The sequence below is a fragment of the Arthrobacter woluwensis genome, assembly GCF_900105345.1.
GTDB lineage: Bacteria > Actinomycetota > Actinomycetes > Actinomycetales > Micrococcaceae > Arthrobacter_E > Arthrobacter_E woluwensis.
The window spans coordinates 3021617-3077951 of the sequence record NZ_FNSN01000003.1 but is presented as its reverse complement, the minus strand read 5'-3'; the positions used below and the strand labels follow the sequence as shown (position 1 = coordinate 3077951).

General features: G+C 69.2%; 54 protein-coding genes, 1 tRNA gene, 1 pseudogene and 1 riboswitch (2 of these 57 cut by a window edge). Of the genes and pseudogenes, 30 read left to right on the top strand and 26 right to left on the bottom strand.

Annotated elements, in window-relative coordinates; translation table 11 throughout:
• Positions 1-246, top strand: the 3' portion of a protein-coding gene (locus tag BLV63_RS14575; RefSeq protein WP_066214483.1) for a DedA family protein. Its footprint begins 477 nt before the window's first position; the window shows 246 of its 723 coding nt (coding positions 478-723); its start codon lies off the left edge, out of view; it ends in the stop codon at positions 244-246.
• Between the two features lie 89 nt (positions 247-335).
• Here the strand turns inward: BLV63_RS14575 and BLV63_RS14570 are convergent, their stop codons facing one another.
• Complete coding sequence (locus BLV63_RS14570) at positions 336-1664, bottom strand: hypothetical protein (protein ID WP_139244706.1); 1329 nt, start codon at positions 1662-1664, stop codon at positions 336-338.
• Positions 1665-1700: 36 nt separating this feature from the next.
• A complete protein-coding gene (locus tag BLV63_RS14565) occupies positions 1701-2432 on the bottom strand; it encodes a class I SAM-dependent methyltransferase (RefSeq protein WP_066214487.1) in 732 nt (243 codons plus the stop codon).
• A gap of 260 nt (positions 2433-2692) precedes the next feature.
• Here BLV63_RS14565 and BLV63_RS14560 point away from each other — a divergent pair, with 260 nt between their 5' ends.
• From BLV63_RS14560 to BLV63_RS14520, 10 genes and pseudogenes are all read left to right on the top strand, one after another.
• A complete protein-coding gene (locus BLV63_RS14560) occupies positions 2693-3826 on the top strand; it encodes an adenosine deaminase (RefSeq protein WP_066214488.1) in 1134 nt (377 codons plus the stop codon).
• Between the two features lie 15 nt (positions 3827-3841).
• The gene (locus BLV63_RS14555; protein ID WP_066214490.1) at positions 3842-4522 is read left to right on the top strand and encodes a MazG nucleotide pyrophosphohydrolase domain-containing protein; all 681 of its coding nucleotides are present in this window, start codon (positions 3842-3844) and stop codon (positions 4520-4522) included.
• A 166-nt stretch (positions 4523-4688) separates the two neighbouring features.
• Positions 4689-5969 carry a phosphopyruvate hydratase gene (eno, locus tag BLV63_RS14550; RefSeq protein ID WP_066214492.1) on the top strand — a complete coding sequence of 427 codons (1281 nt, stop codon included), beginning with the start codon at positions 4689-4691 and terminating at the stop codon, positions 5967-5969.
• A 125-nt stretch (positions 5970-6094) separates the two neighbouring features.
• On the top strand, positions 6095-6874 hold the full coding sequence (locus tag BLV63_RS18965; protein ID WP_074784594.1) for an FtsB family cell division protein: 780 nt from the start codon (positions 6095-6097) through the stop codon (positions 6872-6874).
• A 57-nt stretch (positions 6875-6931) separates the two neighbouring features.
• A pseudogene (locus tag BLV63_RS19130) lies at positions 6932-7369 on the top strand (DUF501 domain-containing protein); the annotation flags it as partial.
• Between the two features lie 177 nt (positions 7370-7546).
• Positions 7547-8563: a Ppx/GppA phosphatase family protein gene (locus BLV63_RS19125; protein WP_254780610.1), complete on the top strand. Its 1017-nt coding sequence runs from the start codon at positions 7547-7549 to the stop codon at positions 8561-8563.
• A gap of 69 nt (positions 8564-8632) precedes the next feature.
• Positions 8633-10138, top strand: a complete 1506-nt coding sequence (locus BLV63_RS14535) for a S8 family peptidase (RefSeq protein ID WP_082724161.1) — start codon at positions 8633-8635, stop codon at positions 10136-10138.
• Between the two features lie 54 nt (positions 10139-10192).
• Positions 10193-11605, top strand: a complete 1413-nt coding sequence (locus tag BLV63_RS14530; RefSeq protein ID WP_066214499.1) for an NAD(P)/FAD-dependent oxidoreductase — start codon at positions 10193-10195, stop codon at positions 11603-11605.
• Positions 11606-11827: 222 nt separating this feature from the next.
• Positions 11828-11904 (top strand) — tRNA-Leu (locus BLV63_RS14525).
• Between the two features lie 76 nt (positions 11905-11980).
• Positions 11981-12589: a dihydrofolate reductase family protein gene (locus BLV63_RS14520; RefSeq protein WP_066214501.1), complete on the top strand. Its 609-nt coding sequence runs from the start codon at positions 11981-11983 to the stop codon at positions 12587-12589.
• A 58-nt stretch (positions 12590-12647) separates the two neighbouring features.
• Here BLV63_RS14520 and BLV63_RS14515 read toward each other — a convergent pair whose 3' ends face one another.
• A complete protein-coding gene (locus tag BLV63_RS14515) occupies positions 12648-13475 on the bottom strand; it encodes an aldo/keto reductase (protein WP_066214504.1) in 828 nt (275 codons plus the stop codon).
• A 37-nt stretch (positions 13476-13512) separates the two neighbouring features.
• Positions 13513-14709, bottom strand: coding sequence for an MFS transporter (locus tag BLV63_RS14510; RefSeq protein ID WP_066214505.1), 1197 nt, complete (start codon positions 14707-14709; stop codon positions 13513-13515).
• Between the two features lie 116 nt (positions 14710-14825).
• Between BLV63_RS14510 and BLV63_RS14505 the strand changes: the two genes are divergently transcribed.
• Both BLV63_RS14505 and BLV63_RS14500 read left to right on the top strand, forming a co-directional pair.
• A complete protein-coding gene (locus tag BLV63_RS14505) occupies positions 14826-15278 on the top strand; it encodes a MarR family winged helix-turn-helix transcriptional regulator (RefSeq protein WP_066214507.1) in 453 nt (150 codons plus the stop codon).
• Positions 15279-15441: 163 nt separating this feature from the next.
• Positions 15442-16470, top strand: coding sequence for an FUSC family protein (locus BLV63_RS14500; protein WP_083369906.1), 1029 nt, complete (start codon positions 15442-15444; stop codon positions 16468-16470).
• A 22-nt stretch (positions 16471-16492) separates the two neighbouring features.
• Here the strand turns inward: BLV63_RS14500 and BLV63_RS14495 are convergent, their stop codons facing one another.
• Entirely contained in the window at positions 16493-16828 is a 336-nt protein-coding gene (locus BLV63_RS14495; protein ID WP_066214512.1) for a DMT family transporter, read from the bottom strand.
• A complete protein-coding gene (locus tag BLV63_RS14490; RefSeq protein WP_066214514.1) occupies positions 16829-17143 on the bottom strand; it encodes a DMT family transporter in 315 nt (104 codons plus the stop codon).
• A gap of 12 nt (positions 17144-17155) precedes the next feature.
• Positions 17156-17219: riboswitch (guanidine-III (ykkC-III) riboswitch) on the bottom strand.
• Between the two features lie 123 nt (positions 17220-17342).
• Here BLV63_RS14490 and BLV63_RS14485 point away from each other — a divergent pair.
• A complete protein-coding gene (locus BLV63_RS14485; protein WP_066214516.1) occupies positions 17343-18269 on the top strand; it encodes a Bax inhibitor-1/YccA family protein in 927 nt (308 codons plus the stop codon).
• 231 nt (positions 18270-18500) lie between these two features.
• Here BLV63_RS14485 and galK read toward each other — a convergent pair whose 3' ends face one another.
• Positions 18501-19721, bottom strand: coding sequence for a galactokinase (gene galK / locus BLV63_RS14480; RefSeq protein ID WP_066214518.1), 1221 nt, complete (start codon positions 19719-19721; stop codon positions 18501-18503).
• Positions 19718-20896 (bottom strand): galactose-1-phosphate uridylyltransferase, encoded by a 1179-nt coding sequence (gene galT, locus BLV63_RS14475; RefSeq protein ID WP_066214519.1) that lies wholly within the window; start codon positions 20894-20896, stop codon positions 19718-19720. The genes galK and galT overlap by 4 nt, the downstream gene beginning before the upstream one ends.
• A gap of 148 nt (positions 20897-21044) precedes the next feature.
• On the opposite strand from galT, the gene BLV63_RS14470 reads away from it, so the two are divergent.
• The 4 genes from BLV63_RS14470 to ilvA all read left to right on the top strand — a co-directional run bounded on the left by BLV63_RS14470 (position 21045) and on the right by ilvA (position 25423).
• Positions 21045-21977: an aldose 1-epimerase family protein gene (locus tag BLV63_RS14470; protein ID WP_066214521.1), complete on the top strand. Its 933-nt coding sequence runs from the start codon at positions 21045-21047 to the stop codon at positions 21975-21977.
• Positions 21978-22224: 247 nt separating this feature from the next.
• Positions 22225-22809 (top strand): hypothetical protein, encoded by a 585-nt coding sequence (locus tag BLV63_RS14465; RefSeq protein ID WP_066214523.1) that lies wholly within the window; start codon positions 22225-22227, stop codon positions 22807-22809.
• A gap of 90 nt (positions 22810-22899) precedes the next feature.
• Positions 22900-24195: an AI-2E family transporter gene (locus BLV63_RS14460; RefSeq protein ID WP_082724162.1), complete on the top strand. Its 1296-nt coding sequence runs from the start codon at positions 22900-22902 to the stop codon at positions 24193-24195.
• Positions 24185-25423 (top strand): threonine ammonia-lyase, encoded by a 1239-nt coding sequence (gene ilvA / locus BLV63_RS14455; protein ID WP_373277847.1) that lies wholly within the window; start codon positions 24185-24187, stop codon positions 25421-25423. The genes BLV63_RS14460 and ilvA overlap by 11 nt, the downstream gene beginning before the upstream one ends.
• 173 nt (positions 25424-25596) lie before the next feature.
• Here ilvA and greA read toward each other — a convergent pair whose 3' ends face one another.
• Together greA and BLV63_RS14445 are read right to left on the bottom strand one after the other, a co-directional pair.
• Complete coding sequence (gene greA / locus BLV63_RS14450; RefSeq protein WP_066214527.1) at positions 25597-26091, bottom strand: transcription elongation factor GreA; 495 nt, start codon at positions 26089-26091, stop codon at positions 25597-25599.
• 150 nt (positions 26092-26241) lie between these two features.
• On the bottom strand, positions 26242-26682 hold the full coding sequence (locus BLV63_RS14445) for a DUF4307 domain-containing protein (protein WP_244907056.1): 441 nt from the start codon (positions 26680-26682) through the stop codon (positions 26242-26244).
• Between the two features lie 72 nt (positions 26683-26754).
• Here BLV63_RS14445 and mca point away from each other — a divergent pair, with 72 nt between their 5' ends.
• Together mca and BLV63_RS14435 are read left to right on the top strand one after the other, a co-directional pair.
• A complete protein-coding gene (gene mca, locus BLV63_RS14440; protein WP_066214531.1) occupies positions 26755-27666 on the top strand; it encodes a mycothiol conjugate amidase Mca in 912 nt (303 codons plus the stop codon).
• 120 nt (positions 27667-27786) lie between these two features.
• Entirely contained in the window at positions 27787-28092 is a 306-nt protein-coding gene (locus BLV63_RS14435; RefSeq protein WP_066214533.1) for a hypothetical protein, read from the top strand.
• 95 nt (positions 28093-28187) lie between these two features.
• Here the strand turns inward: BLV63_RS14435 and BLV63_RS14430 are convergent, their stop codons facing one another.
• Positions 28188-28655, bottom strand: coding sequence for a MarR family winged helix-turn-helix transcriptional regulator (locus BLV63_RS14430; protein WP_066214535.1), 468 nt, complete (start codon positions 28653-28655; stop codon positions 28188-28190).
• A gap of 121 nt (positions 28656-28776) precedes the next feature.
• Here BLV63_RS14430 and BLV63_RS14425 point away from each other — a divergent pair, with 121 nt between their 5' ends.
• From BLV63_RS14425 to BLV63_RS14415, 3 genes are all read left to right on the top strand, one after another.
• Positions 28777-29721: an alpha/beta hydrolase gene (locus BLV63_RS14425; protein ID WP_066214537.1), complete on the top strand. Its 945-nt coding sequence runs from the start codon at positions 28777-28779 to the stop codon at positions 29719-29721.
• A gap of 177 nt (positions 29722-29898) precedes the next feature.
• Positions 29899-30387, top strand: a complete 489-nt coding sequence (locus BLV63_RS14420; RefSeq protein WP_066214541.1) for a hypothetical protein — start codon at positions 29899-29901, stop codon at positions 30385-30387.
• Positions 30388-30556: 169 nt separating this feature from the next.
• Positions 30557-32725 (top strand): thioredoxin domain-containing protein, encoded by a 2169-nt coding sequence (locus BLV63_RS14415; protein WP_066214543.1) that lies wholly within the window; start codon positions 30557-30559, stop codon positions 32723-32725.
• A gap of 43 nt (positions 32726-32768) precedes the next feature.
• On the opposite strand, the gene BLV63_RS14410 is transcribed toward BLV63_RS14415, so the two are convergent.
• The 6 genes from BLV63_RS14410 to BLV63_RS14385 all read right to left on the bottom strand — a co-directional run bounded on the left by BLV63_RS14410 (position 32769) and on the right by BLV63_RS14385 (position 38977).
• Positions 32769-33098 (bottom strand): branched-chain amino acid transporter permease, encoded by a 330-nt coding sequence (locus BLV63_RS14410; RefSeq protein WP_066214545.1) that lies wholly within the window; start codon positions 33096-33098, stop codon positions 32769-32771.
• Positions 33091-33867 (bottom strand): AzlC family ABC transporter permease, encoded by a 777-nt coding sequence (locus BLV63_RS14405; protein WP_074784345.1) that lies wholly within the window; start codon positions 33865-33867, stop codon positions 33091-33093. The genes BLV63_RS14410 and BLV63_RS14405 overlap by 8 nt, the downstream gene beginning before the upstream one ends.
• Before the next feature lie 143 nt (positions 33868-34010).
• Positions 34011-35540, bottom strand: coding sequence for an amino acid permease (locus BLV63_RS14400; RefSeq protein ID WP_254780566.1), 1530 nt, complete (start codon positions 35538-35540; stop codon positions 34011-34013).
• 98 nt (positions 35541-35638) lie between these two features.
• Positions 35639-37075 carry an aspartate ammonia-lyase gene (locus BLV63_RS14395; RefSeq protein ID WP_066214547.1) on the bottom strand — a complete coding sequence of 479 codons (1437 nt, stop codon included), beginning with the start codon at positions 37073-37075 and terminating at the stop codon, positions 35639-35641.
• Between the two features lie 10 nt (positions 37076-37085).
• Positions 37086-38159 (bottom strand): asparaginase, encoded by a 1074-nt coding sequence (locus BLV63_RS14390; RefSeq protein WP_139244705.1) that lies wholly within the window; start codon positions 38157-38159, stop codon positions 37086-37088.
• 98 nt (positions 38160-38257) lie between these two features.
• Positions 38258-38977, bottom strand: coding sequence for a FadR/GntR family transcriptional regulator (locus BLV63_RS14385; protein WP_066214553.1), 720 nt, complete (start codon positions 38975-38977; stop codon positions 38258-38260).
• Between the two features lie 869 nt (positions 38978-39846).
• Here BLV63_RS14385 and BLV63_RS14375 point away from each other — a divergent pair.
• A complete protein-coding gene (locus BLV63_RS14375) occupies positions 39847-40194 on the top strand; it encodes a hypothetical protein (protein ID WP_306306602.1) in 348 nt (115 codons plus the stop codon).
• 130 nt (positions 40195-40324) lie between these two features.
• On the opposite strand, the gene trhA is transcribed toward BLV63_RS14375, so the two are convergent.
• Positions 40325-41020, bottom strand: coding sequence for a PAQR family membrane homeostasis protein TrhA (gene trhA, locus BLV63_RS14370; RefSeq protein ID WP_066214555.1), 696 nt, complete (start codon positions 41018-41020; stop codon positions 40325-40327).
• 139 nt (positions 41021-41159) lie between these two features.
• Here trhA and BLV63_RS14365 point away from each other — a divergent pair, with 139 nt between their 5' ends.
• Positions 41160-41921, top strand: a complete 762-nt coding sequence (locus BLV63_RS14365; RefSeq protein ID WP_066214557.1) for an isoprenyl transferase — start codon at positions 41160-41162, stop codon at positions 41919-41921.
• A gap of 91 nt (positions 41922-42012) precedes the next feature.
• Here the strand turns inward: BLV63_RS14365 and BLV63_RS14360 are convergent, their stop codons facing one another.
• Complete coding sequence (locus tag BLV63_RS14360) at positions 42013-42606, bottom strand: GNAT family N-acetyltransferase (protein WP_082724164.1); 594 nt, start codon at positions 42604-42606, stop codon at positions 42013-42015.
• Positions 42607-42880: 274 nt separating this feature from the next.
• Here BLV63_RS14360 and phoH2 point away from each other — a divergent pair, with 274 nt between their 5' ends.
• The gene (gene phoH2 / locus BLV63_RS14355; RefSeq protein ID WP_066214561.1) at positions 42881-44290 is read left to right on the top strand and encodes an RNA 5'-3' helicase PhoH2; all 1410 of its coding nucleotides are present in this window, start codon (positions 42881-42883) and stop codon (positions 44288-44290) included.
• Positions 44291-44353: 63 nt separating this feature from the next.
• Here the strand turns inward: phoH2 and BLV63_RS14350 are convergent, their stop codons facing one another.
• Positions 44354-44965: a dihydrofolate reductase family protein gene (locus BLV63_RS14350; RefSeq protein ID WP_066214563.1), complete on the bottom strand. Its 612-nt coding sequence runs from the start codon at positions 44963-44965 to the stop codon at positions 44354-44356.
• A 182-nt stretch (positions 44966-45147) separates the two neighbouring features.
• The gene (locus BLV63_RS14345) at positions 45148-45798 is read right to left on the bottom strand and encodes a GNAT family N-acetyltransferase (RefSeq protein ID WP_066214565.1); all 651 of its coding nucleotides are present in this window, start codon (positions 45796-45798) and stop codon (positions 45148-45150) included.
• 163 nt (positions 45799-45961) lie between these two features.
• On the opposite strand from BLV63_RS14345, the gene BLV63_RS14340 reads away from it, so the two are divergent.
• Positions 45962-46630 carry an A24 family peptidase gene (locus tag BLV63_RS14340; protein WP_066214567.1) on the top strand — a complete coding sequence of 223 codons (669 nt, stop codon included), beginning with the start codon at positions 45962-45964 and terminating at the stop codon, positions 46628-46630.
• Between the two features lie 131 nt (positions 46631-46761).
• Here the strand turns inward: BLV63_RS14340 and BLV63_RS14335 are convergent, their stop codons facing one another.
• The 3 genes from BLV63_RS14335 to BLV63_RS14325 form a co-directional block, all read right to left on the bottom strand.
• Positions 46762-48183: a class II fumarate hydratase gene (locus BLV63_RS14335; RefSeq protein ID WP_066214570.1), complete on the bottom strand. Its 1422-nt coding sequence runs from the start codon at positions 48181-48183 to the stop codon at positions 46762-46764.
• 111 nt (positions 48184-48294) lie between these two features.
• On the bottom strand, positions 48295-48915 hold the full coding sequence (locus BLV63_RS14330) for a carbonic anhydrase (protein WP_066214571.1): 621 nt from the start codon (positions 48913-48915) through the stop codon (positions 48295-48297).
• A gap of 10 nt (positions 48916-48925) precedes the next feature.
• On the bottom strand, positions 48926-49636 hold the full coding sequence (locus BLV63_RS14325) for a DUF4245 domain-containing protein (protein WP_169795520.1): 711 nt from the start codon (positions 49634-49636) through the stop codon (positions 48926-48928).
• A 196-nt stretch (positions 49637-49832) separates the two neighbouring features.
• On the opposite strand from BLV63_RS14325, the gene glpX reads away from it, so the two are divergent.
• From glpX to BLV63_RS14310, 3 genes are all read left to right on the top strand, one after another.
• A complete protein-coding gene (glpX, locus tag BLV63_RS14320) occupies positions 49833-50867 on the top strand; it encodes a class II fructose-bisphosphatase (protein ID WP_066214573.1) in 1035 nt (344 codons plus the stop codon).
• Between the two features lie 160 nt (positions 50868-51027).
• Positions 51028-52302, top strand: a complete 1275-nt coding sequence (locus BLV63_RS14315) for a variant leucine-rich repeat-containing protein (RefSeq protein WP_066214575.1) — start codon at positions 51028-51030, stop codon at positions 52300-52302.
• A gap of 151 nt (positions 52303-52453) precedes the next feature.
• Positions 52454-53479 carry a lipid II:glycine glycyltransferase FemX gene (locus BLV63_RS14310; RefSeq protein WP_066214577.1) on the top strand — a complete coding sequence of 342 codons (1026 nt, stop codon included), beginning with the start codon at positions 52454-52456 and terminating at the stop codon, positions 53477-53479.
• A 154-nt stretch (positions 53480-53633) separates the two neighbouring features.
• On the opposite strand, the gene manA is transcribed toward BLV63_RS14310, so the two are convergent.
• Both manA and BLV63_RS14300 read right to left on the bottom strand, forming a co-directional pair.
• Positions 53634-54893: a mannose-6-phosphate isomerase, class I gene (manA, locus tag BLV63_RS14305; RefSeq protein ID WP_066214579.1), complete on the bottom strand. Its 1260-nt coding sequence runs from the start codon at positions 54891-54893 to the stop codon at positions 53634-53636.
• 43 nt (positions 54894-54936) lie between these two features.
• Positions 54937-56335, bottom strand: the 3' portion of a protein-coding gene (locus BLV63_RS14300; protein WP_254780565.1) for an LCP family protein. It continues 242 nt past the right edge of the window; only the last 1399 of its 1641 coding nucleotides appear in the window; the start codon falls outside the window, past its right edge; it ends in the stop codon at positions 54937-54939.

Sequence of the window (56335 nt, the reverse complement as noted above, 5' to 3'; positions counted from 1 at the left end):
GTGGCGAGTTCCATCCCGTGGCTCCACCACAACCCCCTCGCCAGCGCCGGCATCGCCGTGGCGTTCGCGATCGTGCTGGGATACGTGATCGATCATGTCCTGCGCTGGTGGCACAAGCGTCTCGGCCGGAACGACGTCCCGGAGCGCCCCGTGAGCCTGAAGAAGGAACGCGCGATCGAAGCCGGTGCGGACGGCGCTGCCGAGCCGACCGTGTCCAAGCCGGCCGAGAATCCGCCGGCCCCCTGATTCCTGTCCCGTGACGGACTGAGGCCCCCGCTTCGGCGGGGGCCTCACATGTTTCCGCGCACGCCGCGGTCGGCGTCGCGCATCATGGCTCAGTCTGCCGACGACGACGCCGGCCACCACGCGTGCTGACCGTCGCCTTCCCAGGGCGTTGCGGAGCCCGGATCGGCCTGGGCGTTCACGAGCCAGTACGTGCTCAAGGGCGCCCATCCCGCGATGACCGAGTGACCCGCGGGCGGACGGGCGGGCAGTTCCTGCTCCAGCACCTCCGGCCCCTCGCCGGGGTCCACGAGACGAGGCACCGGGATGGCGACGCCCGCGGAGGTGAGGTAGCCGCGCAGGGTGAGGTGGAAGGCGTCGAACTCCGCCGCCATGGCGTCGAAGTCGGGGATCAGCCACGGCTCGATCTCGCCCGTGACGCGGTGCCAGTCGTGCCGTTTGGTGGCGCTCACGTCGAACGGGAACCGGGCGCACAGCCAGGCCCAGTCCTGTGGGCTGTCGATGATGAAGAGCCGCAGGTCCTCCGGCGGGCGGGGCTTTTCGAGGCGGTACGCCACGGCGCGTTCCCAGCCGTGCGGATCCTCCACGAGTCGCAGTCCGACCGGTTCGTCGGGGTGGGCGCCGTGGTGTGGATCGATCATGGAGCTCGGCCAGGCGGGGCAGGACTGGGCGAGCTCCGACGGCGGGGTGGACCACCATTCGCCCGAATGGCGCGTCGAGGGGTCCGCCGGAAGCTCGAGAATCATACTGCTTTCCCAGGCCGTGGTCCGGTCCCACCACTGGTCGAGCACCTGAGCCGCGTCGTCCTGCGCGGGAGGGGCGCCGAACGGGAGGCCCGCGGCGCTGTTGTCGAATTCCACGACCCAGGCGGTGTCCGCCACGGGACTCGCGTCGAGTCCGAAGGCGAGGATGGCGCGGGCGGCTTCCCGGGCGAACGGGAACAGCGCCCGGCGGATCGGCTCCTGCGCGGCCAGGATCTCCTCGCCGTGGACGTCGCCCCAGTAGGAGGCCTCGCCGACTGTGACCTCCAGGGCTTCGAGGAGTTCCGGTCCGGTCACGGGCGAAGGGTCGTAGCAGCGGATGCGCTGTGCGAGCTGCTCGTAGGGGAGCGGGTCCGGCATCTGGGGCTCGGCCGGTTCGCGTACGCCTCGTCCGAAACGCCGCGGCAGTCCCTGCCAGCCCCGCTCACCTGGTGCACGGCGGGACAGCTCGGTGGCGACGTGCTCGTCGTGACAGGCGTTGAAAAACGCTTCGTGGTCTTGCCCGACCGGGCCATCGAAGTCGCCGTCCATGAGCTTCACCAGGTGGTTCTGGAAGCAGGTGAAGGTGAGGCGGAGCCCGCGCGGCGAGCCCAGCATGGCCCGGGCGAAGTCCTCCGCGCGATCGTCCCCTGGGCGCGGCGCGCCGTCGTCGTTCCCCATGACCGGAGCCTAGCCGAGAGGCAGCCACCCGGCCATTCAGCGGCGGATCGCCTCGATGACGAGGAGGCGGGAGTTCTCGCGGACGGGAGTGCGGTCCCAATCGCCCCAGACGGCCCGGACGTCGAAGCCCGCGCGGTCGAGCTGCTCGACGAGGGTGGCTTCGGCGCGGAAGGCGAGGGTGAAGTCGTGGGACAAGTCCTCGCCGTCCAGGAGATTCCGGGCACGGAGGGCGATCGTTCCCTCACCCGTCTCGTCGATGTTCTGGTCCAGGAGCTCGAACGACTCCTGGAGCCTGCCGTGGGGAGTGTCCCGTTCCGTCGGGGCTGCCGAGGCCCAGCCCTCCCACGCACGGTCGGAGGGATTGCGGCTCTCGAAGGCGAGCAGCCCGCCGGGCCGGAGCGAGGCGTGGAGGTCCGCCAGGGTGCGTTCCCAGGCCCCGTCCGGGATGTGCTGGGCGACGTTCCCGCTCAGGATGGCGACGTCGTGTGCGCCGGGCGGGATCGATCGGCTGTCGCCGAGGATCCAGTCGACCTGTTCGGCGCCGCGCCGTCTTTTCGCGAAGTGCAGCATCGCAGGAGAGGGGTCGACGCCGACCACCCGCCGGCCGGGTGCGGCGAAGGTGACCGTGAGGATGCCGGTGCCGCAGCCGAGGTCCAGCACCGCACGTGCGCCGGCATGGTCCACGAGGGAACGGTAGTAGTCGTGGTCCGGGCCATCCGGATTGTCGATGTCGTACAGCTCGACGAGCCGTGGGTCGAGGTCGGCCATGCCTTCACGCTAACAAGGGGGTGTGGCGAGGGGAAGGGCGGGGCCCTCGCCGCCGTGGACCCAGCCGACTACCGCGTAGTCGACTCCCCACGCTCGTCCCTCCCTGGCGCCTCCCACTGTTCGCTTCGCTCACAGCGGGTCCCTCGGCGCCAGGGGCCCAGCATGGGCCCTCGCTTGGGGACCCCCAGCCGACTACCGCGCAGTCGGCTCCCCACGCTCGTCCCTCGCATGGGGACCCCTCGCCGACTACGCTTAGCACCGTGACTGAAGCGCTCAATGATTCCGCAACCGCCCCCGACTTCGACCTGAGGGACCTGCCCAAGGTCTCCCTCCACGATCACCTGGACGGAGGGCTGCGTCCCGCGACCATCATCGAGCTCGCCGCCGCCGTCGGGCACGACCTTCCCTCGACCGACCCGGTCGCCCTGGGCCAGTGGTTCCGCGACTCCGCGGACTCCGGCTCGCTGGTCCGTTACCTCGAGACCTTCGACCACACCATCGCCGTGATGCAGACCCGTGAAGGCCTGATCCGCGTGGCGAAGGAGTTCGTCGAGGACCTGGCCGACGACGGCGTCGTTTACGGCGAGGTGCGCTGGGCTCCGGAACAGCACCTGCAGAAGGGCCTCACCCTGGACGAGGTCGTCGAGGCCGTGCAGGAAGGCCTCGAAGCCGGCATGGCCGCCGTCGAGGAGTCCGGCCGCGAGATCCAGGTGGGTCAGCTGATCACCGCCATGCGCCACGCCGACCGTGGCCAGGAGATCGCCGAACTCGCCGTCCGCCACCGCGACAAGGGCGCCGTCGGCTTCGACATCGCCGGCGCCGAGCTGGGTTTCCCGGCCTCGCGCTTCCGCGACGCCTTCACCTACCTCGCCGAGAACAACTTCCCGGCCACCGTCCACGCCGGTGAGGCCGACGGCCTGGCCAGCATCCAGTCCGCCCTGGTCGACGGCCGTGCGCTGCGCCTGGGCCACGGCGTCCGGATCGCGGAGGACGTCACGGTCGACTTCGAAGCCGACGACGACGGCGAGCAGATCGGCATGGTGTCCTTCGGCACCCTCGCCGCCTGGGTCCGCGACCGCGGCATCGCCCTCGAGGTGTGCCCGTCGTCCAATCTGCAGACCGGCGCGATCGCGTCGTTCGGCGACGACATCTCCGCACACCCGATCGACATGCTCTACCAGACGGGCTTCAACGTCACCATCAACACGGACAACCGCCTCATGAGCGGCGTCACGCTGACGGACGAGTTCAACCTCCTGGTCGAGACGTTCGACTACGACCTGGACGATCTGCTCGAGCTGACCCTCAACGCCGCCGAGGCCGCCTTCCTCCCGCTCGAGGAGAAGGAAGCCCTGGTTGAGTACATCAACGAGGCGTACGCCAACCTCGCCTGAGGACCGGAGGGGACCATGGAGACGACAGTGGGTGCGGGGGAGAGGACCGAGAGGCTCCTCGACTGCATCGCGGCCCTCCGCACCCACTGCCCGTGGACCCGCGCCCTCACGCATGAAAGCCTCCTCGAGTACCTGATCGAGGAGGCCCACGAGGTGGTCGAGACCGTCGAGGACGGCACGGCGGACCCCGAGGAGCTGGCCCAGGAGCTCGGCGACGTGCTCCTGCAGGTGGTGCTGCACGCGCGGATCGCCGAGGAGGACGGCCGCTTCGCCTTCTCCGACGTCGCCGAGGGCCTCCGCCTCAAACTGGTGCGGCGCAATCCCCACGTCTTCCACCCGGACGGCAGCCTCCGGGACAGTTTCCCGGCCACCGTGGAGGAGATCGAAGCCCGCTGGGACGCCGTGAAACGGGCGGAGAAACCCCAGCGTGAGTCCGTCTTCGAAGGGGTGCCTGCGTCCCTGCCCGCCCTGGCGCGTGCGGCCAAACTGCTCTCCCGCGCCCGGCGCGACGGCGGTGCGCTGCAGCCTCCGCCGTCGGCGTCGCCGGTGCGCTGCGAGGACGAGGAGAGTCTCGGTGAGGCGCTTCTCGCGCTGGTCGCGGACGCCCAGGAGCGGGGGCTCGACGCCGAGCGCTCGCTGCGCGCGGCACTGCGCCGCCGGGAGCCTGGCGGGGGCGGTTCTCAGCCCCGCTCTTAACACCGCGCGATGGCGACGTTAAAAGTCCCACCCCGGGAGGAATGCGCCGAACCCCTGCGCTAGGCTTGTGGCGGGACGAGGCCGTCCTGCACCGCACGGCCCATCCACGACTGAGTGAGCGATGTGTCACACGGTGATACGTCAGCTGAAGAACAGGAGCTTTTCCATGGCGCTCATTGATGCCATCCACGCCCGCGAGATCCTCGATTCCCGTGGCAATCCGACCGTTGAAGTTGAAGTCCTCCTGAGCGATGGCTCCCTGGGCCGCGCCGCGGTTCCCTCCGGCGCCTCCACCGGCGAGCACGAAGCCGTGGAACTGCGCGACGGCGACAAGGGCCGTTACCTCGGCAAGGGCGTCCAGCTGGCCGTCGACGCCGCGATCGAGCAGATCGGCCCGGCACTGGAGGGCTTCGACGCCACGGACCAGCGCAGCATCGACGCCGCCATGATCGAACTGGACGGCACCCCGAACAAGGGCAAGCTCGGCGCCAACGCGATCCTGGGTGTCTCCCTGGCCGTCGCCAACGCCGCCGCCGCGTCCGCCGACCTCCCGCTGTACAAGTACCTGGGTGGCCCGAACGCCCACGTGCTGCCCGTGCCGCTCATGAACATCCTCAACGGTGGCTCCCACGCCGACTCCGATGTGGACATCCAGGAATTCATGATCGTCCCGCTCGGCGCCGAGACCTTCTCCGAGGGCCTCCGCTGGGGCGTCGAGGTCTACCACCACCTCAAGTCCGTGCTCAAGGAGAAGGGCCTGTCTACCGGCCTCGGCGACGAGGGCGGCTTCGCCCCGAACCTGCCGAGCAACCGTGCGGCACTGGACCTGATCCAGGAAGCCATCGTCAAGGCCGGCTACACCCCGGGCAAGGACATCGCCCTGGCCCTGGACGTCGCCTCCTCCGAGTTCTACCAGGACGGCGCCTACCAGTTCGAGGGCAAGCAGCTCTCCGGCGAGGAGATGAGCGCCTACTACGCGGAGCTCGTCGACGCCTACCCGCTGGTCTCCATCGAGGACCCGCTGGACGAGAACGACTGGGACGGCTGGAAGCACCTCACCGACACCCTCGGTGACAAGGTTCAGCTGGTGGGCGACGACCTGTTCGTCACCAACCCGAAGCGCCTCCGCGAGGGCATCGAGAAGGGCACGGCCAACTCCCTGCTCGTCAAGGTCAACCAGATCGGTTCCCTGACCGAGACCCTGGACGCCGTCTCCCTGGCCCAGCGCTCCGGCTACACCACGATCACCTCCCACCGCTCCGGCGAGACCGAGGACACGACGATCGCGGACATCGCCGTCGCCACCAACGCCGGCCAGATCAAGACCGGCGCCCCGGCCCGCTCCGAGCGCGTCGCCAAGTACAACCAGCTCCTGCGCATCGAGGAGGAGCTCGCCGACGCCGCCGTCTACGCCGGCCGCGCCGCCTTCCCGCGTTTCAAGGGCTAAAGCCCGGACGCTGTGCGGAACGGCGGTTATGGTTGAGGAACCATGACCGCCGTTCCGGCGTTTAACCCCCGGCGGATGACCGTCCTGCCGACCCCACTCCCGACCGAACTTCCGAGGTGATCACCGTGGCCACCCGCCGCCCCAAGGTTCCGCGCGCGACGCTGCTCGACGGCGGTTCCTCCGCGACGCGCAAGCCGGCTTCCCGGGCGGGCGCGTCAGGTTCCGAGGAGTCCCGCTCGCACGGCGCCCGCACGGCAGGGCAGCAGGGCACAGGCCAAAACGGCACCGGGCAGCGGGTCGAAGCCGAACGCACCGTCGCGGATTTCACGGCGAAGGCCCGGGAGAAGAACGGTTCGGGGGCGGCGTCCACCACGTCGAAACCGGCGAGCGGTGACGCGTCCGGCTCGGCCAGGCCGAAGCAGGCCGGGGGAGCCTCCGGAGGCACGTCCGCCAAGGCGGCCGGCCCGGCGTCGTCGTCCAAGGCTCCGGGAGCGGGCAAAGCCGCCGCGGAACCCACTCCGGTTCCCGCCCGGGCGTTCTCCGGCCGCCTGCTGGCACTGGGGCTGGTCATGCTCGCGATCACCGTTCTCCTGGCTCCCACGGTGAAGAACTGGTGGGATCAGCGCCAGCAGATCGCGCAGCTGCAAGAGGACATCCGGACCAAGCAGGCGGACCAGGACGAGCTGAAGAAGCAGATCGTCCGCTGGCACGATCCGGCCTACGTCCAGCAGCAGGCCCGCGACCGCATTAACATGGTGATGCCCGGTGAGATCGGGTACTGGGTCTTCGGGAAGGAAGGCGGCACCGCCGGGGTCAGCGCTCCGGAGGGGACCACCGCTCCCGTGCCGGGGGACACCCCCTGGACCCAGAAGTTCCTGGACTCCGTCCGGGAAGCCACCAAGTAACACGACGTCCCTGGGGCCGGAGCCGCAGGTCGAACCGTCGCAGTGAGGAAAGTGAAGATGAGCGCAACGGCCCACCAGCCCACGGGCGGCGAGGACCGCACGGTCACCGAACAGGACCTGGACACGCTGAGCCGCCAGCTGGGCCGTCCCGTCCGCGACGTCGTGGAGATCTCCGCGCGCTGCGTCTGCGGCAACCCGCTCGTGGCGGCGACGGCGCCGCGGCTCGGCAACGGCACGCCGTTCCCCACCACCTTCTACCTGACGCACCCCGTGATCACCTCCGCCGTCTCCCGTCTCGAGGCGACCGGCCGGATGAACGAGATGAACGAACGGCTCGCCTCGGATCCCGAGCTGGCCGCCTCCCACCGAGCCGCGCACGAGGCCTACCTGGCGGCGCGTCGCGAGATCGGCCGCATCAGCGGGGTCGGCGAGGTCCCGGAGATCGACGGGATCTCCGCCGGTGGCATGCCCGAACGCGTGAAGTGTCTCCACGTCCTGGTGGGCCACTCGCTCGCCGCCGGCCCGGGCGTCAACGTCCTGGGGGACGAGGCGATCGAAGGCATCGCCGAGTGGTGGACCATGGACCGCTGCTCGTGCGACGGCGCCTGGGACACGAGCGGGCAGGCTCCCGCCAAGGACCTCAGCCGCCACGGCCCGCAGGGCCGCCCCGATCTGGTCGGCCGTCCCGCGCCGCGCCGTTCCACCACGCGCCGCGTCGCGGCGATCGACTGCGGCACCAACTCGATCCGTCTCCTGGTGGCCGACCGCGACGCCAAGGGCCGTCTGGAGGACGTGGTCCGGGAGATGCGCGTCGTGCGACTGGGCCAGGACGTGGACAAGACCGGTGAGTTCGCCCCGGAAGCGCTGGAGCGCACCTTCGCCGCTGCCGAGGAGTACGCCCGCTTGATCGCGGAGAACCCCGCCCCCGCGGGCGATTCCACTGAGGACGGCTCCGTCGCTCTCACCCCGGCCGACATCCGCTTCGTCGCCACGTCGGCGAGCCGCGACGCCCGGAACCGCCAGACGTTCGTGGACGGCATCCGGGAGCGTCTCGGCGTGGATCTCGAGGTCATCAGCGGAGACGAGGAGGCTTCGCTGTCCTTCGCGGGCGCCGCGAGCGTCCTGCCTCCCCGCGGCGAGGAACTGACGCTCGTGGTCGACCTGGGCGGCGGCAGCACCGAATTCGTCCTGGGCGACGACGACGGCGTGCGGGCGGCCCGCAGCGTCGACGTCGGCTGCGTGCGGCTCACGGAGCGCCACCTCCGCAGCGACCCTCCCACCGCCGAAGAGATCGCCTCCGCGGAAGCCGATGTGAACGCGGCCCTCGACCTCGTGCTCGAGACCGTCCCGCTCGGCCGCGCGAGCGCCGTCGTCGGAGTGGCGGGTTCCATCACCACCATCACGGCCCACGCGCTGGGCCTGGAGCGGTACGACTCCAGCCGCATCCACGGCGTGCATCTGAGCTTCGCCGATTTGCGCCGCGCGTGCGACAGCCTGCTGTCGATGACGCGCGACGAGCGCGCCGCTCTCGGGTTCATGCACCCCGGCCGGGTGGACGTGATCGGCGCCGGAGCCCTGGTGTGGCGGACCGTGCTCGGCCGGCTCGAGGACCTCAGCCAGGGGCGCCTCCAGGAGGCCGTGACCAGCGAACACGATATTCTGGACGGAATCGCCCTCAGCATCGCCTGAGGGGCTTCGCCCGGGACGGCCGGTTGCGGGAGTGACTGGCTGGACCCCGAGACGGAACGACGGGAGCACATGAGGGCACAAGACGCGCACCGCGCACGAGGACGGGGCCGGTGTGTCCGGATCCTGTCGACGGCGCTGGTGCTGACCATCGCGGCATCACTCTCCCTGGCGGCCCCCGCCCAGGCGGACAGCATCCGGTCCGGCGAGTACTGGCTGGACGGTTACGGCGTCACCAAGGCCTGGAAGGAGAGCCGTGGGGCCGGGGTCAAGGTCGCGATCATCGACTCCGGCATCGACACGGCCCACCCGGATCTGAAGGGTTCCGTCGTCGAGGGGACCGATGTCTCCGGAGCCGGGAACCCGCAGGGCACCAAGAGCATCGGCGCCAAGCCGGAGCACGGCACCCTGGTGGCGAGTCTCCTGGCGGGCCGGGGGCACGGCACCCGGCCGAAGGCGTCCCCGTCACCGACGTCCTCCAAGCCTCCCGCACCCACCGTGCAGAGCATGGGCGCCGGGCCGGACGGCATGGTGGGCGTGGCCCCCGAAGCGCAGCTCCTCTCCGTTTCCACGTGGCTCGGCTCGCCCAATCCGGCGGGCAAGTCGGATGAGGATCAGATCCCCGAGGCCGTCCGCTGGGCCGTGGATCACGGCGCGAAGGTCATCAACATCTCCCTGGGCAGCTCGTCCCCGGACTGGCCCCAGAGCTGGGACGCGGCGTTCCTCTACGCGGAGCAGAAGGACGTCGTCGTGGTCGCGGCCGCCGGCAACCGGGGGAGCGGCAACATCCAGGTGGGTGCTCCCGCGACGATCCCCGGCGTCGTGACCGTCGCAGGACTCGACCGGAAGAACATCGCCAGCCAGGACTCGTCGTCGCAGGGCATCAGCATCGCGGTGGCGGCGCCCGCCGAGGAACTGGAAGGCGCCCTCCCCGGTGGCGGCTACGCGACCTGGAGCGGGACGTCCGGTGCGGCGCCGATCGTGGCGGGTGTGGCGGCCCTCATCCGGTCGAAGTACCCGGACATGAGCGCCAAACAGGTCATCAACCGGATCGTCACCACGGCGAAGGACGTCGGCGAGCCCGGCCGTGACCCTCTGTACGGCTTCGGCATCCTGGACGCCGAGAAGGCGCTGACCGCCACCGTGCCCGAGGCGCAGAGCAATCCGCTCGGCAGCATCTCGGAGTGGATCCGGGTGCATCGGCGCGGCGGTGAGCCGACGCGGAAGCCCCCGGCGGGCTCCGGCAACCTCATGCCCCAGCCGGCCGTGTCGGATCCGGCGCCCCCGGTGGCGCAGGGTGCGGACGGTCTGGACTCGGCGCTGCCCGCCACTCTCGTCCTCGGATTCTCGGCCCTGCTTCTGGCGATGCTGGTGGCGGCGGTGCTGCATGTCCGGTCGGTGAGCCGGCGGGAGAACGACGGCGCCGGATCGCCGCCGTCGGACGCTGCGACAGGGGAGGCGGCCGCCTCAGCTCCTGCCGAACCGTCCGCCCCCGAGCCGTCGCCGTCAGCTGACGCGGCTCCGGGCCGGGAAGACCTCTCGGAGAAGACGCCCGGAGGCCCGCCGGCAGGGGGCTGATCAGCCGCGTTCACACTATGTGAATGTTTTCACAAACTGCGCTATCCTGAGGGTATGGCAATCACTCAGCAGCCCCTTGCTCCCCAATTGCAGGACCGCCCGCGCGTTCTCGTCGTCGGCGGCGGCTACGTCGGACTGTACGTAGCGCTCAAGCTCCAGAAGAAGATCGCGAAGGCCGGCGGCATCGTCACCGTCGTCGATCCGCTTCCCTACATGACCTACCAGCCGTTCCTTCCCGAGGTGGCCGGCGGCAACATCGAGGCACGCCACGCCGTGGTCTCGCACCGTCAGCACCTCAAGGAGACCGAGCTCATCCAGGGCCGCGTCACCGCGATCGATCACGCCAACCGCAAGGCCGTCGTGGCCCCCGCGGACGGCGGCGCCCCGTTCGAGATCCCGTACTTCGACGTCGTGCTGGCCGCCGGCGCCATCACCCGCACCTTCCCGATCCCGGGTCTGGCGGACAAGGGCATCGGCCTGAAGACCATCGAAGAGGCCGTTGCGCTGCGCAACCAGGTCCTCAACAAGATCGAGCTGGCCTCCACCATGACCGACCCCGAGAAGCGCAAGGCCGCTCTGACCTTCGTGGTCGTCGGTGGCGGCTTCGCCGGTATCGAGGCGATCACCGAGCTCGAGGACATGGCCCGTCAGGCCGTCCGTGACAACCCCCGCGTCGACCAGAGCGAGATCCGCTTCGTGCTGGTCGAAGCCATGGGCCGCATCATGCCCGAGGTCACCGCCGAGCAGGCCGAGTGGGTCGTCGAGCACCTGCGCAGCCGCGGCATCGAGGTGCTCCTGAACACGTCCCTGGCCGACGCCGAGGACAAGCTCAAGCTCATCAACATGGCGGACAAGTCCCCGGCCGGGGAATTCGCCGCGGACACCCTCATCTGGGCCGCCGGTGTGCAGGCCAACCCGATGGTCCGGTCCACCGACTTCCCGCTCGAGCCGCGTGGCCGCGTCCGCGTGCTGCCGGATCTCCGCATCGCCGGTGACGAGGGCATCATCGAGAACGCCTGGGCCGCCGGTGACGTCGCCGCCGTTCCGGACCTCACGGGCAAGGGCCTGCCGGACGGCACCTGCGTGCCGAACGCCCAGCACGCACTGCGCCAGGCCAAGGTTCTCGCGAAGAACCTGTGGGCCTCCCGCTGGGACAAGCCGATGCACGACTACAAGCACAAGAACCTCGGCGCCGTGGCCGGTTTCGGCTCCTGGAAGGGTGTCGCGAACATCAACCTGCTCGGCCGCATCGGCCTCAAGGGCTGGCCGGCCTGGCTCGCCCACCGTGGTTACCACGGCATGGCGATGCCGACGTTCGAGCGCAAGTTCCGCGTGGTCGGTGGCTGGTTCCTGAGCCTGTTCGCAGGCCGCGACGCCACCCAGCTGGTGGATCTGGACAACCCGCGTGGCGCGTTCGAGGCCGCCGCTCGTCCGGCCCCGAAGCCGGCTGAACCGGCCGCCAAGTAAGTCCTCGGCCTCCGCGAGGAGGCCCGGCTGCCGCTTGCCAGCGCTCGACGGCGCCGCTCACCGTGATGGTGGGCGGCGCCGTCGTCGTTTCCAGGGTTCTTCCTGGCTCCCCGGCTTGCGTGCTCAGTTGTTGCGGGTGTGTGGCTTCGGAACCCGCAACAACTGAGCACGCAAGTGCGACGACGGCGGGGCACCGCCGTGGCACGGATAGGATGGATGCGCGCCCCAATAGCCCAATTGGCAGAGGCAGCGGACTTAAAATCCGCTCAGTCAGGGTTCGAGTCCCTGTTGGGGCACCAATACACCGCAGTACAGTGAGTCCATCCCGTCGCCGCGTCGTCGGCGCAAACCGTCCGAACTTCCGGAGGTGAGGGCATGGCCGCCCGTTTCGTGTACTGGATGAATGTCTCGCTGGACCTGATGATCGAGGCGGAGCCGGGGGAGGAGGGCGGCGGCGACTGGATGCGCATCGGCGAGTCGCTGCATCGTGAGTTCAATGCGCGGGCCCGCGAGCTCAGCATGGACGTCTCCGGCCGGGTCATCTACGAGACCATGGAATCGTTCTGGCCGAAGGCCCGGACCGATTCCTCCCTGCCCGACTTCATGCGGGAGTACGGCGAGATCTGGACGGACGTCCCCAAGGTGCTCGTCTCCCGGACCCGCACGAGCGCCGACTACAACACCCGCATCATCGGCGGTGACGACGCCATCGCTCAACTGGCCGCGCTGAGGGCGGAGGAGAGCGGCGACATCGGCGTCGGCGGAGCGACCCTGGCCACCCAGCTACTGAACGCGCACCTTCTGGACGAGGTCATGCTGTTCACCCACCCGGCGATCCTGGGCCGCGGGCGCCCGCTGTTCGACCAGGTGGACGAACCGCTGGAACTCGAGCTGCTGGAACAGGCCTCCTTTGAAGCGGGTGTCACCCTGCACCGCTATGCCGTTCGCGGAGCGCTCCAGGCGGATGAGGTACCCGAGCCTTAACCCCGCGCGGGAGGCGGCGAAGTTCATCGCCGCCTCCCGGGAGGGTTCACGTCAGGGATCAGCCGTTGAAGGTCGCCGGGTGGGGACCGGTGCGGCCGTCCTTCTCCAGGGCGTCGATCGCGCTGAGTTCGTCGGCGCTCAGCTCGAAACCGAAGACGTCCAGGTTCTCCGCGATGCGCGACGGCGTGACGGACTTCGGGATCACGATGCGGCCCTGCTGGAGGTGCCAGCGCAGGATCACCTGGGCGGGGGTGCGGCCGTGGGCCTCCGCGATCGCCAGCACGGACGGGTCCTGCAGCGCCGCGCCCTGGGCCAGCGGGCTCCAGGCCTCGGTGGCGATGCCGTGCTCGGCGCCGAAGGCCTGGACCGCGCGGTTCTGCAGGGCGGGGTGCAGCTCCACCTGGTTCACCACGGGGACGACCGTGGCCTCGGCGAGGAGCTGTTCCATCTGATCCGGCTCGAAGTTCGAGACGCCGATCGCCCGGACGCGGCCATCGGCGTAGAGCTTCTCGAGGGCCTTCCACGTGTCGATGAAGCGGCCGTTCGCCGGGGCCGGCCAGTGGATCAGGTACAGGTCGAGGTAGTCCAGGCCGAGCTTCTCCAGGCTGGCGTCGTACGCGGCGAGGGTCTCCTCGAAGCCCTGGTCCGCGTTCCACACCTTGCTGGTGATGAACAGCTCGCCGCGGTCGATGCCGGAGTCGGCGATCGCCTGTCCGACGCCGCGCTCGTTGCCGTAGATGGCCGCGGTGTCGATGCTGCGGTAGCCGGCCTTGAGCGCTTCGGCGACGGCCGCCGTCGTCTCCGCGTCCGGGACCTGGAACACGCCGAAGCCGAGCTGCGGCATCTCGATGGCGTTGTTCAGGGTGATGGTGGGGATGGTGGTCATCGTGTCGTCCTCCTGGGAGTGGGATGGTTCGGCGGGCTCAGGCGGTGGCCGGAGCCTGCTCGGATTCGGTGGAGGGGGTGGCGGGCTGTTCCCGCCGGGCTTTCAGGGCGGCGATGATCATGATGATCAGAGCCGGGACGGTGACCAGTGCGCCGGTCCAGACGGGGGAGGCGTAGCCGAGCCCGGCGGAGATCGCCAGACCGCCGGCCCAGGCGCCGAGGGCGTTGCCCACGTTGAAGGCGCCGATGTTCGCGCCGGACGCCAGGGTGGGCGCGCCGCCCGCGTAGTGCATGATGCGGGACTGCAGTCCGGGGACCGTGCCGAAGCCGAAACCGCCCATGACGAACAGCGCGACGGCGGCGACCCACGGGATCGAGGCGAGGAGCCCGAAGAGCACCAGGGTCACGAGCAGGCCGGCCACGAAGAAGATCAGCGTCTTGTCGATGTCACGGTCGGCGAGCTTGCCGCCGATCCAGTTGCCGACGAACAGGCCGGCGCCGGAGAGCATCAGCAGCCACGGCACGGCGCTGCTCGGATAGCCGGAGATCCCGGTGAGCGTGTAGGCCATGTAGGTGAAGGCGCCGAACATGCCGCCATAGGCGAGGATCGTGACGAGGAGCGAGAGCCAGACCTGTCCGCTGCGGAACGCGGTGAGCTCGTGCCGCAGGCTGGGCGCCTTGCCGTCCTGATGCAGCGCCGGAACCAGGAAGGCGATGCCGATGAAGGCGACGACGCCGGTGGCCGAGATGACCCAGAAGGTCGAGCGCCAGCCGAACTGCTGGCCCAGCAGCGTCCCGAAGGGCACGCCGAGCACATTGGCGGCGGTCAGACCGGTGAACATGATGGCCACGGCCTGGGCCTTCTTGGCGGGTGCCACGAGACCTGAGGCGACCACTGCGCCGATGCCGAAGAACGCGCCGTGGCAGAGGGCCGCGAGGATGCGGCCGGTCAGCATGACCCCGTAGCTCGGGGCGATCGCGGAGAGCGTGTTGCCGACGATGAAGAGGATAAGGAGCCCGAGCAGCACGGGCTTGCGGGGGAGCCGGGTGGTGGCGGCGGTGAGAAGTAATGCGCCGACGGTGACGGCGAGGGCGTATCCGGAGATCAGCCATCCGGCGGTTGCTTCGGAGACGCCGAAGTCGGTGGCGACCTCGGGCAGCAGCCCCATGATGACGAACTCGGTCAGCCCGATCCCGAAGGCGCCGACGGAGAGCGCGAGAAGACCGATAGGCATGGTGGTGAACACTCCTGCTAGACTGGATTTAGTTGCAAGCGCTGGTTATTTCACTTGCAGGTGCAATAGTTGCACACGCAAGCAAGCGATGCAAGCCGAGCCTTCAGGAGGTCCCCATGAGCATTGACGACGACGCCGTCGAAGTGCGCGCCCAGGGCTGGCGCACCCTCGCCGCACTGCACGGTGTGATCGAGGCCGGGCTGGAGCGCGCCCTCAGCGACGAGGTGAAGCTCTCCGTGGTCGAATACACCGTGCTCGACGCACTGAGCCGCCAGGATGGCTGGCACATGCGCATGCAGCAGCTCGCCCGTGCCACGGCTCTCAGCGCCAGTGCCACCACGCGCCTCGTGACCCGGCTGGAGGACCGCGGCCTGCTGACCCGCATCCTCTGCGCGGATGACCGCCGGGGGATCTACACCGAGCTCACGGCCGCGGGCCGCGAGCTGTACGAGAGGGCGAAGCCGGTCCATGACGAAGCGCTCGAACGCATCCTGAACGACGCCGGAGAGCACCAGGAACTGTCGGCGCTGGTCGCGGCGCTCCACGACGTGTCGCGCGCGAGCGCCTGATCGCCGCCTCGTGGCGGGCCGGTTCATGACGGGCCGGTTCGCCCGCCGCCCGGAGGGGACCTAGGATTTCCCTGAGGGGATCCGTGAGGATCCCCAGGAAGACGGCGGGGCTGCCGCAGCCGGGGTGTGACCTGGCGAAGCAGCCTCACCAGGAAAGGCTTTGGTGGGCGCACTCCTCAGCACGGGTCGCGGATTCTTCGCCACAGGGCCGGCCGGGAACCACGGAGTCGCCGCGGTTCGCGTGGCGCTCAGTGTGGCGATCCCCATGGTCACGCTTCTGATGATCGGCCATCCCGAATGGTCGATCTATGCCGTGTTCGGCGCCTTCACCAGCATGTACGGCCGGGGCGAACCTCATCTGTGGCGGGTGGTCCATCAGCTGGAGGCGTCCGCCCTGCTGGTCTCCGCCGTCCTGATCGGCACCGTGCTGGCCCATCTGCATGCCCCCACCCCCGTCCTGGTCCTGGTGGAGACGTGTTTCGCCGCACTCGGATCGGTGGTGGCGGACGCCGCGAAGCTCAATCCCGTGGGGCCGTTCTGGGCCTTGTTCGCCCTCGGCGCCTCCGCCTCCGTCACCCATCCGATGCCGCTCTGGGTTCCGTTCGTCGTGGGAGGGGCGTCGTCGGCGGTGAGCCTGGCCCTGAGTCTCGTGGTCTGGCGGCTGGCGCCGGACGCGGCCGCCGGGGAACGGCGTCTCCGGGTCTCCAGCCCCTGGCGCGACGGCGTCATCCTGCGGCAGGCGCTGCGGTACTTCGTGGCGGTCGGCGTCGCGGGGGCGGCCGGCATCGCCAGTGGCTGGGGGCATCCGTACTGGGCCATGGCGTCAGCCGCGATCCCTCTGGCCGCGGGGGCGCTGAGTGCCCGCCTGAAACGCGGTGTGCACCGGATCGTGGGAACCCTCGTGGGCATCGGGCTCACGGCGCTGATCCTCTGGCCGCAGCCGTCCACGATGATGCTGGTGCTGCTGATCCCGCTCCTGCAGTTCCCGTCGGAGCTCTTCATGCGCCGCAACTACGGGCTCGCGCAGGCGTTCCTGACCCCGGTGGTCCTGTTGGTGACGCTGCTGTCCAACCCGGGCGATCCCGTCCCCGTGCTCACCGACCGTGCGGTGGAGACGCTGCTGGGCGCCGTCGTCGGCATGGCGGTGGCGGTGTTGCTGCGTGAACGGCGGCAGCCCGCCACCGATCATTGAGGCTCGGTGATGGCCGGGTGAGTCAGTGCTTGCCGGGGGAACTGGACGGCAGCAGCTTGAGTCCGCCCACCGCAGCGATGATCCCCGCGATGAAGAGGAGCTTCAGCGGGCTGGCGCTCTCGGCCCCCGTCGCCATGGCGTAGCCGACGGTCAGTGCCGCGCCGACGCCGGTCCACACCGCGTACGCGGTGCCCATGGGGATGTGTTTGGCGGCCCAGCCGAGGCCGATCATGCTCAGCACGAGGCCGATGGCGAAGACGATGGTCGGGCCGATCTCGGTGAAGCCGTGGGACAGGCCGAGCGCGGTGGCCCAGACGGCCTCCATGAGGGCGCTGGCCAGCAGAACGATCCAGGGCATTCAGCTCACCGCCTTCAGGCCGACGACACTGCCGACCAGGAGTGCCAGCAGCGCGATCCGCGCCACGGTGGCCTTCTCCTGCCGGGTGATCATGGCCCAGACGGCCGTGAGGCACGCGCCGATCCCGACCCACACGGCATACGCCGTGCCGACGGGCAATTCCCGCATCGCGTACGCGAGGCCGATCATGCTGGCCGCCGAGGTGATGACGAACAGAGCCGCCGGTTTCCACTTGCGGAATCCCTGGGACGCCGCGAGGGCCGAGGCCCACACCGCCTCCAGGACCCCGGAGATGATCAAAACGATCCATGCCATGACAAGGCTCTTTCTGAGTCAGTCTTGTCCTGTGCGGGTACTGCTCCCTCGTCCGCAGGCCGGTCAGGGCCTCATTCTCCAGTCTAGCCACGGGCGCATTCCGGGCAAGCTGAGAATGTGCCGGGAACTTTTCCGCCGGTGGGTCGTTGGAGTTGATAGCTTGGAACAACTCGCATTGAACGTCCAGGAGGGATGAGAGATGGCTGCCGGAGGCAACCCGATCTTCAACGGCAAGAATTTCCGTGGCGCGCTGCAGGCGCCGCCACCCCCGAACATGATGAACCCGTACGGCCAGCAGGCCCCGGGTCAGAATGGTTATGCCCAGACGGGCTACGCCCAGCCGGGTCAGCCGCAGTACGGCCAGCCCCAGTACGGTCAGCAGCAGCTCTCCGCCGAGCAGCTCCAGCAGATGTACTCGCAGCCCTCGGCGGGCCCCGCGCAGACCGGCCGGATGACTTTCGACGACGTGATCGTCAAGACCCTCCTGTGCCTCGGGGCCGTCCTGGTCGGCGCCGCGATCACCTGGTTCACGAGCCCCGGGCTGGCCCTGGGCCTCATGATCCTGGGCGCGCTGGGCGGTTTCGCGCTCGCGATGGTCAACACGTTCAAGAAGGAGCCGGTCCCGGCCCTCATCCTGGCCTATGCCGGCTTCGAAGGCCTGTTCCTCGGCGGCATCACCAAGGTCCTGGAGATGCGCCTTCCCGGCATCGGTCTCCAGGCCGTGCTGGCGACGCTCGCCGTCTTCGGCGTGACGCTGCTGCTCTTCACCTCGGGCAAGGTCCGCGCGACCCCGAAGATGATGCGCTTCTTCCTGATCGCGATGATCGGTTACGCGGCGTTCAGCCTCATCAACTTCTTCCTCATGATCTTCGGCGTCGTGAAGGATCCGTGGGGCCTTCGCGGCATGACGATCGGCGGCATCCCGCTGGGTCTGATCATCGGCGTGGTCGCCGTGATCCTGGCGGCCTTCTCCCTGATCATGGACTTCACGAACATCGAGGCCGGCGTCCACAACGGCGCCCCCGCACGGTACTCGTGGACCGCCGCCTTCGGCCTGACGGTCACCCTGGTGTGGCTGTACGTGGAGCTGCTGCGTCTGATCGCCATCCTGAGAGGCAACGACTAGTCCTCTCCGCAGGCCCGGCCAGGGCTCTGCTGAAGCACGACGACGGCGCCGCTCACCCGGAAGGGGAGCGGCGCCGTCGTCGTGTGCCGGCAGTGCTGTGGGCAGCCGTGTGGTTGGGGGGCGTGCGGGGGAGGTCGCCGCTGCCGAGTCCGCTATCCGAGGCGTGAATTCGCTACACGATGTAGCGACCTCACGCCTCGGATAGCGGACTCAGCCGACAGGGCGCAGGTGTCAGGCGAGGCGGCGCGCGCCGTCCGCGGGCGTCACCGTGAAGAGCCGTGGCTCGCCGAACCCGGCGGAGGCGAAGGCGCCGAGCACCGCCTGCCGGACCTCGTCCTCGAGGCCCCGGGGCGTGAGCGCGATGGCCGATCCTCCGAAGCCGCCGCCGGTCATCCGGGCGCCGATCGCGCCGGCCGCCCGTGCGGAGTCCACGGCCACGTCCAGCTCCGGGCAGGAGATCTCGAAGTCATCGCGCATCGAGACGTGGCTGGCGTCGAGGAGAGGGCCGATGGCCTTGGCGCCCTCGGTCCGGAGGACCCCGACCGTCTCGAGGACCCGCGCGTCCTCCGTGACGACGTGACGGACCCTGCGGAAGGTCAGCTCGTCCAGGAGTTCCTCGGCGCGGGGCAGGTCCTCCAGGCCGAGGTCACGCAGCGCGGGGACCCCGAGGGCGGCCGCACCCGCCTCGCATGCCGCGCGGCGGCTCGCATACCCGCCGTCGCTGTGCGAATGCGCCACGCGCGTGTCGATGACGAGCATGACCAGGTCATCGGCTTCCGCGTCGAAGGGAATGAGCTCGGCGTGCTGGTCCCGGCAGTCGAGGAACACGGCGTGGCCGCGCTCTCCGCGCAGGGAGGCCGACTGGTCCAGGATGCCGGTGGGCGCGCCGACGAAGTCGTTCTCGCCGCGCTGGGTCAGGAGCACCAGATCCTGAGCACTCAACGAAGCTCCGGACAGCTCGGCGAGTGCCGTGATGGTGGCGCATTCGATGGCGTGGGAGGACGACAGCCCGGAGCCGAGGGGGACCGTGGAGTCCAGGTACAGCTCGAAGCCGGACACGGCCACGCCGGACTGCTCCAGGGCCCAGGCCACGCCGAGGGGGTAGCTCGCCCAGCCGTAGTCGCCTCCGGGCGTGATCCGGTCGAGGTCGAACTCGAGCACGTCGGCGGCGCCCTGCGTTCCGGTGCCCTGTGTCCCCGCGCCCTGGGCCGAGAGCAGGCGGACCGTGCGGGATTCCGGCAGGGTCCGCACGGCCACCCTGGCCTTGAGGTCGATCGCGAAGGGGAGGACGAACCCGTCGTTGTAGTCGGTGTGCTCGCCGATGAGGTTGACCCGTCCGGGTGCCATCCACACGCCGTCCGCGTCGTGGCCGAACGCGTCGCGGAAGGCCTGGAGGATGTCCTGCTGGCCGGATTCCTGGCGGCCGGTGGCCTCGGTGTGCTGCGAGGTCATGAGCGGGCTCCTTCGGGGGAGGCGGAGGGGACGAGGAGCGGCGCGACAGGCGCGGCCGGGTCCGTGGAACGGTACGGCGAGACGGAGTCTCGCAGCCGCGCGGCGACCGATTCCGGGGTCACATCGTTGATGAACGCCCCCATGGCGGCCTCGGACCCTGCGAGGTACTTCAGCTTGTCGGCGGCGCGGCGCGGCGAGGTCAGCTGGAGGTGGAAGCCCATGGCCTCACGGTACCCGCGCAGCAGCGGCGCCTGATGCCAGGCGGCGATGTACGGGGTGGGGGTGTCGTAGAGGCCGTCGATGCGGCCGAGGAGGTCCAGGTACAGGGTGGTCAGCTCGTCCTTCTCGGCTCCCGTGAGTGCGGCGAAGTCCGGGACGTGACGGTGCGGGGCCAGGTGCAGTTCCAGTGGCCACCGGGCGGCGAACGGCACGTAGGCGCTGAAGTGCTCACCTTCCAGGACCATGCGGGAGCCGTCGCCGCGCTCGCGGCGGACCACGCCTTCCAGCAGCGTCTCGCCGTCGGACCGGCCGGAGCGGTACTCGACGGCGGTCCGGGCCATGGCCTCGGCGCGCGGCGTCACGTACGGGTAGGCGTAGATCTGGCCGTGGGGATGATGCAGGGTGACGCCGATGTCCGCTCCGCGGTTTTCGAAGGGGAACACCTGGCGGACACCGCTGAGCGCCGAGAGTTCCCGCGTCCGGTGGGACCACGCCTCCACGACGGTGCGCGCGCGTTCCCAGGGGAGCTCGGCGAACGAGCCGCTGTGCTCCGGGGTGAAGGTGACGACCTCACACCGTCCGCTGGCCGGCGCGAGCGTCCCCCACCCGGGACTCGAGGGGATGTCGCCCACGACCGGGCCGAGGGACGGGAAGCGGTTCTCGAACGCGACCACCTCGTAATCCTCGGCGGGGATCTCGGTCGCGCGTTCGGGGGTGCTGGGGCAGATGGGGCATTCGTGGGCCGGGGGGAGATGTGTCCGGGTCTGCCGGTGCGCGGCGACGGCCACCCATTCCCCGCTCAGAGCGTCATAGCGCACCTCGCCGGACCCTTCCGGGCCGAGGTCCCGCTGCGGCAGATCGCGAGTGTCCGGGACGTCCGCGGTGCGGCCCGGAGCGGCGTCGAAATAGATGATTTCGCGGCCGTCGGCCAGGTGTGAACGTGTCACCGATGTCATGGCTGCCCTCGCTTCCAACGCCCGCTCTGTGGGGCTCTGATCAGACTCTAGCAAAGAACGAATAATTTCTAACAAAAAGGAACATTAATGATCGCGTCACGTGCCGACAGCCGTTTGACCGCTCGACTCCGACCGGTACGGTGTTGCCATGCCTGAATCATCCAGCAGCCCTGCCGTCCGCTGCGCGAGCGGCACCCAGTACCGCCTCGAGCGCGGGCATGCCGTCGCCGTCGTGACCGAACTCGCCGCGGCGCTCCGCAGCTATTCCGTGGACGGCGTGCTCCTCACCGAGACCTTCGGTGACCACCAGATCCCGCCCGGTGCCTCCGGCATCACGCTGGCGCCGTGGGCCAACCGGGTGGAGGACGGGAAGTGGACGCTGAACGGCGCGACTCAGCAGCTGGACATCACCGAGGTCTCCCGCAACAATGCGAGCCACGGCCTCCTCCGCAATGCGGCCTACTCCAGTGTCGAGCAGAGCGGGGAGCGCGTGGTCCTCGAAGCCACGGTCTTCCCGCAGCACGGTTACCCGTTCCTCGTCCGGCACCGGGTGGCCTACGAACTCGAGGAGAGCGGCGCGCTGCGCGTCACCCAGACCCTTCTGAACGACGACGACGCCGCGGCCCCGGTCGTGCTCGGCGCTCACCCGTACCTCCGGCTGGGCGAGCTTTCGGCCGAGGATCTGACCCTCACCGTCCGCGCGGACCGCTGGCTGGAGACCGACGAGCGCCTCATTCCGCGGGCCGAGCGCCCGGTGAGCGGCGGCACCGACCTGCGGGCCGGCGTCGTGCTTGCGGAATTGGACACGGACACTGCTTACACCGGGCTGGAGCGGGACGAGCAGGGGCGCGCCCGGACCACGCTCAGCGGCGCCGATGGCCGATCCGTCACGCTGTGGCAGGACGACCGGTGCGGCTACGTCCACATCTACGCCACGGGAGGGTTTGACGGGCGGGCGAAGGCGCTCGCCGTCGAACCGATGACCGGCCCGGCCAACGCCTTCAACTCCGGCGATGGACTGCAGTGGGTCCAGCCGGGTGCGGAGTTCAGCATGAGCTGGGGGATCGAAGCCTCCTGGTGACAGGTCCCCGGAGGCGCCCGGTGAGTGCGGCGGGCCGGGGAGACGTCCCCATCGCGGCGGCGCTCCAGGGACCCTAGGATGTGAGCATGGCCAGGGCGGCCATTCGGGATGGGGGACACCGATGGGTGGAGGAATTCACGGCGCCGACGTGGCGCAGGCGGCCGATCAGGAACTGCCGGCTCGTCCGCGGCCTCGTCGACTCGGTGCACGTCGAGCGGCGCTGGCTTCCGTTGCGGCACTCGGCCTCATGGGCGTTCTGCCGGCCTGCGGGGTCGCGACCGACACCCCCGGCCATGACCACACCTCCTCCTCGCAAGGAACGCCGGTCCTCGGAAATTCGACTCTGGATCAAGCAGGGATCGCCAAGATCACGGCAGACCGTTCGGCGCGGTTCGATTTCTCTTCAGGGACCCTGACCCGCAACGCGGTGGGGCTCGGACCAGGGCTCCAATCGCCCATGGTGGATCTGCGGGGAACCGGAAAGATGGACCTGCGGATCGCGGCGCCTCAGGGGGAGATCACCGCGCGGACCGATGTGCTCAATGCCTTGGTCCACGACGGCAAGGACACCGTGGATGAGCTGAGTTACTTCCTGACCACGGAATCGAAGGACGAGTACATCGCCGCGGTCCGAGCCGCAGTCACCGGCTACGGCATCGATCGGTCCAGGGTCGAGGAATGGATCCGGGGGTTGAACGACCACCCCACGGGCCGTCATTACTCGGCACTTCCGCCCGGCGATAAGACGGGCCTGGAGGTCATCTACGACCTCCGCTTCGACTATGACAAGAAGGTTCACGTCATCATCGTGACGGTGAGTCCTAAGCCCTGAACCGACCAGGTCGCCTTCAGTGCGCGTCCTGCACCGCCCGCCATGCGAACCTGATTTCCAAATGGGGGGAGGCTGCGCCACGATTGATGCATGTCAGGTGTAGCCAAGAACGGTCAGTCAGTGGTGCCCCGTCCGACGCGTGGCAGAGAACTCGATGAGGACATCCCGTACGGCATCCGGATCGCCGCGGCCTGGTCCTGGCGCGTGGGGGTCATCCTCCTCGCCACGGGCGCGCTCATCTGGCTGCTCTCGAAGGTCAGCTTCCTGATCATCCCGCTCCTCCTCGCGGCGCTCCTCACGGCCCTGCTGAACCCGGTGGTCGGCTGGCTGAGCAGGCACAAGATCCACCGCGGTCTGTCCGTCGCCCTCACGTTGCTCGGCCTGATCGCGCTCATCACCGTCACGCTGATCTTCGTCGGGCGGCAGGCCACCGTGGGCTTCAAGGAACTCTGGGGTCAGGCGCTCGAGGGTCTGAAGCAGATCCAGGGGTGGCTCCAGGACGGCCCGCTGCACCTCACCGCCGACCAGCTGGACGGCTACATCCGCAACGTCGTGGATGCCGTGCAGAACCAGAGCAGCACCATCCTGACGGGTGCCCTGAGCGTGGGCAGCGGTGCCGGGCACATCGCGGCCGGGCTCCTGCTGACCCTCTTCATCCTGATCTTCTTCCTCCTCGAGGGCCGCCAGATCTGGGGCTTCATCACTCGCCTGGCCCCGAAGAAGGCCCGCCCGGCCATCTACGGCGCCGGCAGCAAGGCCTGGATCTCGGTCGGCAACTACGTCCGGATCCAGGTGTTCGTGGCCGCCGTCGACGCGATCGGCATCGGCGTCGGCGCCGCCGTGATCGGCGTGCCCCTGGCCCTGCCCCTCGGCCTGGCGGTGTTCCTCGGCTCGTTCATCCCCGTGGTCGGCGCCCTCGTCACCGGCGCGGTGGCGGTCCTCCTGGCCCTCGTGGCGAACGGCCTGGTGAACGCCATCATCATGCTCGCGATCGTCCTCGCCGTGCAGCAGCTGGAGAGCCATGTGCTGCAGCCGCTCGTCATGGGCAAGGCCGTCTCCCTGCACCCGGTCGGGGTCATCCTGGCCGTCGCCGCAGGCTCCTTCCTGGCCGGCATCCCCGGCGCCCTGTTCGCCGTGCCGATCCTGGCCGCGCTGAACACCGCCATCCGCTACATCGCCGGACGCGGCTGGGACGACGACCCTGCCGTCGCCGCCCTGGACGGCACGACGACGCCGGCCACCTCCGATGAGGAGATCGACGCCGCGGCGGGGGAGACGCCGTCGTCGTCCGCTGAAGAGCGCACTGAACTTCCGGCCCCCGTGAGCGGGCCGGGGACGCAAGAGAAACCGAACAATTCCAAGGAGGCGGCCAGTGATGACCACTGAGGCCCTACCCGTCACGCTCCAGGACGTAGTCCGCGCACAGGAATTGCTCGACGGCGTCATTACCGTCACGCCCATCGAGAAGTCCCGGGCGCTGTCCCGGATGGTGGGTGGCGACGTGGTCTTCAAGTGCGAGAACCTGCAGCGTGCGGGGTCGTTCAAGGTCCGTGGCGCGTACGTGCGCATGGCTCGCCTGAGCCCGGAGGAGAAGGCCCGGGGCGTCGTCGCGGCGTCGGCCGGCAACCACGCTCAGGGCGTCGCCTCCGCGGCCAAGGCCCTCGGGATCAAGGCCCGGATCTACATGCCGCTCGGTGTGGCGCTGCCGAAGCTGGCGGCGACCCGTGGGCACGGCGCCGAGGTCATCCTGCACGGTCACAACGTGGATGAGGCCCTCGCCGAGGCGCAGCGTTACGCGGAAGCCTCCGGGGCGGTGTTCGTGCACCCGTTCGACAATGTGGACGTCGTGGCGGGCCAGGGGACGATCGGCCTCGAGATCCTCGACCAGGTGCCCGACGTGGACACGATCATCATGGGTGTGGGAGGCGGTGGCCTCCTGGCCGGCGTCTCCGTGGCCATCAAGGAGCGTGCCCGTGAACTGGGCCGGGAGATCCGGGTGATCGGGGTGCAGGCGGAGAACGCCGCCGCCTACCCGCCGTCGCTCGCCGCGGACGCCCTCGTGCCGCTGAAGAAGGTGTCCACGATGGCCGACGGCATCGCCGTGGGCCGTCCCGGGCAGCTGCCGTTCAGCATCATCCGCGAACTCGTGGACGACGTGGTCACGGTCAGCGAGGACGCCCTCGCCCGTGCGCTCATCTTCCTGCTGGAACGCGCCAAGATGGTGGTCGAGCCGGCCGGCGCCGTGGGTGTCGCGGCACTCATGGAAGGCCGGATCGAGAATCCGGGCAAGGTGGCCGTCGTCCTGTCCGGCGGCAACATCGACCCGATGCTCATGCTCAAGGTGATCCAGCGCGGTCTGTACGCGGCGGGCCGCTTCCTGACGGTGCGGATCCTCCTGGACGACCGTCCCGGCTCCCTGGCCACCATCTCCCGCATCATCGCCGAGCACGACGCGAACGTCACCGGCGTGGACCACACCCGCGTGGGCGGCTCCATCAGCATGGGCGACGTGTCCATCACGGTGGACCTGGAGACCAAGGGCCACGAACACTCCGAGGTGGTGCTCAACGCGCTGCGGGCCGAGGGCTTCCAACCGATCGTGGTGCACTTCTAGGCCCAGCTCCCCACCCTCCTCATCGACTGCTCCGTAGGGGTCGTTTTGGACGCTCAAAACGACATCTACGGAGCAATCGATGGGGGGAAACACCACGAGGGAACAGGTGAGGCCCCCACCCGCGCCGGGTAGGGGCCTCAGCTGTTCCCTCGCGAAGAAGAGAACGGGGGAGATCAGCCGGTGAACGGCTTGGCGGAGAGGATCTCGACCGAGATCTCCTTGCCGTTCGGCGCGGTGTAGGAGAGGGTGTCGCCCTCCTTGTGGCCGATGATGGCCGAGCCCAGGGGCGACTTCTCGCTGAAGACGTCGATGTCGGAGCTGCCCGCGATCTCGCGGGAACCGAGGAGGAACGTCTCCTCGTCGCCGGCGATCTTCGCGACCACCAGCATGCCGGGCTCGACGACGCCGTCGTCGGCGGGTGCCGCGCCCACCTGGGCGTCACGGAGCAGGACGGTCAGCTGGCGGATGCGGGCCTCGATCTTGCCCTGCTCCTCCTTGGCGGCATGGTAGCCGCCATTCTCCTTCAGATCGCCTTCCTGGCGGGCGGCCTCGATCTTCTGAACGATCTCGGCTCGGCCCGGTCCGGACAGGTGCTCCAGCTCAGCCTTGAGACGGTCGTAGGCTTCCTGGGTCAGCCACGCGGCGGATGCGCTATTGGTGCTGGACACGTGAGAACTCCTCTTGATCAACTGCCACAAAGAACCCCGCTGACTGGCCGCTGGATGACGGGCAAACCAGGTCAACGGGGCAAAGGTATTCGCCTAGTGTAGGCAAAGCGGTGGACAAACCAAAGTCAACGGCGGCAGGCGCCGGATCGGTCAGCGTTTCAGCCAGCAACTGTCGACGACGCCGGACACCGCCAGCGATTCCGTGCGCACCGTCACGCGGCGCTGCGTGGTCTGGCCGTTCTCCGCGCCGAAGTCGGCAGCGTTGGGCGGGACGTCCACGTATTTCCAGCCGACGACGGCGTAGTGGTCATCCAGCGCCTTGATGGCGCACACGGCGGCGCTGTCCCGGTCCTTGGACACCTGGAAGTCCACCTCGGCGAACGAGGGGTCGTTGGCGCTGAAGCTCACGGTCTTGAAATCCACCGTGCTGACGGAGTTCCGAATGGCCAGGAATCCGGCCGCGCCCACGGCGAGCACCAGGGCCGCCACGAGGATCAGCAGCTTGGTACGCCGCGTGACCGGCCGCTTCTGGCGGCCGTAGCGATTGGATAGGCTGGACTCCATCGGCGTTGGGCTCTGGCTCGGCGTCACCACACCAGTCTAGTTCCTCGTCACCTGCGCGCTGTCCGCCGCCGGTGCCGGGCCGTTTCACAGGAGGCCGCCATGAGCGCCGCTGCCCCCGCCACCCCGGAGCGGGTCATCGACGACGGGGAGACCCTCCGCGTCCTGTTCGTCCACGCCCACCCGGACGACGAGTCGAGCAAGGGCGCCGCCACGATGGCCAAATACGTCGACGAAGGAGCCGAGGTCCTCGTGGCCACGTGCACCGACGGATCCCGCGGCGACATCCAGAACCCGCACGTGGTGGACGAGGCCCACCCGAAGCGGGACATGGCCGGCGCCCGCCGGCTCGAAATGGACAATGCCGCGCGGATCCTCGGCGTGCAGCAGACCTGGCTCGGCTTCGTGGACTCCGGCCTTCCCGAGGGGGAGCCGCTGCCGGCGCTTCCGGACGGCTGCTTCGCCTTGCAGCCGCTCGACGTCGCGGCCACCCCGCTCGTCAGCCTCATCCGGTCCTTCCGCCCGCACGTCGTGGTGGCCTACGACGAGAACGGCGGTTACCCCCACCCGGACCACATCATGTCCCACAAGGTGGCGGTGGAGGCCTACCACGCCGCCGGCGACCCGGAGCGATACCCGGGCACCGGCCCCGCCTGGCAGCCCTCGAAGCTGTACTACGACTGCGGTCTCGGGCTGGAGCGCATGCGGGCACTCCGGGATGCCGCCCGCGCCGAGGGACTCGACATCCAGGGGCTCGAGTGGATCGACGGGTGGCTGGAGTCCAAGGCCGAGCCGCTGCACATCCCGACGACGCGGATCGAGGCCGGCGCCTGGTTCGAGCGGCGCGATGCGGCCCTCAAGGCGCACCGCACCCAGATCGACCCGGACGGCTTCTTCTTCGCGTTCCCGGACGAACTGCAGCGGCGTGTCTGGCCGTATGAGGAGTTCGCCCTGATCGATTCGAAGGTCGGGGACACCGTGCCGGAGACGGATCTGTTCGCCGGACTGCGCTGACGGCGGTCCGGCACGGCACGACCCGGGCCGCGGCGCGGCCGGACGACCCCCGCCCGGTCTCCAGGCAGTTCTATCCGGCGTAGAATTGAGGGAGTCCCCCAGAACCTGAAGGTGTGAAGCGTGTACCAGCAGCTTGTGCAACTTGCCAACGACCCGAGCCCCAGCCCCCTCCCGGGCCTGAAGCCGGGCCTGACGCAGGACATGGTCACCCCGGGTCTCCTGGGCTTCCTCGCCACGGCGTTCATCGTCATCATCATGGCGTTCCTGATCGTCGACATGGTCCGCCGCATCCGTCGCGTTCGCTACCGCGGTGAAGTGGCCGAAGCCGCGGAGCAGGAAGCCGTGGAGGCGGATGGCGCGCAGCCGGAGCACGGCGCTTCGACCGGGACCGACGACGGCGAGAACGGCCCGCGCGAGTCCCGCTGAGCCCGGTGCTCCACTGAGGCGCGTCCCCCTGAGGTGCGGTGACGCGCCGGGGTGTTTCGGCGTCGTCGTGCATCCCGAAGGTCAGTCCGTGACGTTCAGTCGGAGGACGGCGTGCGGCTCCTGAGGCGCTGCGCCACATTCGCGCTGAGGTGCTCCAGGGAGTCCTTGAGGGTCTGGAACTCCTCGGTGTCGAGGGCCATGGCGTCCGCGATCGCATCCGGCACGGTGACGGCCTGGTCGCGGAGGTGCTGCCCTGCGCTCGTGAGGTTCACCTGGACGCTCCGTTGGTCCTCCGGGACCTTCTCGCGGATGACCAGTCCCGTCGCTTCGAGCCTCTTGATGAGTGGGGTGACGGTTCCGTAATCGAGGCCCAGCTTCTCGCCCAGCTCACCCATGGTCTGCGGCGCCTTCTCCCAGAGCGCGAGCATCGCAACGTACTGGGGGTAGGTGAGCCCGAGGGTGTCGAGGATCGGGCGGTAGGCAGCCGTCACGAGGCGCTGTGCGGTGTAGAGGGAGAAGCACAGCTGGTCGCCGAGATCGAGGCCATGTTGAGGTGTCGCCATATGTCCACGGTACAACTTGCGCGCAAGTTTTTTCGACAAATACCTTGCGCGCAAGGTGAAACTCCGTTAGATTCCTTGTGTGCAAGATAATTTGCACCCCATCGATCAAGGAGTGACCGACATGTCCAAGCCGATCCTGGAAACCGCCGCCGCCGAGTTCTCGGCCGCCACTGCTGAGCCTCCGTACCTCTTCGATCTCGGCCCCGTCGAAGGCCGCAAGGCCGTCATCGACGTGCAGTCCGGTGAGGGGGTCGAGAAGCCGGCCATCGACGAGGAGTGGGTCGAGATCGGCGGTGAACGCCCCTTGTCCGCCCGGATCGTCCGTCCCGCCGGGGCCACCGGGACGCTGCCCGTCGTGCTCTACACGCACGGAGCCGGCTGGGTGTTCGGCAATGCGGCGACGCATGACCGCCTGGTCCGTGAGCTCGCCGTCGGAGTGGGTGCCGCCGTCGTCTTCCCGGAGTACGACCTGTCGCCCGAGGCCCGTTACCCGCACGCGATCGAGCAGAACTTCGCCACGGCGCGCTGGATCGTGGAGCACGGCGCGGAGAAGGGGCTGGACGGTTCGCGTCTCGCGATCTCCGGCGACTCCGTGGGCGGCAACATGGCGACCGTCCTGACCCTGATGGCCAAGGAACGGGGCGGGGTCGAGTTCAAGCAGCAGGTGCTGTTCTACCCCGTGACCGACGCGTCGTTCGACACCGAGTCCTATCTCCAGTTCGCCGAGGGGTACTTCCTGCGCCGCGACGCCATGCAGTGGTTCTGGGATCAGTACACCACCGATGAGGCCGAGCGGAACCAGATCACCGCGTCGCCGCTGCGGGCCACGACGGAGGACCTTACGGGGCTGCCGCCGGCGCTCGTCATCACCGCTGAGGCCGACGTTCTGCGCGACGAGGGCGAGGCGTACGCTGCGAAGCTGCGGGAAGCGGGGGTTCCGGTCACGCAGATCCGGGTGGGCGGCGTGATCCACGACTTCGTGATGCTGGACGCCCTGCGCGACACCCAGGGCGCGCGAGCGGCCATGGAGCTGGCGATCAGCACGCTGAAGTCCGCGCTGGTCTGAGCCCGGCTGGTGCAGCCCGATCGACTGCCCGGCCTGATCGACTGCTCCACAGGATGCTGAAATCCCTCGATCTGAGGGTGAAACGACATCCAGTGGAGCAGCCGATGCGCGGGTGGTGTGGGGCCGGCGTGGTGAGGGTTCCTCGCCGCGCCGGCCCTGCGGTCTACGATGATCCGCATGACAAGCCGTGCCCCGAAGCCGACGTCCGCGCGCGAGTCCGCCCCGCGGAAGCCGGGCGTGGGGTCCCTGGTGTGGGGGACGCTGCTCACGATCGGCCTGACGGCGGCCCTCACCTTCGCCGTGATGTTCGACCCGCCGAGCCGGAAGAACGCCTACAGCGCCCCCGAGCTGAGTGCCCAGGTGGCGCAGGTCGCCGGGGTCATCGCGCTCGCCGCCCTCCTCATCAGCCTGCTCACCGTGCAGATCACGTCGGTCGAGGGCTCCCGGGTGGGCGAGGTCTGCGTGATCACGGTGTCTCTCTTCGTGGCCGGTATCGGGGTGTACCGGGCGATCGTCGGGACCGGCGACAGCCGCGGCCTCACGGGGTCCGATCTGAGCTGGTGGCTGCCGATGGAAGCGGTGATCGTGGTCCTGCTGCTCGGGCTGGCCATCCGCAGCGACCTACGACGGCGGTCGGGGACCCCGGCGGTGAGGCGCCGCCGGTGAGCCCCTCCATCCCCTCATCGACTGCTCCATAGGATGTCGAAATCCTCCGAATCGAGGGGAAAACGACATCCTATGGAGCAGTCGATCAGGGGGAAGGGGTAGGGGGGTATGCGGGCGGTTCGTGACACCCCCGTCGCCAGGGCCGCTCGCGCCGGGCTACGGTGGCTGCATGGCCAATCACCTCGCAGGACAGAGCAGCCTCTACCTCCGCCAGCACGCTGAACAGCCCGTGGACTGGCACGTCTTCGGCCCGGAGGTTTTCGCGGAGGCCGCCGCACGGGACGTCCCGGTGTTCCTCTCCGTGGGATACGCGGCGTGCCATTGGTGCCACGTGATGGCCCACGAATCCTTCGATGACCCCGCGGTGGCCGCGTATCTGAATGCGCATTTCGTCCCGGTGAAGGTCGACCGCGAGGAGCGCCCCGACGTCGACGCCGTCTACATGAGCGCCACGCAGGCCATGACCGGGCAGGGCGGCTGGCCCATGAGCGTCTTCCTGCTCCCGGACGGCCGCGCCTTCCACGCCGGCACCTATTTCCCGCCCCGGCCCGCCCGCGGCATGCCCGCCTTCAGCCAGGTCCTCGCCGCCGTCACCGAAGCATGGACGGAGCGCCGAGACGCCGTCGAGCAGCAGGCCTCCCGCCTCGCCCAGGGTCTGAGCGAGTTCGCCTCGCCGGTGCACCTCGCTGCCGCCCCGGCCGACGACGGCGGCACGGCGGACCGGCTCGCCGCCGCCGTCGCGCGTCTTGAGGAGGTGGAGTCCCCGGAGGGCGGATTCGGCAAGGCGCCGAAGTTCCCGCCGGGTCCGCTGCTGCCCTTCCTCACCGACCACGCGGCGAGCGGGCTGCCCCGGTCCGAGGAGGCTGGGGGACTGGCCGCCCGGACGCTCGCCGCCATGGCCCGGTCGGCCCTGCGCGACCAGCTCGACGGCGGCTTCTGCCGCTACTCCGTGACGGGGGACTGGTCGGTGCCGCACTTCGAGAAGATGCTCTACGACAATGCGCTGCTCCTGCGTGCCTACGCCCGGTATGTCCGGTTGCTGCGGTCGCCCGAAGGGACCGCCTCCCGCGAAGCCTGGGAGGCTGTGTTCCCTGATGCGGAAGCCACAGCCGTGGTCGAGGCCCTGGCAGGCTTCCTGCTCACCCCCGCTGACCAGGGCGGTCTGGCCGCGGGCACGAGCGGCGCGTTCCTGTCCGCGATCGACGCCGACTCCGAGCCCTCGCCGGACCAGCTGGCCCGCACCGGGCTGACCCAGATCGGCCTGCACGAGCGGGAAGGGGCCTTCGCTCTCTGGACCCCGGCCGAACTGCTCGAGCTCCTGGGCGAGGACGGTCTGCACCTGGCCCGCCTGCTGCACGTCGCCGAGCGGGGGAGCGTCTCAGCGCTCGGCTCGCCGTTGCACCCAGGCGGCGCCCTCGACGACGACGGCCGCGCGCTGCTCGACCGTGCCCGCCCCGCGCTCCTCGCCGCCCGGGCCACGCGTCCGCGTCCGGCGGTGGATGACAAGGTGGTCGCCTCCTGGAACGCCATGACGATCACGGCCCTGGCCGAGTCCGGGCGGGTCCTCGGGCGGCCCGAGTGGGTCGCCGGCGCGGCGGCGGCCGGCCGCTATCTGCGGGGGATGCACTGGAACCCTGAGGCGCGGTCGCTGGCCCGCGTGTCCCATGAAGGGCGCCCGGGGCCGGTCTCCGGTCTGCTCGAGGACTACGCACACACCCTCGAAGCCGCGCTCGTGCTGTTCCAGGTGACGGGCGACGCCATCTGGTACGACTGGGCCCGCGAGCTCTCCGACGCCGTCGAATCGGGTTTCCTCCGCGACGGCCAGGTGCTGAACGAGGATCTCCGGCAGAGCTCCACGGACCTCGAACCGCTGCGCGCGGCCTACGGCGGCAGCTCCGCGGTCGACCTTTTCGACGGCGCGACCCCGGCGCCGGTGTCGGTGCTGGCCGGGGCGTGGCAGACGCTTGCGGCCCTCACCGGCGACCAGACGCTGCGGGACCGGGCGCTTGGACTGGCCCGGACGGCGTCCGACGCGGCATCCGGTCAGCCGCGGGTGGCTGGAGCAGCGCTCGCCGTCGAACTGACCGGGCTGCTCGGCGTCCTGGAGATCGCCGTCGTGGGCGCGACCGGGCCGGAGCGGGACGGCCTGCTCAACGCGGTGTTCGGCAGTGCCCGGCCAGGGGTCGTCATCGCGTTCGGTGAGGACGCCGGCCGGGTGCCGCTGCTCGAGGGCCGGACGCCCGGGCCGGAGGGAACGCCGCGGGCGTACGTGTGCCGCGAGATGGTGTGCCACGCGCCCGTGGACTCACCGAAGGAACTGCTGGCCGGGCTGCGCTGACTGAGGGCCGACTGGCTGAGGTACGCGCCGATCGCGGCCTGACTCAGACGAACACCAGATTCGCCAGCACGAGGCAGACCGCGGTGCCCGTCGCCATGCTGAGGATCGCGTTGCGGCGCCACCAATGGGTCAGGGCCGTGACCACGATGCCGGCCATCTCCGGGATGCCATGGCCGGAGCCGCCGAAGTCCACCCCGCTCACCGCGTAGAAGAGCAGGATCAGGATGGCGCCGAGCGGCATCCACACCCGGAGGTCGGCCAGGAGCGGTGAGTCCTTGAGCGCGCCCTTCAGCGCGAACGGGATGGCACGCAGCGCGAACGTCACGGCGGCGGCCGCGGCCACGGCGAGGAGCAGGTACGGGACGTCAGTCATCGGAGCCTCCCGTCGGGGCGGACGGCCCACCCTGATCGCCGTGCCCACGCTTGCCGGTCCAGCGCGATTCGCGCCAGTGCCGCAGGAGCAGTCCTGCGAACAGGAGGCAGAGGGCGACCAGGAGCATCTGCGCCGGAGCGAGCAGCAGGGCCAGGACCGCGGATCCCGCGGACAGCGCGACGAGCGCGACGTCGGGACGTGCCCGGAAGGCGTCGATCGTCAGCACGACGAACAAGGCGACCATCAGGAAGCCCAGGCCCTTGATGCTGCCCAGGAAACCGGAACCGAGCAGCGCGCCCAGGACCGAGCCCGAGACCCAGGAGATCTGCAGCAGCAGCTGGGTCCAGAGGATCTGCGACGAACTCGCGCGTTCCCCTCTGCGGCCGGACAGGAGGGCGAACGCCTCGTCGCACAGCGCGAAGATGCTGTACGTCTTCGCGAGCCGGCCGCGCACCCGGTCCAGGGGGAACGAGAAGCCGTAGAAGAGGTGCCGGGAGTTCACCAGGAACGTGGTGGCCGCGATGCTCAGCACCGGGGTGGCCGACGCCAGGAGGCCCACCAGGATGAACTCGACCGACCCCGCGAACACGAGACCCGACAGCAGCGGCGCCACCCACCACGGCAGCCCGTGATTGGTGACCAGGACGCCCAGACCCATGCCGAGCGGAACGAAACCCAGGCAGACCATCCCGGCCTCGGACAGCGCCGCGCGCAGCCCTGCGAACCGGGCGGGTGGTGGGCTTTCGGGTGCGGGATTCTGCTGGGGCACCCCACCATCCTAGAGAACGCGCCGGTGACCTGTGGCCGCCAGGCCATCCGGGCTGCGCCAGGACAGCGCAAACGCACGACGACGGCGGCCGGGGTGGCCGCCGTCGTCGTGCGTCAGGGGTGCTTCAGTGGGTGTCGCGCGCCTCAGCCGCGAGGCGTCGGCCGGTTGGCGATCACGGGAGCGGCGCCCGTGAACCCCTTCCTGGCCTCGGCGATGTCCCGGATCCGGTCACGGCAGACGAACCAGCCGACCACCATCAGGCCGCAGGCCACCACGGTGGCGAGCAGGGTCCACGGGGAGTCGATGAACACCATGATGAGCACCAGCGCGAGGAACACCAGGGTCACGTAACCCGTGTACGGGGCGCCCGGCATCCGGAACGACGGCCGTTCCAGCCAGCCCTTGGCGGCCCAGCGCTGCAGCTGGATCTGACACAGGATGATCGTGGCCCAGGAGGCGAGGATGCCCACGGAGGCGACGTTGAGGACGATCTCGAAGGCCTCGCCCGGCACCAGGTAGTTCAGCGGGACGCCCAGGAGGGAGACCACGGCGGTGATCGCGATGCCGCCGTACGGCACGCCCGCCTTGTTCATGCGCAGCGCGAACTTGGGGGCGGAACCGGCCGCCGCCATCGAACGCAGGATGCGGCCGGTGGAGTACAGGCCGGCGTTCAGCGAGGACAGCGCGGCGGTCAGGACCACGAGGTTCATGATCGAGTCCATGCCCTGCACGCCGATGGAGCCGAAGAACGTCACGAAGGGGCTGACGCCCTTCTGGTACGCCGTGTACGGCAGGAGCAGCGAGAGCAGGATGACGGAGCCCACGTAGAACACCGCGATGCGGAACACCACGGAGTTGATGGCCTTCGGCATGATCTTCTGCGGGTTCTCGGTCTCGCCGGCCGCGGTGCCCACGAGCTCCACGGACGCGTAGGCGAACACCACGCCCTGCATGAGCAGGATCATGGGGAGCATGCCGTTCGGGAAGATCCCGCCGTTGTCCGTGATGAGGGAGAAGCCGGTGGGAGCGCCCGTCGGGGTGCCGAAGATGACGAGCCAGATGCCGACCAGGAGGAAGGACACCAGAGCGACGACCTTGATGAGCGCGAACCAGAACTCCAGCTCGCCGAACACCTTCACCGAGACGAGGTTCAGCGAGAGCACGACCACGAGCGCGATCAGGGCCCAGGCCCACTGCGGGACGGCGGCGATCCACGGCACGTACTTGCCGAAGAAGTTCATGTAGAGGGCCGCGGCCGTGGTGTCCACGATGGTGGTCATGGCCCAGTTGATCCAGTAGAACCAGCCGGAGACGAACGCGGCCTTCTCGCCGAAGAACTCACGGGCGTAGGAGACGAACGAGCCGGAGGACGGGCGGTGCAGCACCAGCTCGCCCAGGGCGCGGAGGATCAGGAAGACGAAGGCGCCGCAGATCGCGTACGCGAAGACGAGGGACGGGCCCGCCGCGGCCAGGCGCCCACCGGCGCCCATGAAGAGGCCGGTGCCGATGGCGCCGCCGATGGCGATCATCTGGACCTGGCGGTTCTTGAGGCCCTTGTGGTAGCCGGCGTCCTCAGCGTGCAGGACGTGATCGGTCGAATGGGCGTGCCCGCCGTCCTCCAGGTGGTCGGGGACCGCCTGTGGACTCGGGGAGCTTCCGGAGGAGGACATCATGGGTCCTTTCGGTGAGTGGTGGGGAGATCAGTATTCACGAGGTGCGTTTCGCCGGGGTTTCTTCACGATTGCACGGAACGCACCCGAGGGGGAGGGTGTCAGGAGGACAGATTCGCGAGGCGTTCCGGGCGGAGGAGCTCCTCCAGCCGTTCGGCCGAGAGCAGGCCGCGCTCCAGGACGAGTTCGGCCACGCCGCGCCCGCTGGCGAGTGCTTCCTGAGCGATCGAGGTGGCTGCCGCGTAGCCCAGCTGGGGGTTGAGCGCGGTGACCAGGCCGATCGAGTGCTCCACGGTGGAGCGCAGATGTGCCGTGTTGGCGGTGATGCCCTGGACGCAACGTGCCGTCAGGGTGCGGCAGGCCGCTTCGAGGTGCGTGATGCTCTTGTGGAGGCTGTGCACGATCACGGGCTCGAAGGCGTTGAGCTGCAGCTGGCCCGCCTCCGCGGCCATGGTCACGGTGACGTCGTTGCCGATCACCTCGTAGGCCACCTGGCTGACGACCTCCGGGATCACCGGGTTGATCTTGCCGGGCATGATGGACGAGCCGGACTGCACGGCCGGCAGGTTGATCTCACCGAGACCGGCACGCGGACCGCTGGAGAGCAGCCGCAGGTCGTTGCAGATCTTGGAGAGCTTGACGGCCACGCGCTTGAGCACGCCGGACAGGTGCACAAAGGCGCCCATGTCCGAGGTTGCCTCGATCAGGTCCGGAGCCGTCACGAGCGGCAGGCCGGTGGCCTCGGCGACGTGGCGGCACGCGGACTCGGCGTAGCCGGCCGGCGCGTTGAGGCCCGTGCCGATCGCGGTGGCGCCGAGGTTGATCTCGTACATGAGCCGCGCGGATTCGCGCAGGCGCTCGCGGTCCTCGCCGATGGTGACGGCGAAGCTGCCGAACTCCTGGCCGAGCGTCATGGGCACGGCGTCCTGCAGCTGGGTGCGGCCCATCTTGACGACGGTGCGGAACTCGGCGGACTTGACTCGGAAGGCCTCCTGGAGCTCCTCGAGCGCGCTCAGCAGGCCCTCGATGCCGCGCGCCGTCGCGATGCGCACCGCGGTGGGGTACACGTCGTTGGTGGACTGGCAGAGGTTCACGTCGTCGTTGGGGTGCAGGTGGGCGTAGTCGCCGCGGGGGAAGCCGAGGATCTCGAGCCCGCGGTTGGCGATGACCTCGTTGGCGTTCATGTTCGACGACGTTCCCGCGCCGCCCTGGATCACGTCCACGACGAACTGGTCGTCCAGCTGACCCGCCATGATGTCCAGGCAGGCCGCTTCGATCGCCGCGCCCTTCTCGGCGTCGAGGAGGCCGAGTTCGCGATTGGCGCGGGAGGCGGCGAGCTTCACGGCGGCCAGGCCGTGAATGAGGTGGGGATTGCTGGAGAGGCGCTGACCGGTGATGGGGAAGTTCTCCACGGCGCGCAGGGTGTGCACGCCCCAGTAGGCGTTCTGGGGGACGTTGCGGTTGCCGAGGAGGTCATGCTCGCTGCGGAATCCGTCGGCGACCGCTTCGTCGGCGATGGGGGTGGGGGCGATGGTCATGAGGTTCGTCCTATCGGGTCTGGGCTGCTCGGGCCCGGTCAGGGGAGACGGGAGCGGGGAAGGCGGCGTCGAGGGCCACGAGGTGGCCGCGGACCTCGCCGCCGCCCAGCACGGGCGGGGCCGCCAGGGCCGCCACGGGTTCGACGTCGACGCCGAGTGAGGCCAGCGCGCGGATGGCCACGGGCATGCGGGCCCGGTCTCCGCCGTCGGAGATCTTGACGGCCACCGCGTGGCCGCTGGGGAGACCGATGAGCTGGACGCCCTCGAAGCCGTCCTTGGCGAGGAAGCCCGGCAGAGCGCGCATGAGCGCCGTGACGTCGCGGCCTTCACCGGCCACCATCTCAGGGTGCCGCATCATGGCACGCGCGACGGCGGCGCCCGCCTCATCGATGCCGGTGCGGTCGGCGGACGGTGCGGTTGCGCCGTCGTCGGCCCCGGCGTTCTCGGCGGCTTCCGCGGCGAGGCGGGCCAGACGCCCGTAGCCGCGGGCCATCGCCACGAGGCTGAGGGCCGGCAGGGGAGTGCCGCAGCCGTCGGTGGACCACTGAGCGGGCTCTTCGCCGGTGAGCTCGGTGACAGTGTCGGCGACGAGGCGTTGCAGCGGGTGGCCGGGATCGAGGTAGCCCTCGACTGCCCAGCCGTTCAGCGTGCAGACGCCGGCCATGGCGGCGTGCTTGCCGGAGCAGTTCTGGCAGATCTGATCTGCCGAGCCGCCGTCGCGGAGCCACTGCTCGCGCTCGGCGACGCCGTAGGGGAGATCGCGGGAGTTGGCCAGGGCGTCCTCGGTCAGTCCGTGGAGTTCGAGGATGCGGTGCGCGCCGGCGCGGTGCTCGGGGCCTCCACTGTGGCTCGCCGAGGCCAGCGCCAGGAGCTCGTCCGGCAGCTCGAGCCCGGCCCGCAGCATCGCGACCGCCTGGAACGGCTTGAGGGCGGAGCGCGGGTACATCGGAGTCTGGGTATCTCCAGCGCCGAAGAGCAGTTCCCCGTCCGGGGAAACGACGGCGAAGGAGCCGTAGTGGACCCCCTCGACGCGCTGGTCACGGCTCAGCGTGGCCAGAGGGACGTGGGACGGGACGTCGGGCATGGGTGGCGCCTTCCTTGCTGGGGGTGGGTCGTGCCGGGCAGGGTGGTCCCGGGCGGTCATGCCGGGCCTGGGCGGTCCGGTGGGGTCGGTGGTGGAGGTCAGGCTCCGTCGAGGGAGTCGATGGCCGCGGTGACGGCGGCGAGGTGGTCCCGCATGGCGCGCGCGGCGCCGTCGGGGGAGCCGGACTCGATCGCGGTGAGGATCGCACTGTGCTCCTCGTCGGAGACGCGCTGGCGGTCGGCGAGGAGGTTCAGGGTGCCGGACTGTTTGCCGAGCGCTTCGCGGAGATCGCTCACGACGGTCTCGAAGACCTTGTTCCCGCTGGCCCGCGCGATCTGCAGGTGGAACGCCGAGTCCAGGACGACCCAGGCCTCCGGGTCGTCCTCGGAGAGCATGTCGTCCAGGATGCCGCGCAGGGTGTCCAGATCGTCATCGGTGCGACGTTCCGCGGCCAGTGACGCCGCGGGGACCTCGATGTGGGGGCGGGCCTCGGTGAGGTCCCGGGCGGAGTAGCGGCCGAGCACCAGGTCGGTGGAGACGCGCGCGGAGACGACGAATGTGCCCTTGCCGGTGTGGGTCTCGGTCAGGCCGAGGGCGGCGCAGGACCGCAGGGCTTCACGGATCACGGAGCGGCTGACGCCGTACCCGGAGGCGAGGGCGGCCTCGGAGGGGAGCTTGCTGCCGACCGCGAGCGTGCCGTCCTCGATACTCTCCCGGAGCCGCGCGAGCACGGCCTCCTGGGCGCTGACACGGCCCAGAGGAGAAGGCGACGCTGCCTTCGCGCTCTGTCCGGCTGTCATGCTGTCTGACAGGTTCATGTGTCGAGTATGGCCCGGGTCACAAGGGGCTGTCAATCGGGGAGGGGTGATTGAGCTCCAGAAGTTAGGGATGCTCCTCTACGAAGCCGGCCGCCTTCGAGCAGAGACACGTGGAGTATGGTTTGTCTCTCGTGTGGCTTGGTCGACAGGGGCTTTCAGGTTCGTAGGGTGGGAGCGCAGTGAGTCTGAAAACCAAGTGGGGAATGAAGCCCGGAAGGAAATCGATCAGTGACACGGATAGATAAGAGTCTGTTGAATGAGGCCTTTCAGATCCTCATTGAGCATGTCTCAGATGGGTCGCAATCGGTGGACATCGATGGAGACTACTTCTGGTCAGTGCCTCCTAGTGTCCAAGAGGACATGAACTCCGACCCCGAGCTGACTGTCGGTCAGTATTCGGAGTGTCTTGAACATCTGGAGTCTGTCGTAGAAGATCCGGAGAATGCTGTCGGTTATGCACTCGTGTGGCTTGCAGATGTGCTGAGAGCTGTCGGCGCTCGCGAAGCAGGGTGATGAAGTCTTTCTGCGATCTGCCGTGCACGCTTTCCGTGCATGTCTCGGGACCGCCCGCCGGCGCGTCATGGACGGAACATTCCCGCTCCGAGCGAACTAATCAGGCAAGCTATTTGGAATTCGCCTACGCACTCCCGAGGACCTGGGCCAGGGCCTCGCCGAGCCGGCCGTGCGCCCCGTCCTGCAGGTCGGAGACGGTGCAGCGCAGGGGTCTTGGCTGGATCCCTTCGGCGCAGCTTGGCCGCGGACGCTTTCCCCCGTAGGGAGTAGGGTTGGCGGCACTGACCATGGCCGGCGTTTCGCTGGCGGCACTCGCGCTGCCCGCCAGATCCGGCGTCGAGACAAGGGGGAGGCCCGTGCCCGAGAGCACTGAGCTGCCGGAGATCGAGCTGCCGGAGATCGCCCGGCCTGAGATCGTGTGTCTCTGCGGGTCGATGCGGTTCGCGGAGGAGTTCCGGGCCGCGCAGCGGGAGCTGGGCCTCGCCGGGGCGATCGTGGTCGCTCCGGTCGAATCGGGCTGGTCCGGTGAAACCCTCACCGAGGAGCGGAAGGCGCTTCTGGGCGAACTGCATCTCCGGAAGATCGACTTGGCGGATCGCGTCGTGGTCATCAACCCGGGTGGCTACGTCGGCGAGTCCACACAGCGCGAGATCGCCTACGCCCGAGCGGCGGGGAAGCCGGTGGCGTTCACTCACTCTGCCTGAGCGGCTGCCGCGCTGACGCGAACGGCCGCGGCCGACGACGTCGGGACGGCACCCGCCCGCCGCGGTGCACCGGGTGCCGCCCCGGCGTCGCGCACGACAGTGCCGACTGAGCGGCCGCTGCCGCGCAGCCTCAGCCCAGAACGCTGAAGAAGATCGCGACCAGGTGGCAGGTGAAACCGAGCACCGTGAAGGCGTGGAAGAGCTCGTGGAAGCCGAAGAACTGGTAGCTGAAGTTCGGGCGCTTGAGGCCGTAGAACACGGCGCCCGCGATGTAGAACGCGCCGCCGCAGCAGATCAGGATCGCGGCCGGGACGCTCGCCGCGAAGAACTGCGGGAGGAAGAGCAGCGCCGCGCAGCCGAGGGCCACGTAGATGGGGACGTAGAGCCAGCGGGGCGCGTGCAGCCAGAGCAGCCGGAACGCGACGCCCGCCAGCGCACCGCCCCAGATGAGCCAGAGGACGAGGGTCGCGGTCGGGCGGTCGAGCAGGGTCCAGGCCAAGGGGGTGTAACTGCCCGCGATCACCAGCATGATGTTCGTGTGGTCCAGGCGCTTCAGGATGGCCTTGACCTTGGGGCTCCAGCTGCCGCGGTGGTAGACCGCGCTGACTGTGAAGAGCATGAGGCCCGTCAGGGCGTAGACGGCCGAGACGATCTTCCGGTCCGGCGTCGGAGCGAGGCAGATCAGGACGATGCTCGCCGCCAGAGCGAGAGGCGCCGCCACGGCGTGGATCCATCCCCGCCAGGCGGGCTTGATGGCCAGCATTTCGGCGCGGGCCGCGAGGCGGGCGGCAGGGGACGAAGGCTGTTGGGGAGCTACTGACCGCATGCCTCCATGCTAACTTACGCTTCCGTAGGTTACCCACCAGTAACCTGAAAGCTGCCCCGGAATGCGTTCCTCAGGCGGTAGCCTTGGACACGGAAGTCCCGCGGCGCGGGTACGCGCGAACGGGAAGAGGTGGGACTTGATGAGCATTCAGGATTTCCTCTACGGCATGTACGAACGCCGCCTGGAACACGGGCTGGCCAAGGACCGTATCCCGGGCCATATCGGGGTCATGGTGGACGGCAACCGGCGCTGGGCCAAGCAGTTCAACGCACCCTCCAGCCGGGGACATCAGGCCGGCGCGGACAAGATCCTGGAATTCCTGCACTGGTGCCAGGAGCTCGGCGTCAAGGTCGTCACCCTCTACATGCTCTCCACCGACAACATGAGCCGGTCCTCCGAAGAACTCGACGAACTCATGGCGATCATCGCGGACACCCTCGACCGCCTGGACGAGGACGAGAACATCTCCGTCCACGCGATGGGCGCCCCCGAACTGCTCCCGGACTACCTCGCCGAACGCCTCAACCGCCTGACCCATAAGACCCCGGTCCAGGAGGCCGTGCACGTCAACGTGGCGGTCGGCTACGGAGGACGGCGCGAGATCGTCGACGCCGTGCGGGCTCTCATGAAGGACGCCGCCGGGAGGGGCGAGACCCTGGAAACCCTGTCCTCCTCGCTGACGGTCGAGGACATCTCGAGTTTCCTCTACACCGCGGGCCAGCCCGACCCCGACCTCGTCATCCGCACCTCCGGAGAACAGCGGCTGTCCGGCTTCCTCATGTGGCAGAGCGCGTACAGCGAGTTCTACTTCTGCGAGGCCCTCTGGCCCGCGTTCCGCAAAGTCGACTTCCTCCGCGCCCTCCGCGACTACGCCGGCCGACAGCGCCGTTTCGGCACCTGACGGTGCCCCATTGCGTTGCGTGCTCAGTTGTTGCGGGTGATTCGGCGGAACACCCGCAACAACTGAGCACACAACGACGACGGCGCGCCGCCTAGCCGCGGTACCGCTCGCGGTATTCGGACTCGAGCATGCCGAGATGCACTTTGTCGTGGAACTCGCCGCGGTGGAACACGGCGTCGCGCTCCCGGCCCTCCTCCACGAATCCGAGCGAACGGTACAGCCGCAGGGCACGGTCGTTGAAGGACCAGGTGTCCAGGGCGGCTTTGTGGGCGGCCATCTCTTCGAAGACCACCCTCAGCATCACCCGCAGGGCGTCCCCGCCGAAGCCCTGCCCCTGATAGCGGGGACCGATCATGATGGCGAGCGTCGCCGTCCGGACCCGGGGATTCATGCCCCAGGCGGTCACGTGCCCCACCAGCTCGCCGCCCTGGGACATCTCGCCGCTCTGGGCGATGATGCTGAATCCCGCGGCCTTCATGGAGTCGTTCTTGCTCCACTGCTGGAACATTTCGGTGATGTCCTCGGTGGGAAGCGGCGAGGTGGTGTAGCGCTGGAGCACGGCGAGTCCGGGATCGTTCCACCAGCCCGTGAGCTCCGGGAGGTCCTCGGGGAGCAGGCCCCGCAGCACCGTCAGTTCGCCTGTGTAGAGCCCGTCCGCCCATTCCTGCATCGTCGTCGTCGCCATGAAGCCAGCCTATCGGGGCCGCGTCGGTGGTCCCGCGCCCGGCCGTTCACGGAAAATTAACGCCGCGCTTGCCGTGGCGGCTGTCCTGGCGGTGCCGCCGGGGTTAGCGTGGTCCTAACGCCGGGGAACACTCCCGGCGCCACGGGAGGCCATCCATGGAGCGAGGAATCGCACCAGCTGCGGGGGAGGCCGGATCCGGCCTCCGGGCCGACCGCCTCACCTAGATCAATCCGGGCGAGCGCCCGGGGCTGGAGTTGATGTGGCTATTTCCGATGTGACCACCGCGAACGACACGGCGCAGGGCACCGGTGCGAAGAAGAGCACCGCGAAGAAAGCTACCTCTCGCACCACGCGGGGGCGTTCCACGACGGGGACGGCCCCGGACCAGGGGCCCACCGGCCGCAGTTTCGTGATCGACACCTCCGTCCTGCTCTCCGATCCGCGGGCGCTGCTCCGTTTCGCCGAGCACGAGGTGATCGTCCCGGTGGTCGTGATCGCCGAGCTGGAGGGCAAACGCCACGATCCCGAGCTGGGCTACTTCGCCCGCAAGGCGCTGCGGCTGCTGGACGACCTCCGGGTCGAGCACGGCAGCCTTAACAAACCCATCCCGCTCGGGACCGACGGCGGCACGCTGCGGGTGGAACTGAATCACATCAGCGCGGAGGTGCTCCCGGCGGGCTTCCGCTCGGGCGACAACGACGCCCGCATCCTGGCGGTCGCCAAGAACCTCGCCGATGAGGGTCACGACGTCACCGTGGTGTCCAAGGACCTGCCGATGCGCGTGAAAGCCTCCGCCATGGGCCTGGCCGCCGACGAATACCGCAACGAACTCGTCAAGGACACGGGCTGGACGGGCCTGTCCGAGCTGGACGTCACCGAGGAGGAGGTCTCCACCCTCTACGGCCACGAGCCGGTGCTGATCCCGGCCGCCGCCGAGTTGCCGGTGAACACCGGCCTGGTGATGCTCTCGCCACGCGGTTCGGCCCTCGGCCGGGTGGGCGCCGACAAGCAGGTCCGTCTCGTCAAGGGTGACCGCGACGTGTTCGGCCTCCACGGGCGTTCGGCGGAACAGCGGCTGGCGATCGACATGCTGATGGACCCCTCGGTCGGAATCGTGTCACTCGGCGGCCGGGCGGGCACCGGCAAGTCGGCGCTGGCCCTCTGCGCAGGCCTCGAGGCTGTTCTGGAACGACAGGAACACCGGAAAGTGGTGGTCTTCCGGCCTCTGTACGCGGTGGGCGGCCAGGAACTCGGCTACCTGCCCGGTTCCGAGGCGGAGAAGATGAACCCCTGGGCGCAGGCCGTGTTCGACACCCTCGGCGCCCTGGTGTCCCAGGAGGTCGTGGAGGAGGTCATGGACCGCGGCATGCTGGAGGTCCTGCCGCTCACGCACATCCGCGGACGCTCGCTGCACGATTCGTTCGTGATCGTGGACGAGGCCCAGTCCCTGGAGAAGAACGTGCTCCTCACCGTGATGAGCCGCATGGGCCAGAACTCCAAGATCGTCCTCACCCACGACGTCGCGCAGCGCGACAACCTGCGCGTCGGACGCCATGACGGCATCGCCGCCGTCGTCGAGACGCTCAAGGGGCACCCGCTGTTCGCCCACATGACCCTGACGCGGAGCGAGCGCTCGCCGATCGCCGCCCTCGTCACGGAGCTGCTGGAAGGCGCGGAGATCTAGTCCGCCGCTTCCACCCCCCGCGAACCGCCAGTAGGTGCCCGATTCCCTCCCGGAAAAGGGCGCTTAGTGGCGGTTCGGGTACGTGGGCGGGCCGGCGGGCCGGTAGACGAGCGTGAGCACACCGCGGCTGTCGGTGCGCGAGCTGAGCAGTTCGAGCGCGAGGTCCGGGCCGTCCTGCGGGAACAGCCGATCGCCCTGTCCCAGCACGACGGGCACCACCAGGAGGGTCAGCTCGTCCACCAGTCCGCGTTCGAGGAGCCAGCGGACCAGCTTGACGCTCCCATGGACCTGGAGATCACCGCCCGGTGCGTCCTTCAGCTCCCGGATCCGGGCTTCCAGATCCCCGGTGAGCCGGGTGGCGCCCTCCCACGGGGTCGCGGGCTCGGAGGAGGAGACCAAGTACTTGGGAGCGCGGTTCAGGGCATCGGCAATCGCGTGGCCGCCGGGCGGCATCGAACCCCAGTACGGCGCGAACACGTCGTAGGTGGTGCGGCCGAAGAGGAAAGCCCCGGCCCGCTGATAGGTGTCGACGATGAAGCTGAACGTCTCGTCGTCGAACGCGCCCATCGCCCAGCCGCCCCGGGTGAAGCCGTTCCGGAGGTCCTGCTCCGTCGCCCCGCCGTTGCCCTGCGCGACGCCGTCGACGGTCACCTGCGTCATGGTGGTGAGTTTCATGGATGCCACTTCCTTCCTCGCCTCATAGTAGGAGCGGGGCGGCACGAGAGCACGGACTTTTTTCGGGCCCCGCGTCCACGCGAACCGCCACTAGGCGCCCGAATCCGTGGGGTATTCGGGCACCTGCTGGCGGTTCGCGTGGAGGTCAGGGGCGGAGCGCGACGGCGGCCGGGGACCCGTGCTCAGGCGTCCAGGCCGATGAAACGGGCGAACGCCTCGTGGCCTTCGACCTCCAGCTCCCAGTCGGGCCGGCGGAAGTCCGCGGCGTCCAGTCGGAGCTGCTGGATCTCGGCGGGACCCTGCGCGGACGGTTCCCGGTGCCGGCCGTTGTCCCGGTACCCCAGGGTGTGTGACACCCCGAGGGACCGTCCGTTCCACACCGCGGCGGCGGACTCCGCGACCTCGGCGCCCAGGTGGTCGAAGGCGTACAGCAGAATGGCGGCCCGCATCTCCTTGCCGAGCCCCTGGCCCTGCGACGACTTCCGCATCCAGGACCCACTCGACACCACCCGGAACGCCGCGAACTCCTTGGCCATGAGGGATTGCGATCCGATCAGCTCCCCGTCGTGCCAGATCCCGAAGGCTAGGTCCCAGTTCTCGGGCGTGAACCGGGAACGCGCGCCCCAGTGGAACTGCGCCGTGTTCGCCGGGAGCTCGTGCTCCGGCGCCTCGGACCAGGCGACGGAGAAAGGCGATTTGCCGGGCTCGTGAATGCCGGACCGGACGGCCGCGATGAGCTGGGGGAGTTCGCTGTCGCGGATCAGGCGCAGCTCCACGCGCGGCGTGCGCAGCACCAGGCCGAACGGCGGGAAGATCTCCTCGAGAGTCAGCATGGCGACGAGTCTAGCCAACTCACTGCTCTGGCCGCCGTGCTGCGCTGGCCGACGCGGTGCTCTGGCCGACGCGTCGGACCGCCGGACCCGCGGAGCCGGGGAGGGCCGCCGGGAGCCCCGGCTGTGAATGGCCCTGCCACAGTGTCCCCGTTAGAGTCGGCCCATGCTCACACGGATGACCCTGCTCTGGGACCTCGGCGCCGGCTGGCCGCTCGCCACTCTCGTCCTTCTGGCCCTGGTGGTGCTCGTCTTCCTGTACGCGGCGGGGCGTCTGGCCTGGATCGATGCGAAGACCCGTCTCCTCCCGGACCGGATCATGCTGCCCTGGGCGGTGGTGTCGGGCGTGCTGTTGCTGGCGGCGTGCGGGTGCGCGGGCAACCTCCCATCCGACGCCGGACGGGTGGCCTACGCTCCGTCGGCGAACGAAGTCTTCAGCCCCGGGGGCTACACCGGCCACGGCGCACCGGGTTCCGCGGAATGGCTCACTTCCCTGGTCGAACAGCGGGAGGATCTGGCCGCGCCTCTCTGGGGCGTCTGGGGATTGCGGGTCGTCGCCGGAGGGGTGCTCGCCTGGCTGTTCCACTTCCTGCTGCGTGCCGTGAGCCCGTCCAGCCTCGGTTTCGGCGACGTGAAACTCGCCGGGGTGCTCGGAATGCACCTGGGGTACGTGGGCTGGTGGCCCCTGCTGCTCGGGACACTGCTCGCCTTCACCCTGGCCGGGCTGACGGCCCTGGTCCTGGTGCTGTCCCGGCGGGTCGGATGGCGTGACTCGATCCCCTTCGGACCGTTCATGATCGCCGGCGCCGCCGTGGCGCTGGCGCTTCCGGCCTGAGGCGAGGACCAGCGCAAAGGCCACCAGCCCACGGCGCCCCGAACCCGGAGATGACGACGACGGCGGGTGATCACCCGCCGTCGTCGTCAGCTCTTCAGTTCAGCTCAGCTCAGTCGCTGAGCAGCGCTGGCTCAGTACTTGCCCGTCATGGTGGTGACGTCGAGGGCCTTGTCCAGGATCTCCTCGGTGACCTTGCCGTCGCCCTCGCCGACGAAACCGAGCTTCTCGGTGGCCTGGCGGATGGTCAGACCCTCCTTGACGGCGGTCTTGGCGATCTTCGCGGCGTTCTCGTAGCCGATGTACTTGTTCAGCGGCGTGACGATGGACGGGGAGGCCTCGGCCAGGAAGCGGGCGCGCTCCTCGTTGGCGCTGATGCCGTCGATCATCTTGTCCGCCATGACACGGGAGGTGTTGGTCAGCAGGCGGATGGACTCGAGCAGGTTCGCGGCCATGACCGGGATGCCCACGTTCAGCTCGAAGGCGCCGTTGGTGGAGGACAGGGCGATGGTGGTGTCGTTGCCGATGACCTGGGCGGCGACCATGATGGCGGCCTCGCAGATCACGGGGTTGACCTTGCCCGGCATGATCGAGGAGCCCGGCTGCAGATCCGGGATGGCGATCTCGCCCAGGCCCGTGTTGGGGCCGGAACCCATCCAGCGAAGGTCGTTGCTGATCTTCATGATGGAGTACGCGATCGTGCGCAGCTGGCCGGAGACCTCGATCAGGCCGTCGCGGTTGGCCTGCGCCTCGAAGTGGTTGCGCGCCTCGGTGATGGGCAGCGCGGTGTCCTCGGCGAGCAGGGCGATGACGCGCTGCGGGAAGCCGTCCGGGGTGTTGATGCCGGTGCCGACGGCGGTGCCGCCCTGGGGGACCTCGGCGACGCGCGGCAGGGAGGCGTGGATGCGCTCGATGCCGTAACGGATCTGGGCCTCGTAGCCGCCGAACTCCTGGCCGAGGGTGACCGGGGTGGCGTCCATGAGGTGCGTGCGGCCGGACTTGACGATGCCCTTGAACTCCTCGGCCTTGCGGGAGAGCGAGGCGGCCAGGTAGGTCAGGGCCGGAACCAGGTCGTTGAGCAGCGCGTTGGTCGCGGCGACGTGCACCGACGTGGGGAACACGTCGTTGGAGGACTGGGAGGCGTTGACGTGGTCGTTCGGGTGGACGACGCGGTCGCTGCCCTTGTCCGCGAAGGAGCGGGTGGCGAGCTCGGCCAGGACCTCGTTCATGTTCATGTTGGAGGAGGTGCCGGAGCCGGTCTGGAAGACGTCGATCGGGAACTGATCGTCGAATTCACCGGCGGCCACACGGTCCGCGGCGTCGGCGATGGCGTCGGCGAGATCTCCATCGATCACTCCGAGTTCTTCGTTGGCGCGGGCGGCGGCCTTCTTGACCCGGGCAAGCGCTTCGATGTGCTTGCGTTCCAGGGTCTTGCCGGAAATGGGGAAGTTCTCCACGGCACGCTGGGTCTGGGCCTTGTAGAGCGCGTTCACGGGGACGCGGACCTCGCCCATGGTGTCGTGTTCGATGCGGAATTCTTCAGCAGCAGAAGTCATGACCTTACTGTATGACGCACGACGGCGGCGCTGAAACTCGCGTCGCGCCACCGGGGGCGCATGTGGCCGAGGTCATGGCCGGCCCGGCTGCCCGGGCCGGCAGGGCGCGCCTCAGTCCTGGAAGTGCCCGACGCCGGAGACCAGGTCCGCGCGGCCTTCCTCGAGGCGGTAGGCCATGCCCACCACAGCGGTGCGGCCGGCGTCGATGGCCGCCTTGATGGAGGGGGAGCGCTCCACGAGCCGTTCGGCGGTCTGGCGGGTGTGCTCCACCACCATGTCGTTGACCTCGTGGTCGCCGTGGCGCAGGGAGTTCAGCACGGAGGGCGTGATGCGCTCGACCAGGTTGCGGATGTAGCCGCCGGGCATGTCGCCGGAGTCCACGGCCTCCTTGGTCGCCGTCACGGCGCCGCAGTTGTCATGACCCAGGACCACGATCAGGGGGATGCCGAGGACGTCCACGCCGTACTCGAGGGTGCCGAGGACGGCGTCGTCCATGACCTGACCGGCGGTGCGGATGACGAAGGCGTCGCCGAGGCCGAGGTCGAAGATGATCTCGGCGGCGAGACGGGAGTCCGAGCAGCCGAAGATCAGGGTGAAGGGATTCTGGGCGTTGACCAGGGAACTGCGGCGGCTGGCGTCCTGATTGGGATGGGACGACGTGCCCGAGACGAAACGGGCGTTGCCTTCGACGAGTTTCTGCCAGGCCTGCTGGGGGGTCAGATTCGAGCTCACGCCGCTTACTTTACGCGGTGGGGGAGGCTGAGGGGGCGGGCGTGACGGCTGGCGCCGCGTCCACGGCCTTCAGGACGGCGGACGCCACGACGTCGAACTCCTTCAGGTCCGCACGGCCGTTGAGCACGAGGGTGAAGCCTCGGTGCTCCAGAACCAGCGTCTTCGGCCCGGTGCCCTTGTCCCGCAGGGTCCAGTCCTGGCCGTCGATGGTGCGTTTGCCGGTGACGGGAGCGTTGTCCGCGATCTGGGCGACCCAGGTGGGGTTGCCCTTCCGGGTCTGGGTCAGCCCGACGAAGCCCTGGGCGGGGGAGACGAAGCCGACCTCCCAGGCCGGGACGCCCGACTCCGTGCCGGACTTCCAGCGGGCGTAGTTCGGGTGCCAGCCGGAGGGGAGCGCCGGAGCGGCCGGAGTGAAACCCGCCACCGGGGCGGCATTGGCGGACACGGCGGAGACGTCGATCTTCGGGTCGTAGCCGGGCTGCTTCGGCTGGGCGTTCAGGAGGATGACCGGAAGGATGCAGGCGATCGACACCGCCAGCGCGAGGATCATGCCGATCACCGAGGCGTTGGCGCGCTTGGCCGCATTCTTCGAGAGGACCGCCTTGAACCCCGGTTCCCCGGGCAGGGGACCCCGTGCCGAGGCTCCGCCCGCTGCCACGGGAACCGCCTCGGGCGAGGAGTCTTCGGGGGCGGGAAGGGGGGTCTTCGGGGAATCACTCACCCCTCCATGGTCCCCCATCGCACGGGCCCAGCGCCAAACGGCGGGAAGCGGGACTGTGACACTGTTGCACCTGTCACATCACGGCGCAGGGCGGAGGCCGCGGTCTATGATCATTCCGAGGACCGAACACCCCTCTCCCGGCGCCTTCGGAGCCCGGGTCCGAACTTTTCAGCAGAACTCAACGAAGAGGTACACGGTGGCCGCAGCTTCCAGCGCTAGCAAGTATTCAACGATCTCCCCGGACCTCGCGGTCGGGAACGACGAGCCGGACCGCAACCTCGCACTTGAGCTGGTGCGCGTGACCGAGGCCGCGGCGATCGCGGGCGGTCACTGGGTGGGCTTCGGCGACAAGAACAAGGCCGACGGCGCCGCGGTGGATGCCATGCGTTCCTTCCTCAAGACGGTCCACTTCAATGGTGTGGTGGTCATCGGTGAGGGCGAGAAGGACGAAGCCCCCATGCTGTTCAACGGTGAGCAGGTGGGCGACGGCACCGGCCCCGAGTGCGATGTGGCCGTGGATCCGATCGACGGCACCCGTCTGACCGCCCTGGGCATCAACAACGCGCTGGCCGTGCTGGCGGTGGCCGAGCGCGGTTCCATGTTCGACCCGTCCGCCGTGTTCTACATGGAGAAGCTCGTGACGGGTCCGGAAGCCGCCGACATGGTCGACCTCCGCCTGCCGGTGAAGCAGAACCTGCACCTCATCGCCAAGGCCAAGGGCGTGAAGATCAACCAGGTGACCGTCTGTGTGCTGGACCGTGACCGTCACAAGCCGCTCGTGGAGGAGATCCGCGCGGCCGGCGCCCGGACCAAGTTCATCCTCGACGGCGACGTTGCCGGCGCGATCGCGGCGGCCCGCAGCGGGACCGGCGTCGACGCCCTGATGGGCATCGGCGGCACTCCGGAGGGCGTCGTGGCGGCGTGCGCCATCAAGTCTCTCGGCGGCGTCATCCAGGGCCGTCTCTGGCCGACGAGCGACGAGGAGAAGCAGAAGGCGATCGACGCCGGCCACGACCTCGACCGCGTGCTGACCACCAACGATCTCGTCACGAGCGACAACTGCTACTTCGCCGCGACCGGCATCACCGACGGCGACCTGCTGCGCGGTGTGCGGTACCAGAAGGACCGCGTGGTCACGCAGTCGATCGTCATGCGCTCCAAGTCGGGCACCGTGCGCCTGGTCGACGCCGAGCACCACGCCTCCAAGTGGGAGAGCTGGGCGCGCCGCTGAGCCGAACGCTCCTGAGCCACCTCTGACGAAGGGCCATGCCACCGGAAACCCCGGGGCGTGGCCCTTCGCCGTTCGGTGCCTGCGGCCCGCGCTGCCCGGTCCGTCCGATCCGTCCTGTCGCCCGCGCTGCCCGGTCCACGCCGCCGCATACGATGGGGGCATGACGGGCACATACCAGGATGGGGACTGGATCGCGGCGCAGGATCCGGGCGCACCGCCCGGGCTGCTGTCCGAGATCGCCTTCCGGCGCTGGGACCTCCATCCGGTGCTCGAGGCCAATCCGGCCCTGCGACCGGAACTCCGGCAGTGGATCGCCCAGGTCAATCCTCCTCATCTGCGGCGGTACCCCGCGGCCGGCGCCCAGCCCGTCGGATATGTCGGATACGGCGGGCAGCAGCCCGGGTCCCCCCAGCCCGGCTTCCCACAACTCGCAGTGCCGCAACAGGCGCCCGGGTACGGCCAGAGCGGCCCTGCCGGCGCGTATCCCCAGGCCGGGTATGCGTCCGGAGGCTATGGACCGGGGATGGCGGGGCCGGGGGTCCCGCGGAAGAGCGGTCCTGGTCGGTGGATCGCCGGCTGTGGCTGCCTGGCGCTGGTGTTCGTGCTGGTCCTGGTGGGTTTCGGCCTGGGCGGGCTCAACGCGATCTTCTCGGCGGGGGATCGGCAGGGACGGCCCGGAGCGGCGCAGAAGCCGCTGATCAACGGCCCGTCGGCCAGCCCGGGCGCGCAGGAGCAGCTCCGCGCCTTCGATGCGGAGATGGCGAAGTTCGATCAGCTGGCGGCCACGCTCAAGAACAATCCGGTGGCGCCCATCGTCGCTGACGCCCGCAGTCTCCGTTCGCTCGAGACGCGGGCGAAGACCCCCGGTCTGAGTGCTCGGTCCGCGACGAATCTGACCGCGGAAGCGCGGCAGATGCGGCAGAAGCTGGAACAGCGGATCGCCGCGGCGAAGGTGCGCCGGGCCAACGCCTCGGGGTCGGTGTCCGAAGGACTCGTGGACAGCGCGGGGAACGGCTTCATCGACATCCGCTGGGATGCGGCCACGGCCTGTGGCAAGGCGAAGTCCAAGACGGGCCAGACGGTCGGCTGCGTGAAGGGGTCCGACCCCCTGACGGTGCACTTACTGCCGGAAAGTGAGTTCTCCGAGGACTGGGACCTGCGGATGACGGTGATCCACGAGCTGGCCCACGCCTATCAGCGGGCCGACGAGTGGTCCTCTGCGGGCAGCGAAAGCCGGGCGGACCGACTGGTGGCCCGCGGGCTCTTCCAGAAGAGCGACGAGAAGATGGCCGACTGCTACTCGCTCACCTATTACAACGAATGGTCGCTGGAACGGAACGGCTACAGGGTGGGCTACGGATACGTCTGCAATGCGTCGGAACGTCAGGCGATCCGTTCCTGGGCGGCCGCGATCAAAGCTCCGATGCCGAAATAGCCGCCGGCGCTCCGGCGCCGATCCCCGCTCGGGGAATTCAAGGGCGCCCGGTAATTCATGAAAAGGACATTCTCTTTTTCGCATTTCGGGATATCCTCGGAGAAAAAGAATTCGATCAAACACTTTTATCGCACCATGTAGACTGGAGACCATGGTTGACGTGAAGGTGTGCACCGAACAGGCGGCATGGGATGCCCATATCAGGGAGCACGGCGGGCACCCGCTGCAGCTCTGGGGCTGGGGGACCCTCAAGGAGCGCGGAGCATGGCGCGCGGCTCGTCTGCAGGTGGTCGACGGCGAGAAGGTCATCGGCGCCGCACAGGTCCTCCGCCGTTCGCTGCCCTTCCCGTTCCGTTCCTTCCTCTACGTCCCCCGCGGGCCCGTCTGCGCCCCGGAAGACCGCGGCCGCGTGCTCAAGGCCCTCCGCGACTACCTGAAGAAGAACTACTCCGGCAAGGCCGTCAACATCATGATCGAGCCGGACTGGGAGGGCTCCATGCCCGCCGGATCCGAGGAGTGGAAGCCGGCCCGCAACAAGCTTCTGCTGGGCGACACGCTCGTCCTGGACCTCACCCAGGATGAGGAGACGCTGCTGGCCGCCATGCATCAGAAGCGCCGCCAGGACATCAGGAAATTCGGGAACAAAGGTTTCGAACTCCGCGAGGTGACCGATCACGCGGGAATCGCGCGGTGCCTGGAGATTTACAAGGAAATCGCGGACCGCGCCGGATTCGAATTGCACGACGACGCCTATTATTACGCGATTTTCGATGATCTGGGCGAAGGCAGCCCGGTCTACGAATTGGTGGATGCCGACGGCGAGACCGTGGGCTTCCAGTTCCTGCTGGTCACGCCGCGGGTCGCGTTCGCCCTCTACGGCGGCGTGAACGCCAAGGGCCGTAAGCTCCGGGCCAACGGCGGGTTCGAGTGGGAGTGCATGAAGCTCATGAAGTCCCAGGGCGTGGAGCAGTTCGACCTCAACGGTCTCCTGAACGACCGCATCAGCGACTTCAAGCGGTACTTCGCCAAGCACGAGAACCACTTCGTGGGCAGCTACGCCCTGCCGCTGTCCGTGGCCAACCCCCTATGGGAGGTGGCCCTGCCCCAGGCGAAGAAGGTCATGAGCAAGTCTCGCGGCCTGCTCGCCAAGGTCAAGGCCAAGATCCAGGGGGCCTGATCCGCTTGGCGTACAGGGCTGCGCAGCCCTGAACGGAACGAAGGCGTGGTCCCCGCAGTCGAATCCTCCCGGATTCCGCTGCGGGGACCACGCCTTCGTCGTGCCGGACGCGTCCGGACCGCGGTATTAACTCAGGCGGGCTTTCATCCGCCGCTCACAGGGCGGGGGAGACACCCATCCCCGTGCTGACGGCGAACGCCAGCACGTCGTCGTCGCCGTCCGTGGCGATCGCTCCGGTCCGCACCGCCGGGTGTGCCGTCACGGGATCCTCGGAGGCCGGGATGAAGGCGCTCTCGCCACGCTGCAGGATCAGCTCACCCTGAGGGGAGTCCAGGCGGAGCGCGCCGCGCACCACCAGGACGACCGTGCCGCCGTCCTGCCGGACGGCGAGGTGTTCGGTTCCTTCGCGCAGCTCGATGCGCTGCAGGGCGAACTCGCGGAACGGCGGGGTGAAGACCTCCTGGCCGAGCAGCGTCTCCTCGCGGGGCGTGCGGGGCACCTCCGGCAGGGGGGTGAAGTCCACGGTGGCCAGGAGCTCGGGGACGTCGACGTGCTTGGGGGTCAGCCCGCCCCGCAGCACATTGTCCGAGTTCGCCATGACTTCGATCCCGAGGCCCTCCAGATACGCGTGCACGTTCCCGGCCGGCAGGTGGATCGCATCGCCCGGCGCCAGCTCCACCAGATGGAGCAGGAGGGAGACGAGGACACCCGGATCGCCCGGGTACTTGTCCTGGAGATCCGCGGCGGCGTCCAGTGCGGGGCGGTTCGGGTCGTCCAAGGCCAGGCCGTCGGCGACGGCCCGCAGGGACGATGTCGCGGCGGCCAGCCCGTCACCGCCGGCGAGCAGGGCCGCGAAGGCGGTCCGGAGCGGCTCAGCCCCGCGCAGGGCGGCGACGATCCCCGCGGCGTGGTTCCGCGCGTCGTCGTCCGAGGCGTCAGCGGCCAGCGCCTCGAACAGCGCCACCGACTGCTCCACCGGACGGAAACCGCACAGTGCCCGGAACGGGGTCAGGGCGAGGATCATCTCCGGCTTGTGGTTGTCGTCCTTGTAGTTGCGCCAGGCGGCGTCGCGGGGGACCCCCGCGGCCTCCTCCCGGGCGAAGCCTTCCCGGGCCTGCTCCAGACTCGGATGCACCTGGAGGGACAGGGGCTCGGCTGCGGCGAGGACCTTCATCAGGAACGGCAGCCGCGGGCCGAAGGCCGCCGCGCTGTCCGCCCCCAGGAAATACGCCGGATCGCCGGCGATGACCTCGTCGAGGCCTTCCCCTCCGGGCACCCGCGAGGGGGAGTCCGGGTGGGCGCCGAGCCACAGCTCCGCCTCCGGCCCTCCCGAGGGGGCACGGCCCAGCAGCTCGGCAATGGCGGTGGTGGATCCCCAGGCGTAGGGGCGCAGCTCATTGTCCAGACGAAGCATCACGGGTGTCCTTTCGGGATCGGGAGGGGGCCGGGGGACCGGGTCAGAGAGCGGCGCAATTGCCGTTCTTCGCCAGCAGCTGGTCCAGGGTCTGGTAGTCCTGGGCATCGTAGAGCGAGTTGAGGTACTGGGCCGTGATGGGCTGGCCGTCCGGACGGGTGGTGCTCAGCGGGAAGTCCGGCGGCAGCTCGTCCGTGAGGGGCGGGCGGACCGCGCCCTGTGCCTGCACTCCGGTCCCGGGCGCGACAGCGGCGGACACCGTGCCGCCCTCGCTCACCGTTCCGGGCTGCAGCGGCGCCGCGGCCTTGGCCGCTTTGCCCGTCGCCTTGGCCAGCAGGGCCTTGACCTTCGAATGGATGAGATCGAAGTTCGGATCACCCAGGCTGAAGTCGGCGGGGAAGTCCGGCGGGCCGACCGTCATCCGCACCGTCGGCTGACCCTTGGCCTTGGCGGCCAGGTCCACGAAGCCGCCCAGCTGGCCCTGCGGGATGTCCGTGTCCACCACGTGCGCGCCGGCCTTGGCGATCGCCTCGAACTTGGTGATCACGGTGGCCGGGTCGAGCTGCTTGATCATGGCCTGCTGCACGCACTGCTGGCGCTGGACACGGGCGAAATCGTCCACGTTCTCACGGGAGCGGGCGAACCACTGGGCCTGGAACCCGTTGAGGGTCTGGTTGCCGGGGTGGATCCATCCGTCCGGCTTGACGTGCCGGGTGTCGCTCCCGGGCAGCATCCCGCCACTGATGGGCACCCAGGCGCCCACCCGCATCTTGACCCCGCCCATGGCGTCGATCAACTGGGCGAACCCGTCCATGTCGATCAGGGCGTAGGCCTGGATGGTGATGCCGAGGGTGCCGGAGATGGCGTCTTTGGTGGCTTCGGCGCCGGCGTTCTTCCCCGGGCCGTAGAGGTCCTTGTGGTTGTTGGTGGCGTCCGTGTAGACCGCGTTCAGGAGACAGTTCAGCGCATCAGGCTCGCAATTGTTGAAGCCGTCCGGGTAGATGCGGTGCATGGGCGAGCTGTCCGGGAACTTCGCGTACTGGAGGGAACGCGGCACGGAGATGATCGCGGAGGCGCCGGTGGTGGCGTCGATGCTGATGACGGACATGCTGTCCGGGCGGAGACCTTCGCGGCCCTCGCCGGCGTCGCCGCCGAGCAGCGCGATGTTGTAGCGGCCGTCCACCGGGTCGAAGGGCGGCCGGCCGGCGTCGAATACATCTCCCAGGGCGCCGCGGGCCACGTTGACCAGGTACGCGCCGTAGCCGAGCGCTCCGCAGCTCAGCACCATGAGGACCACGAGCACGGCGGCCACGGGGGCCTTCCAGCGTGGCGGCAGGATGGCGAGGCGGCAGAGGCGGAAGGTGTTCACCCACACGAGCACCCAGCCGATCAGGAGCGCCACGAGACCGATCATCCAGACCACCATGAGGACCGGGTGGGTC

Coding starts and splice junctions, on each gene's coding strand:
- BLV63_RS14570 (WP_139244706.1), bottom strand. CDS start 1,664: ATGGGGAACGACGACGGCGCGCCGCGCCCAGGGGACGATCGCGCGGAG.
- BLV63_RS14565 (WP_066214487.1), bottom strand. CDS start 2,432: ATGGCCGACCTCGACCCACGGCTCGTCGAGCTGTACGACATCGACAAT.
- BLV63_RS14555 (WP_066214490.1), top strand. CDS start 3,842: ATGGAGACGACAGTGGGTGCGGGGGAGAGGACCGAGAGGCTCCTCGAC.
- eno (WP_066214492.1), top strand. CDS start 4,689: ATGGCGCTCATTGATGCCATCCACGCCCGCGAGATCCTCGATTCCCGT.
- BLV63_RS14535 (WP_082724161.1), top strand. CDS start 8,633: ATGAGGGCACAAGACGCGCACCGCGCACGAGGACGGGGCCGGTGTGTC.
- BLV63_RS14530 (WP_066214499.1), top strand. CDS start 10,193: ATGGCAATCACTCAGCAGCCCCTTGCTCCCCAATTGCAGGACCGCCCG.
- BLV63_RS14520 (WP_066214501.1), top strand. CDS start 11,981: ATGGCCGCCCGTTTCGTGTACTGGATGAATGTCTCGCTGGACCTGATG.
- BLV63_RS14515 (WP_066214504.1), bottom strand. CDS start 13,475: ATGACCACCATCCCCACCATCACCCTGAACAACGCCATCGAGATGCCG.
- BLV63_RS14510 (WP_066214505.1), bottom strand. CDS start 14,709: ATGCCTATCGGTCTTCTCGCGCTCTCCGTCGGCGCCTTCGGGATCGGG.
- BLV63_RS14505 (WP_066214507.1), top strand. CDS start 14,826: ATGAGCATTGACGACGACGCCGTCGAAGTGCGCGCCCAGGGCTGGCGC.
- BLV63_RS14495 (WP_066214512.1), bottom strand. CDS start 16,828: ATGCCCTGGATCGTTCTGCTGGCCAGCGCCCTCATGGAGGCCGTCTGG.
- BLV63_RS14490 (WP_066214514.1), bottom strand. CDS start 17,143: ATGGCATGGATCGTTTTGATCATCTCCGGGGTCCTGGAGGCGGTGTGG.
- BLV63_RS14485 (WP_066214516.1), top strand. CDS start 17,343: ATGGCTGCCGGAGGCAACCCGATCTTCAACGGCAAGAATTTCCGTGGC.
- galK (WP_066214518.1), bottom strand. CDS start 19,721: ATGACCTCGCAGCACACCGAGGCCACCGGCCGCCAGGAATCCGGCCAG.
- galT (WP_066214519.1), bottom strand. CDS start 20,896: ATGACATCGGTGACACGTTCACACCTGGCCGACGGCCGCGAAATCATC.
- BLV63_RS14470 (WP_066214521.1), top strand. CDS start 21,045: ATGCCTGAATCATCCAGCAGCCCTGCCGTCCGCTGCGCGAGCGGCACC.
- BLV63_RS14465 (WP_066214523.1), top strand. CDS start 22,225: ATGGGCGTTCTGCCGGCCTGCGGGGTCGCGACCGACACCCCCGGCCAT.
- BLV63_RS14460 (WP_082724162.1), top strand. CDS start 22,900: ATGTCAGGTGTAGCCAAGAACGGTCAGTCAGTGGTGCCCCGTCCGACG.
- ilvA (WP_373277847.1), top strand. CDS start 24,185: ATGACCACTGAGGCCCTACCCGTCACGCTCCAGGACGTAGTCCGCGCA.
- mca (WP_066214531.1), top strand. CDS start 26,755: ATGAGCGCCGCTGCCCCCGCCACCCCGGAGCGGGTCATCGACGACGGG.
- BLV63_RS14430 (WP_066214535.1), bottom strand. CDS start 28,655: ATGGCGACACCTCAACATGGCCTCGATCTCGGCGACCAGCTGTGCTTC.
- BLV63_RS14425 (WP_066214537.1), top strand. CDS start 28,777: ATGTCCAAGCCGATCCTGGAAACCGCCGCCGCCGAGTTCTCGGCCGCC.
- BLV63_RS14420 (WP_066214541.1), top strand. CDS start 29,899: ATGACAAGCCGTGCCCCGAAGCCGACGTCCGCGCGCGAGTCCGCCCCG.
- BLV63_RS14415 (WP_066214543.1), top strand. CDS start 30,557: ATGGCCAATCACCTCGCAGGACAGAGCAGCCTCTACCTCCGCCAGCAC.
- BLV63_RS14410 (WP_066214545.1), bottom strand. CDS start 33,098: ATGACTGACGTCCCGTACCTGCTCCTCGCCGTGGCCGCGGCCGCCGCC.
- BLV63_RS14400 (WP_254780566.1), bottom strand. CDS start 35,540: ATGATGTCCTCCTCCGGAAGCTCCCCGAGTCCACAGGCGGTCCCCGAC.
- BLV63_RS14395 (WP_066214547.1), bottom strand. CDS start 37,075: ATGACCATCGCCCCCACCCCCATCGCCGACGAAGCGGTCGCCGACGGA.
- BLV63_RS14390 (WP_139244705.1), bottom strand. CDS start 38,159: ATGCCCGACGTCCCGTCCCACGTCCCTCTGGCCACGCTGAGCCGTGAC.
- BLV63_RS14385 (WP_066214553.1), bottom strand. CDS start 38,977: ATGAACCTGTCAGACAGCATGACAGCCGGACAGAGCGCGAAGGCAGCG.
- trhA (WP_066214555.1), bottom strand. CDS start 41,020: ATGCGGTCAGTAGCTCCCCAACAGCCTTCGTCCCCTGCCGCCCGCCTC.
- BLV63_RS14365 (WP_066214557.1), top strand. CDS start 41,160: ATGAGCATTCAGGATTTCCTCTACGGCATGTACGAACGCCGCCTGGAA.
- BLV63_RS14360 (WP_082724164.1), bottom strand. CDS start 42,606: ATGGCGACGACGACGATGCAGGAATGGGCGGACGGGCTCTACACAGGC.
- BLV63_RS14350 (WP_066214563.1), bottom strand. CDS start 44,965: ATGAAACTCACCACCATGACGCAGGTGACCGTCGACGGCGTCGCGCAG.
- BLV63_RS14345 (WP_066214565.1), bottom strand. CDS start 45,798: ATGCTGACTCTCGAGGAGATCTTCCCGCCGTTCGGCCTGGTGCTGCGC.
- BLV63_RS14340 (WP_066214567.1), top strand. CDS start 45,962: ATGCTCACACGGATGACCCTGCTCTGGGACCTCGGCGCCGGCTGGCCG.
- BLV63_RS14335 (WP_066214570.1), bottom strand. CDS start 48,183: ATGACTTCTGCTGCTGAAGAATTCCGCATCGAACACGACACCATGGGC.
- BLV63_RS14315 (WP_066214575.1), top strand. CDS start 51,028: ATGACGGGCACATACCAGGATGGGGACTGGATCGCGGCGCAGGATCCG.
- BLV63_RS14310 (WP_066214577.1), top strand. CDS start 52,454: ATGGTTGACGTGAAGGTGTGCACCGAACAGGCGGCATGGGATGCCCAT.
- manA (WP_066214579.1), bottom strand. CDS start 54,893: ATGCTTCGTCTGGACAATGAGCTGCGCCCCTACGCCTGGGGATCCACC.